Raw genomic sequence first — 57,671 nt, 5'->3', positions numbered from 1 at the left:
GACCGTTTCCGTGCCGTGCGCGCCAGCGGCCGGCTGACCGGCCCCGAAGTGCACGTTCTGGTCTCGACCCGTGGCTTCGGCGCCGGCTACCGCGTGATCCAGGCCTTCGAGACGCAGGGCCGCCGGGCGCTGCTCGACCGCGGCTTCATCCGCCTAACCGACAAGAACCGCGCGCGCGGCACGGAGCCAATCACCGTCACCGGTAACCTCTACTGGCCCGACGAAACCGACCGCTTCACGCCCGAGAACGATCTCCCCGCCAACATCTGGTATGCCCGCGATGTGCCGCCGCTGGCCGCGCAGCTCGGCACCGAGGAAGTGATGATCATCGCCCGCGAAACCGTGCCGGATGACCCCGCGATCACGCCCCTGCCGATTGATACCAGCGACATCCCCAACCGCCATCTCGAATACGTGCTCACCTGGTATGGCCTCGCCCTGACCTGGGTGGTAATGAGCGCTTATTTCCTCCACCGCCGACGCGTGAAAGAGACCTGATGAACTACATCTCGACCCGTGGCACCGCCCCGGTGCTGAACTTCGAAGATACGATGCTGACCGGGCTGGCCCGCGACGGCGGGCTTTATGTCCCCGAAGAGGTGCCGGTGCTGGCCCCCGAGGTGGTGGAAAAGCTGCATTGGGAAGATTACGAGGGCATGGCGTTCCACGTCATGAAACCCTTTATCGGCGACACCTTCACCGATGACGAGTTCAAGGCGATCATCGCCCGCGCCTATGCGGATTTCGGCCATGCCGCGCGGGCACCGGTCAAGCAGCTGCGCCACGGGCTGTGGATGATGGAGCTGTTCCACGGGCCGACGCTTGCGTTCAAGGATTTCGCGATGCAGCTGATCGGCCAGATGTTCCAGGCCGTGCTGGCGCGGCGGGGCGAGCGGATCACCATCGTCGGCGCCACCTCGGGCGATACCGGCAGCGCGGCGATCGAGGCCTTTCGGGGGCTCGACAATGTCGATGTCTGCATCCTCTTTCCGCATGGCCGCGTGTCCGAGGTGCAGCGCCGCCAGATGACCACCCCGTCCGAAGCCAATGTCCATGCCCTGGCCGTCGAGGGGACGTTCGACGATTGCCAGCGCCACCTGAAGGACATGTTCGCCGACGACGCCTTCCGCGACGAGGTGCGGCTGGCCGCCGTCAACTCGATCAACTGGGCGCGGGTGCTGGCGCAGGTGGTCTATTACTGGTGGGCCGCGGTGGCGCTGGGAGACGGCAAGCGGCGGATGAGTTTCACCGTGCCGACCGGCAATTTCGGCGACATCTACGCGGGTTTCATCGCCAAGCGGATGGGGCTTGATATCGAGCGGCTGGTGGTCGCCACCAACCAGAACGACATCCTGCGGCGCGCAATCATGACCGGCCGTTACGAGGTGGGCGAGGTGCGTCCGTCGATCAGCCCGTCGATGGATATCCAGGTGAGTTCCAATTTCGAGCGGCTTCTGTTCGATGCGCTGGGGCGCGACGGGGCGGCGGTGAGCGGGCTGATGAACGGGCTCAGGCAATCCGGCGGGTTCACCATTCCCGACGCGGCGCAGGACTATATCCGCCGGCATTTCGACGCCAGCAGCACCAGCGAGGAGCAGACCAGCGCCGAGATCGCGGAGTCGCACGCGCAGTTCGGCGAGCTGGTCTGCCCGCACAGCGCCATCGGGATCGAGGTGGCGCGGGCGCATCAGAATATCTCGGTGCCGATGGTGGCGCTGGCGACGGCGCATCCGGCGAAGTTTCCCGACGCGGTGGAACAGGCCACCGGTATCCGCCCGCCGCTGCCGCCGCGCATGGCCGACCTGTTCGACCGTGCGGAACGGGTGACCCGGGTGGCCAATGACCTGGGCCAGATCCAGGCCCTGATCGAGGAGCGCCGCCGCAAGTGACCGTCGAAATCACCACCCTTTCCAACGGCTTTCGCATCGCCACCGAGCACATGCCGGGGCTGCAATCGGCCAGCGTCGGCATTTGGGTCACCGTCGGCGGCCGCAACGAACGCCCCGACCAGAACGGCATCGCGCATTTCCTCGAACACATGGCGTTCAAGGGTACGGCGAAGCGCAGCACGCTCGAGATTGCCGAGGCGATCGAGGACGTCGGCGGCTACATGAATGCTTACACCAGCCGCGAGACCACCGCCTACTACGCCCGCGTGCTGGGCGAAGACGTGGGCCTCGCCATCGACGTGATCGGCGACATCCTTCTGAACCCGTTGTTCGAACCCTCCGAGATCGATGTCGAACGCCACGTGATCCTGCAGGAGATCGGCCAGGCGCTCGACACCCCCGACGACGTGATCTTCGACTGGCTGCAGGAACGCGCCTATCCCGGCCAGGCCCTGGGCCGCACCATCCTCGGCCCGCCCGAGCAGGTCAGCCGCTTTTCCCGCGCCGATCTGCGAGGTTTCGTAGGAGAACATTACGGACCAGGCAACATGATCCTGGCCGCCGCCGGCGCCCTCGATCACGCGGCCGTCGTCCGCCAGGCCGAGGCGCTGTTCGGAGCCATGGCCGCCCTGCCGTTGCAGACGCCCGACCCGGCCTTGTTTCAGGGCGGCGAAACCCGTCATGAAAAACCGCTGGAGCAGGCCCATTTCGCGCTCGGTTTCGAAGCCCCGGACTATCGTGATCCAGCGATCTATACCGCCCAGGTCTATGCCAACGCCCTGGGTGGCGGCATGTCCTCGCGACTGTTTCAGGAAATCCGCGAGAAACGCGGCCTTTGCTACACGATCTTCGCCCAGACCGGCGCCTATGCCGACACCGGCATGATCACCGTCTATGCCGGCACCTCGGGCGAGGAACTGCCCGAACTGGCCGGGATCACCATCGACGAGATGCGCCGGGCGGCAGATGACATGAGCGAGGCCGAGGTGGCTCGCGCCAAGGCGCAGATGAAGGCGGGCCTGCTGATGGGGCTGGAAAGCCCGTCGAACCGGGCCGAGCGGCTGGCGCGGATGATGCAGATCTGGAGCCGCGTGCCTGCGCCAGACGAAATCGTCGAGAAAATCGACGCGGTCACCACGCGCTCGGTGCGCGACTTCGCCGGTGCCACGGTGGCCGAGGCCAGCGCCGCGCTTGCGCTTTACGGACCCGTAGACAAGGCGCCATCGCTCGGCGCGCTCAACGAAAGACGCGCGGCGTGATGCTCGCCCGTTCGCGCAGGAAGATCCGGCTCGAGACCGACCGGCTGACCCTGCGCGCGCCCCTGCATGCCGACTTCCACGCCTGGACCGGATTGCGCCGCCAGAGTGCAGCGTTCCTGACCCCGTGGGAGCCCGTTTGGGCCGACGATCACCTGTCGCGTCGGGCCTTCACCAACCGGGTCTATTGGGCCCAGCGCTCGATCGGCGCCGGCACGGCACTGCCGCTCTTCATGATCCGGCGCGTTGACGAGGTGCTGGTCGGCGCCATCACCCTCGACAACATCCGCCGCGGCCCGGCCCAAGCCGGAACGCTCGGCTACTGGGTCGGCCAGCCCTTTGCCCGCCAGGGCTATATGCGCGAGGCGATCGGGGCGATGGTCCACCATGCCTTCCACCGCCTGGACCTCAGCCGGCTCGAAGCCGCCTGTCTGCCGGAAAACGCCGCCTCGCGCGGGTTGCTGGAACAAACCGGCTTCAAATACGAAGGCGTGGCTCAGAGCTATCTCCAGATCGCCGGCCGCTGGCGCACTCACGTGCTCTATGCCGCCCTGCGTTCCGACCGCCGCGGCAAAACCGGAGCGGGATGATCCCGGCGGCGCGGACGGGATCGCGTGGAACGCGCTGCCCATGGCGCCTGCAAGCGGCGTAACCGCCACTGTCACCCACTGACGCAACCGTGACGCGCGCAATGGCATCGTTCATGCTAGGCTTCCGGTCAGGAAAGGAGACCCGCCATGCTGCGCCTTGTCGTCGTTCTGATCGTATTTGCCACCGCCGCCCAGGCCCAGAGCCGACGGCCAAGTCACTGCATCGCCATCGCTGACGCCGCGCCGGGCGTCGAGTATCTCCACAAGGCCAGCTTCCGCCAGCCCCTGCCCGATCACACGGTGCGGATCTCCTACATCGCGCATGCCTCGTTCCTGATCCAGACCCCTGCCGGCGTGAGCGCGGTGACCGACTATACCGGTTTCATCGGACGGACGACGTTGACTCCCGACATCGTGACGATGAACCACGCCCATGAAACGCACTGGACCTCCGCCCCCGATCCCGCCATCCCGCACGTGCTGAAAGGCTGGGGCGACAAGTTCGGCCAGGGCATCCAGCACAGTCTCGAACTGGGCGATCTTGCCGTGCGCAACGTCCCGACCGATATCCGCAGTTTCGGCGGCGTGGAGCCCGCCGGCAACTCGATCTTCGTGTTCGAGGTGGCCGGGCTCTGCATCGGCCATCTCGGCCACCTGCATCACGAACCCACCGGCGAGCAATTTGCCGCGCTCGGCCGTCTCGACGTGGTCATGGCGGCGGTCGACGGCGGCACCACGCTTGATCTGCCGACGATGATCAAGGTACTGAAACGGCTGCGCTCCTCGGTCGTGATCCCGATGCACTGGTTCGGCGATACCACGTTGCAGACCTTCCTGGTCGGAATGGCGGATGAATTCCTCGTGGTGAACGACAAGACCACCAGCCTCGAAGTCTCGCTGCGGAGCCTGCCCTCGCGGCCCACCGTGCACGTGCTGCATCCGCGATACCTGCGAGATCCTGACGATTGATCTGTCCGGCCCACCCGGTGCGGCAGAAATCGCATTCGACAGGCCCCGCGGGAATGCTATGAAGGCGGCATGAACCTGAACTCTGCCAACGACGCTTTTGTCGCGAAACTCCGCAGTCACATCTCCGAAGCCGCGATCCGTACGGTCGAGCCGCGTTATCTGGAAGAACCGCGCGGCAAGTGGCAGGGCCAGGCTGGCGTCGTGGTGGCCCCGGCCAATACCGAGGAGGTCGCCGCCGCCATCCGCGCCGCTGGCGACGCGCGCGTCGGTGTCATCCCCTATGGCGGCGGCACCGGCCTTGTCGGGGCACAGATCATGCCCGAAGGCCCGGCCCCGATGATCCTGTCGCTGGAACGGATGAACACGATCCGCGGCGTCTATCCCGAGGAAAACGTCATCGTCGCCGAGGCCGGTGTCATCCTGCAGGAGATCCACGAAGCGGCCGGGGCGGCCGGTCGGTTGTTTCCGCTCAGCATTGCCGCCAAGGGCTCGGCCCGGATCGGTGGCAATCTCTCGACCAATGCCGGCGGCGTCAACGTCTTGCGCTACGGCAATGCCCGCGATCTCTGTCTCGGGATCGACGCGGTTCTGCCTGACGGATCGATCATGCACGGGCTGACACGGCTGAGGAAAGACAACACCGGCTATGACCTGCGTAACCTGCTGATCGGCGCCGAGGGCACCCTGGGGGTGATCACGGCCGCCGCGCTGAAACTGGCGCCGCGGCCGCAGGAGACCGGCACCGCGCTTCTGGTGGTCAACGGCCCGGCAGCGGCGCTCGACCTGCTGTCGCTGGCCCGCGACCAGGTCGGCGAGGCGGTGAGCAGTTTCGAACTGATCGACGGCCAGGGTTTCGACTTCCTCGCGGACACCCTGCCCGACATCCGCCGCCCGTTCGACCCGGCACCGCCCTGGATGGTGCTGGTCGAACTGGGCCTGTCGGGCGGTGCTGGCGCGCAGGCCGCGCTCGAACGGCTGTTCGGCGCGGGGCTGGAAACTGGGTTGCTGAGCGACGGCGTGCTGGCCCATTCCGGCGCCCAGCGCGACGCCCTGTGGGAGATCCGCGAACAGATCCCAGAGGCCAACCGCCGCGTCGGCTCGGTGTCGAGCCACGACGTGTCGCTTCCGCTGAGCGAGATCGACGGCTTCATCGCAGCGGCGCGCGCCGCACTGGCGCAACTGGGTGATTTCCGCATCAATTGCTTCGGCCATCTCGGCGACGGCAACCTGCACTACAACGTCTTCCCGGCGCGCGGCAGAACCCGTGCCGACTACCCCGGTATGGGTCCGCGTGTGCAGGAACGCGTGCACGAGATGGTGGTGGCGCGCGGTGGGTCGTTCTCGGCCGAACACGGCGTCGGGCGGCTCAAGACAGGCGATCTGGAACGCTGGGGGGATCCGGCGCGGCTGGCGGCAATGCGGGCGATCAAAGCGGCGCTCGATCCGCTGGGCATCATGAACCCGGGCGCGGTTCTGACGGCAGGCGGATAATCAGCTGACAAAATTCGCGTTATGATTTACTGCCCGTTAACCATTTCTCACATAGAGATGGTTCCGCAAGCAGGCGGAGTCACGATGGCGCAAGAGTTTCACTCTTCCTCTCACCCCCCACTCCCACCCACCACGGAAGATGAAATGCTGTCGTGGCTCCGCTTGCTGCGTTCCCGCCGGGTGGGTATTTCAACCTTCAACCGCCTCCTGGGCGAACACGGCAGCGCCACGGCCGCGCTGGCCACCCTGCCCGACGTGGCCCGCGACGCTGGGATCAACGACTATGCAACCTTTGGCGAAGCCGCCGCGCGGTCCGAGATGGCCGCTGGAGCCAAGGCCGGTGCAAGGCTGGTCGCCATCGGCCAGCCCGGTTATCCCGCGGCGCTTCTGGACCTCGACGATGCGCCACCGCTCCTTTGGCTCAAAGGCCGGGCCGAGTTCCTGGAGAAACCGGTAATCGCCTTGGTCGGCGCGCGCAACGCCTCGTCCCTGGGGCTGCGCATGGCGCGGCGCCTGGCGGGCGAGCTGGCCGAGGCAGGCTTCGTCATCGCCTCCGGGCTGGCGCGCGGTATCGACACCGCGGCCCACAAGGCAACGCTGGAGACCGGCACGATTGCCGTCATGGCCGGCGGTATCGACGTGATCTACCCGGCTGAAAATACCGGCCTCGGTGCCGAAATCGGTGTGTCCGGCCTGCTGCTGTCCGAACAGCCGATCGGGCTTGTTCCGCAGGCGCGGCATTTCCCGCGGCGCAACCGGTTGGTTTCGGGGCTGGCGCGTGCCGTCGTGGTGGTCGAGGCGGCGGCGAAATCGGGTTCGCTCATCACCGCGCGCACCGCGCTCGATCAGGGACGCGAGGTCCTGGCGGTGCCCGGGCATCCGTTCGACGCGCGCGCATCCGGATGCAACATGCTGATCCGTGACGGCGCCCGCCTGGTGCGCGGCGCCGACGACGTGATCGAGGCCATGGGCCCGATCGCCGCCGCGGCGACCGGTCCGGCACCGGCGCAGGCGGACCTGGCATTGGAAACGCCGGACACCTTCGTGCCGTCGCCGCCGCCCGACCAACGGTCGCTGCGCGAAACCGCCCGCCTGCACCAGCAGATCCTCGACCGCCTCGGCCCCTCCCCGCTGGCCGAAGACCAGTTGATCCGCGATCTGCGGCTGTCGGCCAATTCGGTCGCCCCGGCGCTGCTCGATCTTGAACTCGACGGCCGCATCACCCGCCAGGCCGGTGGATTGCTGAGCCTGAGCACCGCCAGGCCGACAGGCAAGTGCCAGACGGTCTGACAGGCTCAATGCCGGGCCTCGGACCGGTGTCCATACCGAAGGTCAGAACTGTTGGCAGGCTTCCGGGATGACCGCCCGGTATTCCTGGCAAATCGGTTCCCAGGAATACCACACGTCGGTGGCGGATATGCCGATATGCACTGCGACCCAGGTCCGCCCCGACAGTTTGTAAAGCGCCTGCACTGTGGCACCGTCGCCGACCTCGGGGTCAAGCTCTCCCCACCGCGCGGCCGGGGTATCGGCAATATCGATCACGCCGCCGCCCGGGCGCTGCGCCATGCCGGAAAAAAACGCGATATCGTCCGCCACCCGCAGGTCCCAGACCACGAATTCGACCGGTGCGCCCAACGGCCATTCGATATGCGGCCTGAGCGCGTCCATCAGCGTTCGGCGCAGCTCCGTGCCGCGCGCGGGCTCGAAATAGTCGGCACGCACGCCGCTGGCCGCAACCAGAAAAACCGCCAAAATCAACCGCCACATGCCCTGTCTCCTCTGCTTGAAAATGCACATCGGCCCCACCGCAAGCATTGGATATTTGACAGCGCATTGACAATCCCCCTTGTCCCAACCCATGTTCCGCCGCCATAAGGCGAGGCTCGAGTCGGAAGGAATTTCATGCCAGTTGTTGTTGTCGAATCCCCTGCCAAGGCAAAAACCATCAACAAGTACCTTGGCAAGGATTACACGGTGCTCGCCTCCTATGGCCATGTGCGCGACCTGCCGCCGAAGGATGGCTCGGTCGATCCCGAGCACGAGTTTGCCATGACCTGGGAAGTGGCCGCCGACTCGCGCCGACACGTCAAGGCCATCGCCGACGCGTTGAAAAATGACCCCGATCTGATTCTCGCCACCGACCCCGACCGCGAAGGCGAGGCGATCTCGTGGCACCTGGAAGAGGCGCTCAGGAAGCGCCGGGCGCTCAAGAAGGACAGCCATGTCAGCCGGGTCGTCTTCAACGCCATCACCAAATCCGCTGTCACCGAGGCAATGAAGAACCCGCGCGATATCGACCAGCCGCTGGTCGATGCCTATCTCGCCCGCCGGGCGCTCGACTATCTGGTGGGGTTCAACCTCAGCCCGGTGTTGTGGCGCAAATTGCCCGGCGCCCGATCGGCCGGCCGGGTGCAGTCGGTCTGCCTGCGACTCATCGTCGAACGCGAGATGGAGATCGAGGCCTTCACGCCTCGCGAATACTGGAGCGTCAAGGCGATCCTTGGCACCCCCCGCAGCCAGGAGTACGAAGCCCGCCTCACCGTGCTCGCCGGCAAGAAGCTCGACCGCTACGACATCGAAAACGCGACCCAGGCCGAACTGGCGGTGCAGGCGATCGAAAGCCGCGACCTGACGGTCACCTCGGTCGAGGCCAAGCCGGCCGCGCGCAACCCCAGCCCGCCGTTCATGACCTCGACGCTGCAACAGGAGGCCAGCCGCAAGTTCGGCATGGGCGCGCGCCAGACCATGTCGGCGGCCCAGCGCCTCTATGAGGCCGGCCACATCACCTATATGCGCACCGACGGCATCGACATGGCGCCCGAGGCGGTTCAGGCTGCCCGCGCCGCGATCGAAAAACGCTATGGCCCCGAATACGTGCCCGGCGGCCCGCGGATCTACAAGAACAAGGCCAAGAACGCGCAGGAAGCGCATGAATGCATCCGTCCCACCGACATGGAGGCCGACGCAGCCGCGCTCAAGCTCAAGGACGCCGATCAGCGCAAGCTTTACGACCTGATCTGGAAGCGCACGCTGGCCTGTCAGATGGAAAGCGCGCGGCTGGAGCGCACCACCGTCGACGTGGCCAGCGCCGACGGCCAGGTCGGCCTGCGTGCCACCGGCCAGGTGGTGCTGTTCGACGGCTTCCTCGCCGTCTATGAAGAAGGCCGCGACGACCAGGTCGTCGACGAGGACGACAAGCGCCTGCCACAAATCATGCAGGGTGAAGCCGCCGGCAAGAAGCAGATCACACCGGAACAACATTTCACCCAGCCACCGCCGCGCTACACCGAGGCAACGCTGGTCAAACGGATGGAAGAGCTGGGCATCGGCCGCCCGTCGACCTATGCCTCGATCGTCACCACGATCCAGGAGCGCGAATACGTCCGCAAGGACAAGGGCCGACTGATCCCCGAGGACAAGGGCCGGATCGTCACCATCTTCCTGCTGAACTTCTTCCGCAAATACGTGGGCTATGAATTCACCGCCCATCTCGAGGAAGAGCTCGACGATGTCTCGGCCGGCAACCGCGACTACAAGAACGTGCTGTCGCGCTTCTGGAAAGATTTCTCGGCCGCCATTGCCGAAACCTCGGAACTCAGGATCACCGAGGTCCTCAGCTTGCTCGACGAGGCGCTGGCCGATCAGCTCTACCCGCCGCGCCCCGATGGTTCCGATCCGCGGATCTGCCCGAAATGCGGCACCGGCAGGCTGCATCTCAAGACCTCGCGCACCGGCGGCTTCGTCGGCTGCGGCAACTACCCCGAATGCACCTATACTCGCCCCATCGCCGGAGAGGGCGCCGAGGGCGACGAGCGTCTGCTGGGCGAAGATGCCGGCGACGAAATCTGGCTCAAGTCGGGCCGGTTCGGACCGTATGTCCAGCGCGGCGAAGCCACGCCGGAGAACAAGAAGCCGCCACGTGCCAGTCTGCCCAAGGGTTGGTCGAAGGACGACATGGATCTTGAAAAGGCACTGCGCCTTCTGGAACTGCCGCGCGAGGTTGGCGAACACCCCGATGGCGGCACGATCTCGGCTAATTTCGGGCGCTTCGGGCCTTACGTGATGCACCAGTTGCCCGACGAGGCCAAACCGGTCTACGCCAATCTCAAGGACCCCACCGACGTGTTCGAGATCGGAATGAACCGAGCCGTCGAAATCCTGGCCGAAAAGCGCGCCAATCCGGGCGGCCGCGGCCGCGGCGCTGCCGCCAAACCGCTCAAAACCCTGGGCGATCATCCCGAGCGCGGCGGGCCGGTCAACGTGATGGATGGCCGCTATGGGCCTTACGTGAAATGGGACAAGGTCAACGCCACAATCCCGAAAGACGTGAAGCCCGAAGACGTTACCATGGAAATGGCCGTCGAACTGATCGTCGAGCGCGAGAAGAAGGGCAAGGGTGGCCGCAGGCGCAAGTCGGGCTGAACCAGGGCCGCAAGCAGCGGCCCGCCGATCACATCCGCTTTCAAGCATATGTGATTGGCCTTTCCCTGTGCCGCGCGGCAGCTTGCCCGCAAATCCTTGCAGGCTCAGGATACTCACGCCATGACACAGACGACCCTCTCCCGCCGCGGCCTTCTGGCCGGCGCCGGCGCCACGCTCGTCCTGCCGGCCGCCGCCCGTGCCGAGCAGGTCACCGAACCCGACCCCGCCGTCGAGGTCACCCGCCACAATATCTCCAGCTTCACCACCCAGGACTGGCGCGACCATTTCGACACGTTGGGGGTTGCCACAATTGTCGCCGACACCACGTCGCGGGCCCTGCACTTCTGGTCGGGCGACGGCAGCACCTATCGCATCTTTCCGACCTCGGTGCCCAAGACCGACGAACTGACCAAGCGCGGCTATACCGAGATCGTGCGCAAGAAGGTCGGACCCAGCTGGACCCCCACGCCGTCGCAGTTGCAACGTTTTCCCGACTGGAAAGCGATCCCGCCAGGGCCCGACAACCCGCTCGGCACCCACGCGATGTATCTCGGATGGCCCGCTTACATCATCCACGGCACCCATGACACCCGCAAGATCGGGCGGCGCAGCTCGGATGGCTGCATCGGGCTTTTCAACGAGAACATCGCTGAGCTTTTCGAGTTGGCTCCGACCGGCACCCAGGTGCGGCTGATCTGAACCGCCACCGGGCGAAATACGCGCTGCGACCGGCGTGATTGTTGACTTCGCCGCAACCGGGCGTCACACCTGTCTGCAACCAATCGGCGCGGGCGTGCGACCCCACAGGCAGCCCGGCCCCGATGCGAAGCGCAGGGAGCCCAGGATGGACCGCGAAGACGCCCTCAAGAAACGCGCCGACCTGATCGAATCCCGCACGGCCGAATATGTCCACCGCGCCAAGCGTATGGTGCTCGACACCTTCGGGCGCGACGCGGCCAGCACTCAGGCCACGCTGGTGGTCCAGATCGCCCGGGCGATGATCGATCTCGAGGCGGCCGAACTAAACGCCGCAGCACTGCGCCGGATCGCCCGGGAAATCGAGGACAAGGACGGCTGACCAGACCTGTCCCGACGACAAAGGGCGCCCTGCAAGGCGCCCTTTTCTGTTCTGCAAACCGGCTGCAGCACTCAGTAGAGCGCCACCGGATTGATGATCATCTGCACCGTGCCGCGGATGCGGGCCTGGCCGAGGACGAACATGAATTCGTTGACCCCGTCGCGCAGGACCGGCCCGGTGTTCATCGTCTCGAGGATGTAGATGCCGTTCTCTTTCAGCAGCACCACGTGGCCATAGAAAGCCCCGTCCCCCGGCGCCGGCGGCACCGGCTCGATCCCCCAGGTGTCGGCGCCCACGGCCATCACGCCGAGCGACGCGAGATAGCGCGAGCCGCTGACGTTGATCCCCGGCTCGCCCGAGACCCATGCGGTGGGCTCCGCTTCCAGCATGTTCTCGGTCCAGCCGGTGTGAAACAGCACGATGTCGCCCTCGCCGATGGTCACGCCCTGCGCCTCGGCCGCGGCCTTGACCTCGGCCTCGCCAAAATGCTCGCCGGCCTCCAGGTACGTCTTGCCGGCGTGCTTGGCCATGTCGAGGATCACCGCCCGTCCGACCAGCGGCGGGATGTCATGCACGCCCAGCTTGGTCAGCCCGGTGATGGCCGAGATCTCCTTCTCATCGTTGCAGTTGTAGTAATAGCCGGCTTCGCCCAGATGGCCGAGCCCGTCGATTTGGCTGCCGATGCCCACCCAGGTCTGCAGGATATCGTCATTGTAATTGCCCGGATAACCGAACTGCGTCAGCTTCTGCCCGCCCTGCTGGTTGGGCTGCACCACCTGAAGATTGAGCGACCGCGGCGGGAAGGCCGGGGTCGTGGCATCGATCACGATACCCAGCGGCACCGACTTGCCCTGTTTGACGAGCTTGAGCGCCGCCATCGTGCGCTCCGGTGTCACCAGGTTGGCCGAGCCCAGCTGGTCCTCCGCCCCCCATTTCGAGTGGGCGCAGTCCTGGGCCAGGGCCATGTGACCGGAAAAGGCAAAAAGGCAGGCCAGGCCCGCGCGGAACATTTTGGTCATGTTTTCCTCCCTTTTGCGGGTGTTGACCAGTGTCGGCCGGCCCGCGTTCTTTGGTTTGGGTTCGCGGCCGGCTGGGTCCTCCCCCCAGCGGCTGCCTTGTGATCTTAGCACGAAAACACATGCCAGGGGTGAATTTGCCCCAACGTCACATCGCGCCTGCCACCGTCCACCGCAACCTCCCGGCAGGCGATACCATGGGCGGGAATTTTTGTTTCCGAACTCGCAACAAATCCATATTCTTGCCCCAATCTGTCTCTAGAGAGACGGCAATGACCATGAGCAGCACCGACACACGGCCCACCTCCCCGCGCCGCCTGCGTGATCTTGCCCTGCTGGGCGGGTTGTTTGCGCTGGTGATCGGCGGGCTGGTCAGCCTCGCCGCCGCCACCGGCTGGGAGGAAACGCTGGCGCAGTTGACAAAGCTGGGACCGGTGCAGATCGCGCTGCTGCTGGGGCTCAGCCTCGTCAACTATCTCTTCCGCGGACTCCGCTGGCATATCTTCGCCACCCGTCTCGGTCTGCCGCTCGATTTCCCGGCCAACCTGCGCCATTTCCTCGGTGGTTTCGCCATGTCGGTCACGCCGGGCCGGGTCGGCGAACTGATCCGCATGCGCTGGATCGCCCGTGAAACCGGCTGGGCTTTCGAGCGCACCGCGCCGCTGGTGCTGATCGACCGCGCCTCCGACCTCGCCGCAATGGGTCTGATCCTCGGGCTGTCGCTGGCGCTGGCCGCAGGCGGCATCGCGCTGGCCCTGCCGGTCGCGGTTTTAGCCCTCACGGCAGCGGTGATCGTCACCCGCCCTGCACTACTGGCCGGGCTCGCCACCCAGTTCTATCGCCGCACCGGTCGGTTGCCCCGGCTGATGACCCGCATCCGCCGCGCCGCGCGGTCCCTGCGCGCCTTCTCGCATCCGCAGACCCTGGGGTTCGCCGCTGCGCTCGGCTTCGTCGGCTGGCTGGCCGAAGGCTATGCCTTCCACCTGCTGCTGGGCTGGTTCGGAGCCGATCTGGGGTTCTGGACCGCCACCATGATCTTCGTCTTCGCCACCCTGGCCGGCGGGCTCACCGGCGCCCCCGGCGGTGTCGGCGGGGCCGAGGCGGCCATGGTGGCGTTGCTCTATATGGACGGGGTCAGCCCTGAGATCGCCGTCCCCGCCACCGCGGTGATCCGCGTCACCACCCTGTGGTTCGCCATCATCATCGGCTTGACGGTGTTACCACATGCCGAAGCGAAATCGACTCGAACAGACTCACAAGGAGCGCCGTGATGCGCTGGAAATCCGACACCTACTCCGGCTGGGGCCGGGCGCTCAGCGCCGACGGAGACCTCGCCCGCCCCGAACGCATCTCGGCGCTCAAGGGTCTGCCCCCGACCCCCGCCTTCGGCGCCCGCCGCTCCTATGGCGATGCCTGCCTGAATTCCGATGGCCGCGCCATCGACATGACCCGGCTCGACCGGATCCTGTCCTTCGACCCCGAATCCGGCGAGGTCGAGGCCGAGGCCGGCGTCGCCGTCGGTGAGCTTGCCCGCATCTTCGCACCGCAGGGCTGGATTCCCACGGTCATGCCCGGCACCGGCTTCGCCACGGTCGGCGGCGCCATCGGCATGGACGTGCACGGCAAGAACCATCACCGCGACGGCGCCTTCGGCAACCACGTCAAGGCAATCCGCCTCATTCATCAGGGCAAAGCCAAAACCATTACGCCCGAGAAAAACGCCATGCTGTTCAAGGCCACGCTGGGCGGGCTGGGGCAGACCGGGCTGATCGTCTCGGCCAGGCTGCAGATGACGCCGATCCCGGGCCTGGCGATGAAAGTGCGCGAAAGCCGCGCCGGTGATCTTGACGAACATCTCGCTCTGCTCGATGCCTCGGACGCGCCCTATACCGTCGGCTGGATCGACGCCACCGCCAAGGGGGACGCGCTCGGCCGTGGCATCGTCGAGGAAGGCGAACACTCGGGCGATCTGCCGCCCCGGGACGGCAAGGCCAAGACGGTCCCGGCCGATGCCCCGCGGTTTGCGCTGTCGAAACCGGTCGTGAAGGCCTTCAACGCCCGTTACTACAACCGCATCCCTGAAGAAGGCCGCACCCGCCTCCGTACGATGTCCGATTTCTTCTTCCCGCTCGACCGGGTGCTGAATTGGAACCGCCTCTACGGCAAACACGGCTTCCACCAGTTCCAGTGCGTGGTGCCGACCGACGCCGTCGAAACGTTGCGCGGCATGATCGACAGCGTCGCCCGCTCCGGCCTCGCCTCGCCGCTCGCCGTGCTCAAGCGGCTGGGCTCGCAATCCGCCGGCTTCCTGTCCTTCCCGATGGAGGGCTACACCCTGGCCGTCGACTTCCCCAACCGGGCCAGGGCCCAAGGCCTGATCCGGTCGCTTGGCGAACAAACGGCGCAGGCCGGCGGACGGATCTATCTCGCCAAGGATTCGCTGGCCGACGGGGCCACGATCAAGGCGATGTATCCCGACTGGACCAAGTGGCAGGCCGAGGCCGACAAGGCCGATCCCGAGAGGCTGCTGGAAACCGATCTGATCCGACGCCTGGACCTGAGGAGCACCTGACATGCCCGGACATACGACAACCGAGACCTGGATCATCCTCGGTGCCACCTCGTCGATGGCCCGCGCATTGTCGCGGGCGCTGGCCGAGCAGGGCCACGCACTGTTGCTGGCGGGCCGCGACACCGAAGACATGAAACGCCTCGCCGCCGACTGCGACGCGCGCGGCGCCGCCTGGGCGCAGGCCGTTGCCTTCGACGCCCGCAAGCCCGCCACATTCACGCCGCTTATCGAAAAGCTTTCCGAACAGGAGGGCATGCTCAATGCCGCGGTCTTCGTCGGCTCCATGCCCGAGCAATCGGCAATCGACGAAGATCCCTCCCTGATCGACGGCACTGTTACCGACAGCTTCACCGGTCCGGCGCGGTTCCTGCAGATGATGGCGCCCTTGATCGAGGCGCGCGGCGGTGGAACAGTCGTGGGCATCGGCTCGGTCGCGGGCGACCGCGGGCGCGTGGGCAACTATGTCTACGGCGCCGCCAAGGCCGGCTTTCACACCTATCTCTCGGGGCTGCGCAACCGGCTGGGCCGGTCGGGCGCACATGTGGTGACGGTGAAACCCGGTTTCGTCGACACGGCGATGACCTGGGGGATCGAGGGCATGTTCCTCGTGGCCCCGCCCGAGAAGGTTGCGCAGGACATCCTGCGGGCCGTCGAAAGGAAGAAGAACGTGATCTACACGCCGTTCTTCTGGCGGTACATCATGCTGATCATCCGCTCGATCCCGGAACCGATCTTCAAGAAACTCTCGATCTGACGCAGAACAGACCGTTCCGCCCCTTCATCTGACCGGAAATATCCCGGGGGTGAGGCCGCCGGCCGAGGGGGCAGCGCCCCCTGCCCCGCTCACCGCCTCAGAACCCCAGCCACTTGGCCCACAGCCCGGCGGCATACCACATCAGCGACAGGGTGATCATGATCAGCCCCAGCCCCCGCTTGTCGCGCATGGCAAAGACGATCGGGTCGTAATCCTGCTTGCCATAATACCCCAGCCGCACCATGCGGAACAGCCAGCCGGCCAACGGCAGGATCGCCAGCCACAAAAACCAGCGATCCGGATAGAGCCGCTGCGCCTGTGCCGACATGGTGTAGAGAAAGAAGATCACCAGCGACACCGCCATCCCCGCCATCGCAAAGTTGAGAAGCGCTCCGCGGTCGGGCTTGCCATAGCCCCGCCCCGGCAGCCGCTCGTCGGAGGTGGCCAGGGTCAGCTCGGTCAGCCGCTTGACTGCGCCGAGCGTGAGGAACACCGGGAAGACGAAGATGATCATATAGATCGAGGTATCGACATGCACCGCTGCCGCACCGGCGATCACGCGCACGGTGTAGAGCGCGGCGAGCGCCCCGATATCCACCCAGCGTGCCCGTTTCAGGCGGAAGGAATAAACAATCGAAAGCCCGACATAGAAGACGGTAATGGCCACGAACAACCCGCCCAGCAGGGCACCCACCCCCAGCGCGACCGCCGCCAGCAGGAAAAACGCCGCCACGCCGACCCGGATCGGCACCGCGCCGCTGGCGAAGGGGCGTTTGCATTTTTTCGGATGCAGCCGGTCGGCCTCGAGGTCCAGCAGATCGTTGACCACGTAGATCGACGAGGCCGCGGCGGAAAACGCCACCATGCCCAGCAGGACCTGCACGAAGGCCGCCCAGGTGAAACTGTGCGCCGCCAGCAACGGCAACAGCAGCAACACGTTCTTGACCCATTGATGTGGCCGCAGCGCGCGGGCCAGATCACGCAGCGCCCAGGGCTGCGGCACCGCCTCGCCCGGGCGGTCGCTTACCCCGTCGAGCCCGTGATGCGCTGCCAGTTCGCCGGCCAGGCCGGTCTCGCCGCCGCTGGCCAGGCGCACCTCGCGGCCCTCGGCCCGGGCGGTTTCGATCCGCGCCAGCGCCTCGGACGACACCGGCAGCAGGTCGGCGCGCAGCACGCCGTCGCCGGTGATCGCATCAAGGCGGCGCTCCAGGGCCGGATCGGTGCGCAGAAAGCCCCCGGCCAGCCGCAGCACCAGCGGTTCCTTCGGCCCCATCAGCCGCTCCCGCTCACATCGACGTTGAACACGCAGCCGTCGCTCACCAGTTGCGGTGGTGTCAGGCACAGCCCCCGCGCGGTGGCGAAGGCCGCCAGCACCTTGGGTACGTAATCCCGGGTCTCGGCATACGGCGGCACGCCCTTGTGCGTCTTCACCGCGTTTTCACCGGCATTGTAGCCCGCCAGCACCAGGATCGGATCGCTGTCGAACTCTTTCATCAGGAAGTTCAGGAAGGCGACCCCGCCCTTGATGTTGTCGGCCGGCACGCTGGCATCGGTCACTCCGAAACGTTCGGCGGTGGCCGGCATCAGTTGCATCAGCCCCTGCGCTCCGGCGCCGCTGACCGCATCAGCCTTGCCCGCCGACTCGACCGCGATCACCGCCAGAACCAGCGCCGGCGACACCTCGGTGCCGACGGTGGCGCGCAGGATGTCGGCGCCGCGCGTCCTGGCGATCTCCTGCAATCCCTGCAACCGCGGCGCCGAAACCGCCGCCTGCCCGCCTGGCGGGGTCGCGATTCGGTTGAGCGCGGCATCGAGCCGCCCCGGCGCGCTCTGCTCCAGCGCCGGCGATACCGTCTCCCAGAACCAGGCATACCGCGCGCTGGCGGATCTCGGGGACGCGGCCACAGGCGTCACCTCGGCGTCACCGCCGGCGTCAGGCTCGGGCTTTTTCGCCAGCCGGGGATTCTGCCGCGCCATATCTTCGGGCGTGATCGCCACGGTGATCCGTTTCGAGCTGTTGCCCTTTTTTGGCGGTTTTACCGACTTGAAGGTGAATTCGGGAAACGGTTGCGGTTCGTTCGCCGCGACATTGCCCGCGGATATGGACAGCAGCCCGCAAAAGGCCACGGCCATCCCTGAAATATTGCGTCGCATGGCTGCGATCTGTCCTGCCTCATGTTTTTGTTGTGAAATTGATCGCAGAAAAACCGAGTCGAAGCCAGTTTGGCTGGCATTTTTGCTGCGCGATATGCCACATTTACCACGCCGCGGCTCGCCCCTGCCCCCGGGTTTACCGTTTTTCAAGATTTTTTTCCATTAAAAAACAATACGTTAATGGAATATTGCCGCCTGCCCACGAAATTTACCCGAATTGCTAAATTCGCGCCCAATTCCTGCCCGAATCCACTGGCTTTATTGCTGCATACCAAGACGGCAACGGGCCACCGAGAGAGACACACGGCCCTCCCAAGTTGCTGCCAAGGTGTAAAACCTAACTGATCCTTTGGAGGGACGAACCATGATCAAATTCATCAAAAACTTCCGCAAAGACGAAGACGGCGCCGTTACGGTTGACTGGGTTGTGCTGACCGCTGCTGTGGTGGGCCTCGCCGTTGCCGCTTACTCGTCGATCCGCGAAGGCGCAACCGGCCTGACCGACAACACCGCGACCTACATGGAAGGCATCCAGGTCGGTCAGTAATTCCGGACCAGTTCCGAATTGCAAAGAGGGTCGCCCCCGGCTGGGGCGGCCCTTTTCCTTTGCCGATCCGTCTGCACCTGGGCCCCGGTCACACCGCCGGGCAGGGCCCACGGCATGACCGGACGACAGGCGAATTGCCGGGGAAGAAACACAGCCCCTCCCTGTTTCTGCCATATTTGGATGTAATCCCTTGAAGGAATTCACAAGCGTAACAGCGCCCGGCCTCAAGGCCGGAAAACTTGAGGAAAGGTAGACCCATGCGAGCCGTTTTTGGACTTGTTCTGATCGTAGGGATCGGCTTGGCCGGCTTTGCCGTATATATGGCCAAGAACCAGTTTTCCGCATACGAACGCGAGCTGGCCCGCCGCGCCAACGAAGGCGGGATCGACACGATCGAGATCTATGTCGCCAACAAGCCGATGAAATACGGCGACGAAATCAAGCCCGAGGACGTGCGCCTCGCCAGGTGGCCGCGCGCGCTCAAGCTCGAAGGCGCCTTCGAGAAGCAGGAAGTCCTGTTCGTGCCCGGTCAGCCGCGGGTGATGTTGCGTGCCGTCGAGAGGAACGAACCGCTCAGCGCGGTCAAGGTGACCAAACCGGGTGAAACCGCCGGGATCACCTCGCTTCTGGAACCGGGCATGCGCGCTTTCGCCATCAAGGTCGACGTGACCTCGGGCGTGTCAGGTTTCCTGCGTCCGGGTCACAGGGTCGACGTCTACTGGACCGGTGACATTATCGCGGCCGATGGCAATCGGCGGGAAATCACCAAGCTGATCGAGGCCGGCGTGCCGATCGTTGCCATCGACCAGTCGGCCGATGTCGACAACGCCAAAGCCACCATCGCCCGCACCGTCACCGTGTCGGCAAACCAGCGTCAGGTGGCGGGCCTGGCGCAGGCACAATCCACCGGCCGCCTGTCGCTGTCGCTGGTGGGCACGGAAGACGACACCGTCGCCGAGGACATCGAGATCGACCAGGACACCCTGCTCGGGATCGCCCGCGTCGAAGCGCCGGCTCCGGTAGTCAAGGAAGAGGAGAAGGTCTGCACCATCCGTACCCGTCGTGGCGCGGAAGTGGTCGAGATCCCGATTCCCTGCACCAACTGACCCCGCCACAACGCGGACCTGCATCAGTTCCGAAAGGGGGCGACGGCCCCCTTTTTTCTTTTTTCCCGCCTTACGTGTAACAGGCTGTTGCGGGTTATCCACATAAACTGGCGAACAGAAGGTATTGATTCTTGCAAAAAAAGAGAAAATACCTCATGGTTCTCCAAAATCCGGGCAAAAGACCCGACAACGAGGCGTGATCGGAGAGGCAGGTCACAATGAAAAAGAGCAGTATTCTTGCAGCGGCCCTAATGGGTCTTTCACTCGCATTTGCGCACGTTCCGGGTCAGGTACATGCGGAAGATTTGCGCGTGGTCAAACGCGGTACGTCATCGTCGCTGAGTGTGCCGATGAACCGGGCGGTGGTCGTGGAAAGCGACACGCCTTTCGCCGAGCTAAGTATCGCCAATCCCCAGATTGCCGATATCTCGTCGCTCAGCGATCGAACGATTTATGTTCTGGGCAAATCACCGGGGATGACCACACTCACCCTGCTGGACGCCAACGGCCAGCTCATCACCAATGTCGACGTGCGGGTCGCGCCCGACATTTCCGAATTCAAAGAGCGCCTGCGGCAGATTCTGCCGGGCGAAAAGATCGAGGTCCGCACCGCCAACGACGGCATCGTGCTCTCGGGCACGGTCTCGTCCGCGGCACGGCTGCAACGCGCGCTTGATCTGGCCCAGCGCTACGCGCCGGACCGGGTGTCGAACCTGATGGCCGTCGGCGGCGTGCAGCAGGTGATGCTCAAGGTCCGCTTCGCCGAGATGCAGCGCACCGTGTCGAAATCTCTGTCGACCTCGCTGGCCCTGAACGGCAACATGTTCGGTGGTGGCCTGGGCGTGAACGGCGGCACCAACACCGCCAACAACCAGCCCAGCATCAACAACTCGCTGGCCGGCAACGTGCCCGCGGTCTCCGATAACAACGGCGCCATGGTCTTCGGCTTCAACGCCGGCGCGGTCGAGGTTGGTGTTCTGCTGGAAGCCCTTGAAAGCAAAGGCGTTGTCCGCACACTGGCGGAACCGAACCTGACTGCCCTGTCGGGTCAGGAGGCCAAGTTCCTGGCCGGTGGCGAATACCCGATCCCGGTGGCCCAGGACGGCGGCACCGTCACCATCGAGTTCAAGCCCTTCGGCGTCGAACTCAACTTCATCCCGCGCGTGGTGGATGGCGACCTGATCAACCTCGAGCTCGAGGCCGCGGTCAGCTCGATCGACCCGAACAACCGCATCGAGTTCAACGCCTTCAGCGTCGACGCCTTCCGCCGCCGTGAGACCTCGACCACGGTCGAGATGCGAGACGGCGAAAGCTTCGCCATCGCCGGCCTGCTGCAGGACGACTTCCTCGATGTCAACGGCCAGGTGCCATGGCTCGGCGACGTGCCGGTGCTCGGCGCGCTGTTCCGCTCGGCCAACTACCGGCGCGAACAATCCGAGCTGGTGATCATCATCACCGCCCATCTGGTGACACCGACCCGCGGCGAGGCCTTCGCCCTGCCGACCGATCGGGTGCGTCCGCCGACCGAGAAGGACCTGTTCCTCAATGGCAAGGTCGCCCGCGACGCACGCACGCCCACAACGGGCGCAGCCGGCGAAGTTGCCAAACAGGACTTCACCGGCTCCTATGGCTATGTAATGGACTGATAGAAAAGGGGGTATGTACAAATGAGAAAGTTCCTTCTCCTACCCATCGGCCTGCTGGCGCTGTCCGGCTGTGCCGTCAACACCCCCGGCGGGCAATCCTTTTTCCGGGAAGCTGGGGCCAATCTCGACAGCGGGTATTTCGGCAACGCCACGATGAACAATACCCAGATCATGTCGGGCGAACGGTCCTACGTCTACAGCTTGGCGAACCGCTTCGCCCAGGAGGTGCCGACGGTGGTGAACTTCGCCTTCGACCGGGCCGATCTGGATGCCGGCGCCCGTGATACGCTGCGCCAGCAGGCCCAGTGGATCCGCCAGTTCCCCGAGGTCCGCTTCCGCGTCTACGGCCATGCCGACGCGCCGGGCAGCAATGCCTATAACAAGCGCCTCGGCCTGCGCCGGGCCAAGGCGGCGGTGAACTACCTGGTCTCCCAGGGCATCAGCCGCTCGCGCCTCGAGGCGGTCGCCTCCTTCGGCGAGACGCAGCTGATCGTGAACACCCAAGGCAAAGAGCGTCGCAACCGCCGCGCGGTGACAGAGGTGTCCGGGTTCGTCCGCAATCACCCGTCGGTGCTTGACGGCAAATACGCCCAGATCATCTATCGCGAATACGTCAACAGCGCGATCCCCAAGACGACGCTTTCGGGAATCAGCGGCGACGACTTCAAGACCTCCGAATAACCGGGGTTGGACACGAGTTTCGAAAAGGCGCCTTCGGGCGCCTTTTTGTTATCGGCGTGTCTCACTCCCACCAGATCGATCTAGGCCCCAAAAAACCCAAGCCCCGCAGGCCGCGAACGCGCCGTTCGGGGGCCGGAAACTTTGGCGAAGGGCCGTCGAAACCGTCGCAGAATTCCGCACAATTTCGGTTTTTTAGCCCTAATGTTGCCCCAGTTCTCCATGAGATTGGCTGCAATAGCAAAACTATGCCCGACAGAACCGGGCATTGGGCCTGCGACCTGCGCCGTGCGAGCAAGGCATGGAAACGGCGAGGGAGACAACGGTCCAGACCGAAAGGATGAGAGGCAATGACGAGTGATCTAAAGCAATCGGATCTCAGCCCGCTCCAGGCCTGCACGATCAGTCGCGACGTGCAGAACTTCGATTTGCTGATCGAAGACATGGAAACCGTTCTTGGAGAAAACTGGGGCGATCTCGGGTTTGCCGAAGCCAAGGCCTTCTTCAACCAGGCCGAGGCAGAAGCGCTTGAATTCGTCGCCATCGCGATCGACGAAAGCGACGAGGAAAAGCTCGTCATGCTGGGCGACATCATCGAGGCCGCGAAACAGAAAGGCATCAAGGTGATCCTGATCGCCGAGGATGTCAGCCCCGCCGCGCTGCACCAGCTGCTGCGCCAGGGCGCGGATGAATTTGTCCCCTACCCGCTTCCCGAAGGTGAATTGCAGGCGGCGATCGAACGTATCCGCACGCCAGCGCAGACCTATGACCCGGTCGCCGCCCCGATGGCTCCGATGAGCGCCACCACCGGCAATCGCAACGGCGTGCTCATCGCCTGCCACGGATTGGCCGGCGGTACCGGCACGACCACGCTGGCGGTCAACCTGGCCTGGGAGCTTGCCATTGTCGAAAAGGAAGATCCGCCGCGGGTCTGCCTGGTCGACCTCGACCTGCAGTTCGGCGCGGTCTCGACCTATCTCGACCTGCCGCGCCGAGAGGCCGTCTACGAGATGCTGACCGATACCGACGGCATGGATGCCGACATGTTCAAGCAGGCGCTGGTCGGTTACGAGGACAAGCTCAGCGTGCTGACGGCCCCAACCGAAATGTTGCCGCTCGACCTGATCACCTCCGACGACGTCACCCGGGTGCTCGACATGGCCAAGAGCCACTTCGACTATGTCATCGTCGACATGCCCTCAACCTTGGTGCAATGGTCCGAGGTCGTGCTGAATGCGGCGCAAGTCTATTTCGCCACGCTCGAACTCGACATGCGCTCGGCCCAGAACACCCTGCGTCTCAAGCGCGCGCTGCAGTCCGAGGAGCTGCCTTACGACAAGCTGCGCTACGTTCTCAACCGGGCGCCGAAATTCACCGACATCAACGGCAAGAGCCGGGTCAAGCGCCTGAGCGAAAGCCTCGATATCGGCATCGAACTGCAATTGCCGGATGGCGGCAAGCAGGTGATGCAGGCGGGCGACCATGGTGTGCCCCTGGCTGAAACCGCATCGAAGAACCCGCTGCGCAAGGAAATCGCCAAGCTCGCCCATTCGTTGCATGAAATCGGTCAAGACGCCGCCGAAGCCGCCTGAAACAGAGGATAGTCGCACATGTTTTCGCGTTACAAGAAACCGGGCGCTTCCGGAAAACCTGCTCCGGGGCAGCCGGGCAAAGTCACCAATCTTGCCGCCGCCAAGACGGGCGCCGCACCGCACGCCGAACCGGCCGCCGCCGCTTCGCTGCGCAAGCCGCCGCAGCAAGCGGCAGCCCAACCGGCTGGCGGCGATAAGGAAAAGAAACGCAAGGCAAGGATGGCCGAGCTCAAGCTCGAACTGCATCGCGAGCTTCTGGAAAATCTTAACCTCGCCGCACTGGAATCCGCGTCCGAGAAAGAGCTGCGCGCCGAAATCAACGAGATCACCACAGAAGTTCTGAACCAGAAATCTGTGGTTCTGAACCGTGAAGACCGAACCCAACTCAACCAGGAACTCTTCGACGAAGTGACGGGCCTCGGCCCATTAGAAACACTTCTGAAAGATGAAACCGTCAACGACATCCTGGTGAACGGCCCACAGCAGATCTTCGTCGAACGCGAAGGTAAGCTGCAACTGACCGACGTCACCTTCAAGGATGAACGGCACCTGATGCGGATCATCGACAAGATCGTCTCGGCGGTGGGCCGGCGCGTCGATGAATCGAACCCTTACGTTGACGCCCGTCTTCAGGACGGTTCGCGTTTCAACGCCATGGTGCCTCCCATCGCGGTCGACGGTTCGCTGGTGTCGATTCGTAAATTCAAGAAGGACAAGCTCGGCATCGACGATCTTGTCCGTTTCGGCGCCTTTTCCGAAGAAATGGCCGCCTACTTGCAGGCCGCCGTCGCCACCCGTCTCAACATCATCGTCTCGGGCGGGACCGGTTCCGGTAAGACGACCACTCTGAACGCGCTGTCGTCCTTCATCGACAATGCCGAGCGCATTCTCACCATCGAGGACACGGCGGAACTCCAGCTCCAGCAGACCCATGTCGGCCGGATGGAAAGCCGCCCGCCCAACGTCGAGGGCAAGGGCGAGGTTTCCCCGCGCGACTGTTTGAAAAACGCCCTGCGGATGCGTCCTGACCGGATCATCGTCGGCGAAACGCGCGGCGAGGAAGTCATCGACATGCTGCAGGCCATGAACACCGGCCACGACGGCTCGATGACCACGATCCACGCCAACAACCCGCGTGACGGCATTTCGCGTCTGGAAAACATGATCGCCATGGCCGGGATCGAAATGCCGATCAAGGCCGTGCGCTCCCAGATCGCCTCGGCCGTGAATCTCATCGTGCAGGCCAGCCGCCTTCAGGACGGATCACGCAGAATGACCTCCATTACCGAAGTCACCGGGATGGAAGGCGACGTCATCTCCATGCAGGAAGTGTTCCGCTTCCAGCGCGTCGGCCTGACTCCCGATAACAAGATCATCGGTCACTTCACGGCCACCGGCGTGCGCTCGCACTATTCCGAACGCTTCCGCCTCTGGGGCTACGACCTGCCGCCGTCGATCTTCGAACCCACGCTAGCAGCGGAGTAAATGTAATGGCAATCAGTGCAGAACCGCTTATCTACGCGTTGATCTTTATCGGCGTCCTGGTCCTTGTCGAGGGCCTGTATCTCACCGTGTTCGGCAAGTCGATCTCGCTGAACTCGCGGGTCAACCGCCGGCTCGAGATGCTGGAGAAGGGCACCGCCCGCGAAGAGGTGATGGAAAAGCTCCGCAAGGAGATGAGCCAGCACATGAGATCGCGGAAGGTCCCGCTTTACTCGCTGCTGGCCGACAAGGCCCAGAAGGCCGCCATCGCCTTCACCCCCAGCCAGCTGATCATGATCATGGCCGGCCTCTCGGTCGTGGCCTTCATCGGCCTCACCGTCGGCACCGAAACCTCTATCGAGGTGCGGGCGCTGATGTCCGTCGCCATGGGGGTCGGCGGGATCTATTTCTGGATCAGTTCAAAGGCCAAGAAACGCATCAGCATGATCGAAGAACAGCTGCCAGATGCAGTTGAACTTATGGTTCGAAGCCTCCGCGTCGGCCACCCCTTCTCCTCGGCGATCCAGATCGTCTCGAAGGAGGTGAAGGATCCGCTGGCCTCGGAGTTCGGCATCATCGCCGACGAGGCTGCCTATGGTCGCGACATGGGCGAGGCCCTGAAAGACATGGCCGAACGCATCGACCTGCAGGATTTGCGCTTCCTTGCGGTGGCCGTGACCATTCAGCAGGTGTCGGGTGGTAACCTGGCCGAGATCCTTGCCGGCCTCGCCGCGGTGATCCGTTCGCGCTTCCGGTTGTTCCGCCGCGTCAAGGCGATCACCGCCGAGGCACAGTGGTCCGGCAAGTTCCTGTCGGGTTTCCCGGTGGCGGCGCTGATCGCTATCAACGTGATGGACCCGCATTACTATGACGAGGTGATGGACCACCCCTACTTCATCCCGGCCTGTATCTTCGTCGGCGTCATGCTTTCGCTGAACCTCCTGGTGATGCGCTGGCTGACCAACATCAAAGTGTGATCGGAGGCCAATGCCATGGAAATGATCAACCAAATGCTCACCGACACGCTGGGCCCGATGGGGCCGCTGATGGCCGCTGGCTTCCTCGGCGTGGTGCTCGTCCTGGTCACGCTGCCGGTGCTGCTCAAGCGCGAAGCCGACCCGCTCGACAAGCTGAAGAAACAACAGAAGAAAGGCCGCAGCACCGAAAACAAGGAAGCGCTGCGCGGCCGTCAGCGTAACGAAAAGCTCGAAAAATATGCCCAGTTCCTCGAACCCAAGACCGAGGAAGAACTCGAGGGCATGAAACTCAAGCTGATGCAGGCGGGCTATCGCGACCGCGACGCGGTGCGGTATTTCCACTTCGCCCAGTTCGCCCTCGGCATCGGCTTCCTGCTCCTCGGGGTGCTCTACTACATCCTGTTCAAGGCAAGCGGCGAAACTTCGACCCAGCAGACGCTGATGTATATCCTCGGCCCCGGCGCCGCCGGGTACATGCTGCCGAAATACTGGGTCGAGCGACGCCGCGGCGCCCGCCAGGAAGAGATCACCAACGGTTTCCCGGACGCGCTCGACATGATGCTGGTCTGCGTCGAGGCCGGTCAGTCGATGGACCAGGCGATCATCCGCGTCGCCAAAGAAATCCGCGCCTCCTTCCCCGCGCTGTCCGAGGAATTCGAGATCGTCAGCCACGAGATGAAGGCCGGCAAGGACAAGACCACCGTGCTCAACGACATGTCCGAACGCGCCGGCGTGCAGGACGTGGCCAGCTTCGTGACCGTGCTGAACCAGTCGCAATCCTTCGGTACACCGATTTCGGACGCACTCCGCGTTTATGCCGGTGAGATGCGCGACAAGCGGGTGATGCGCGCCGAAGAAGCCGCCAACAAGTTGCCCACCAAGATGACGCTGGCGACGATGATGCTGACCGTGCCGCCGTTGCTCATCATCCTCGTGGGGCCCTCCGTCCACGGCATCACCCAGCTCGGCAACATGGGTTCGTTCTAAGTCGCGTCGCCACAGTGATGCATCAATGCGGCGGTCCGGGCAGAAATCCTGCCCGGACCGCTTGATTTTCTCGTAACTGCCGCCGGTTTACTGCTATCGCTAGAGGCGAAAACAAGAAAAACCTTTCGAGCGGACATGATGATAAGGGCGGGTTTCCTTCTCTCAAGCCTTCTGGGCCTCGTCGCCTGCACGGCGCCGTTGGCGCCGACGCGCAATAGCCCCTTCCCTCCCGGTTTCGACCAGCGGGCCGAAGCGGTCGATGGTCTGGTGGTCGGTCACCGGTTGATGCAGGCCGGCGAATACGAACTCGCGCTCGGAGCCTTCACCCGCGCCGCGGCCGAGCACGGCATGACCGTCGACGTGGCCGCCGCGCTGGGTACCGCCAATCTCGGGCTGGGTCGGCTGGGCCAGGCCGAAACCCTGCTGCGCCGCGCCGTGAAACAGGACGACGCCATCCCCGAAACCTGGAACAATCTCGGCGTGGTTCTGATGGAGCAACGCAAATACACCGAGGCCGAGCAGGTCTTTCGCCGCGCCTACGCGCTCGACAATGGCCAAAGTGACTCAATTCGCGACAATTTGCGCTTAGCGCTCGCAAAATCGGAAAATTCCGATTATGGTGAATATATAGAACAAGACTACAAATTGGTACGGCGGGGATCGAGCGACTACCTGATCCGCCAGATACCATAGAAAAAAACGAGGCTGAGGCAGAAAAAGGACGCAGGCAACATGCGCCAGATTAGGATTATCACCCTGTGCCTGTCAGGTGCGGTGCTTCTTTCCGCATGTGACAAAACCGCCAGTAAAGGCGAGGTCAACCGCGCGCTGCAAAGCGTGAACGTGGTCGACGAGAGCAATCTCAACGATATCATGCTGACCGTCGCCGACCCCAACGAGGCGGTCACCTACTTCCAGCGGGCCGCCCAGGACAACCCCGACCGCGTCGATCTCCAGCGTGGCCTGGCACTGTCGCTGGTAAAGGCCAAGCGCGCGACCGAAGCGGTTGTAGCCTATGACAAACTGGTCAAGATGGACGGCTCCACGCTCGACGACCAGGTCGATCTGGCCGACGCTCTGATCCGCGCCGGCGACTGGAAACGCGCCGAGTCGACCCTCGACAAGGTAGCGCCGACGCACGAGACCTTCGCCCGCTACCGGCTCGAAGCCATGGTCGCCGACAGCAACAAGGAATGGAAGAAAGCCGACAGCTTCTACGAGGTCGCCGTCGGGCTCACCACCCGGCCCGCGGGCGTTCTGAACAACTGGGGCTATTCCAAGCTGACCCGCGGCGATTTCGCCGAAGCAGAACGGCTGTTCAGCGATGCCATCAAGCAGGACAACTCGCTGTTTACCGCCAAGAACAACATGGTTCTGGCCCGCGGCGCACAGCGCAACTACAACCTGCCGGTGATCCCGATGGATCAGACCGAACGCGCGCAACTGCTGCACACGCTGGGTCTTTCGGCGATCAAACAGGGCGATGTCGAAACCGGCAAGGGCCTGCTGCGCGAAGCGATCGACACCCATCCGCAGCATTTCGAAGCGGCCGTACGCTCGCTCCGGGCTCTCGAAACCAACAACTGACTCCGAACACATGTCGGTTTCCGCGCTCTCGGCCCTGATCTTCGCGCCGCTTGTCTGGCCGATCTGCCTCTGGGTGGCATGGTCCGACATGGCGCGGATGCGCATACCCAACAACGCCGTGGTGGCGCTGTTTCTGGTGTTCGTGGTGCTCGGTCCTTTCGCGCTGCCGTTCGATGACTATCTCTGGCGGTTCGCCCATCTCGGCGTGCTGCTGTTGATCGGCATCGTGATGAACGCCTCCGGCATGATCGGCGCTGGCGACGCCAAGTTCGCCGCCGCCGCCGCACCTTTCATTGCCTTCGGCGACCTGCGGCTGATCATGGTGCTCTATGCCGCCAACCTGCTGGCCGCCGTCGCCACCCACCGGTTTGCCCGCGTCACCCCCCTGCGGCGTCTGGCTCCCGAGTGGGAAAGCTGGCACCGCGGCTGGGATTTTCCCATGGGGCTGTCGCTAGGGGCGACGCTGGCCGCCTATCTCGGCCTCGGCATCTTCTTCGGCAGCTGACCTCCGCCGCAATCGCGCCACAAACATTCCCCGGAACCGCCGCTAACGCCGCAGGGTTTTCCATCTTTTCCCCACAGTCTCAGGCCATTTTGACGGTGCAGAGGGCCGCCTCTCCGGTGCGGTCGCTTTGTGTTTGAGCAGGTAAAGAGGCAAACGCCCATGAACATGCAACCGAATTCTGTGATGGCGCCCCCGCCGCCGCGCAATCTCGACGAGATGCGCCTGCCCATCATCATGATGCGCGACATCCTTCTGAAGACCATCTTCCGCAAGAATGTCAGTGAAGTGACCGAGATGGCCAAGGCCGTCTGCCTGCCGCGTCAGGTCACCCAGGAACTGATCGACATGGCCCGCGAACAGCGCCTGGTCGAGGCCACCGGCACGCTCAATGCCAACTCCGGCGGCGAGATGGGCTACCAGTTGACCGATGCCGGCAAGGCCCGCGCCCTCGATGCGCTGGCACAGTCGGAATACTACGGCGCCATGCCGGTGCCGCTCGAGGTCTACCGCGAGCAGGTGCAGCGCCAGTCGATCCGCAACATCCAGATCACCCGCACACAGCTGACCGACGCCATGGGCCACCTGGTGCTGCCCGACAGCCTGCTCGACCATCTCGGCCCCGCGGTCAGCGCCGGCCGCTCGATTCTGATGTACGGCCCGCCGGGCAACGGCAAATCCTCGATCTCCAACGGCATTCGCGACGCCATGGGCGACAAGGTCTACGTACCGCGCGCCATCGAATACTCCGGCCAGGTCATCACCGTCTACGACCCGATCGTGCACTCCGCCGCCGAAGAGGAACACGACGATCCCAACAGCCTGCGCCGCCGCCGCACCTTCGACACCCGCTACGTGCGCTGCGACCGGCCGACCGTGATCACCGGCGGCGAACTGACGCTCGGCATGCTCGACCTGGTCTACAACCCCACCGCGCGCACTTACCAGGCGCCACTGCAGCTGAAATCCACCGGCGGCATCTTCATCGTTGACGACCTTGGCCGCCAGTCCGAACCGCCGCAGGCCCTGATCAACCGCTGGATCGTGCCGCTGGAAGAGGGCAAGGATATTCTCGCCCTTCAGTCGGGCGAAAAATTCGAGGTGCCCTTCGACACGCTGGTGATCTTCTCGACCAACTTCCACCCCAACGAGATCTTCGACCAGGCCGCGCTGCGCCGGATCTTCTTCAAGATCAAGATCGACGGGCCGAACCAGGAGAACTTCCTCAAGATCTTCGCCATGGTCGCCCGCAAGAAGGGTCTGGAACTCGACGAAAAGTCGCTCGTGCACCTGTTGAAGGTCAAGTACCCGACGATCGACAACATCTACGCCAACTACCAGCCGGTCTTCCTGATCGACCAGATGATCTCGGTCTGCGATTTCGAGGGCATTCCCTACAAGATGTCGCCCGACCTCATCGACCGGGCCTGGGCCAACATGTTCGTCAAGGATGAAGTGATCGTTAAATGATCCTTATACCGTCTTCATGATTTCTAGTTATGTTGTTGGCGCTGCATAAGCACAGCATCTAAGCACGGCGCGCGGTGAGGCACCGTCGCCGTACAACATCACGCAGCCAGGGTTCGGCCGCTGTCACGAGCTGCACTTTCGTGCCGCCGTCACCGGTCCCGGCCGCGTGCGCACTTGCGCCATGCCGGACCGCATGGTGGGTTAACCCGTTTCCCAACCTATCCTTACCCCACCGAGCGCCAGACAAGGTGCCAGCCAGGCCGCCAGCCGGGCTGCCATACTCACCGGTTTGTCCAGGCTCAGCCCTTTAACCCCCTCGCACGTTGGCGCAACACTTCCTAAACTCTGGCCCATGACGCCCCTCCCCGCGCCCCTTTCCCGCTGGTTTGACCACCGCGGATGGCAGATCCACCCGCACCAGCGCGACATGCTGGATCGGGCCCGCGAACCGGCGCTTCTGCTGATCGCGCCCACCGGCGGCGGCAAGACCCTGGCGGGCTTCCTGCCCAGCCTCGCCGAACTGGCCGACGGCACGCATAAAGGCTTGCACACACTGTATATTTCGCCGCTCAAGGCGCTCGCCGCCGATATCCGCCGCAACCTCGAAACGCCGGTGGCCGAGATGAACCTGCCGATTCGCATCGAGGACCGCACCGGCGACACGTCACAGACCCGCAAAAAGGCCCAGCGTGCCGACCCGCCACACATCCTGCTGACCACTCCCGAGAGCCTTGCCCTGCTTGTCTCCTACCCGGACGCCCCGCATATTTTCAAAGGACTGCAGCGGGTTATCGTCGACGAAATCCACGCGCTGGCAGAATCGAAACGCGGCGATCAACTGATGCTCGCCCTGTCGCGCCTGCAATCTCTCGCCCCCGATCTGCGCCGCGTCGGGCTCTCGGCCACGGTCGACCGGCCGCACGACATCGCCGCCCTGCTCGCCTGCCACCCGAAGCCCTGCGCGATCCTTCAGGCCGATCCCGGTCCCGACCCCGATATCGCCATGCTGCGAACCGCCGAGTCGCCACCGTGGTCCGGTGGCGGCGCGGCCTACGCCATCCCGGCTGTGCTGGACCAGGTCAGGAAACACCGCACCACGCTGATCTTCCACAACACCCGCGCCCAGGCGGAAATTTTCTTTCATAATCTGTGGCTTGCCAATGACGAAGGCCTGCCCATCGGTATCCACCACGGCTCGCTCGACCGCGCCCAGCGGGAAAAGGTCGAGGCCGCCATGGTCGCCGGGCAACTCCGCGCCATCGTTTGTACCGGCTCGCTCGACCTCGGCCTCGACTGGGGCGACGTCGATCTGGTGATCCAGGTCGGCGCACCGAAAAACGTCAAGCGCCTGATCCAGCGGATCGGCCGCGCCAACCATCGCTACAACGCCCCGTCCAAGGCCCGGCTTGTCCCCGCCAACAGGTTCGAAGTCATCGAATGCCGCGCCGCGTTAGAGGCCGCGCGCGACCATGACCTCGATGGCGATCCGCGCGGCCCCGGCCCCCGCGATGTACTGTGCCAGCATATCCTGATCAGGGCCTGTTCCGGTCCGTTTACGGCCGATCAACTTTTTTCGGAGATTATCACCACCGGCGCCTATCGCGACCTTTCGCGCCGCGAATTCGATGCCTGTCTCGATTTCGTCGCCACCGGCGGCTATGCCCTGCGCGCCTATGACCGCTGGCAACGGCTGGTGCTGCGTAACGGCCAGTGGCAGCTGCGCGACCCGCGGTCCGCCGCCCGCATCAGGATGAATATCGGCACCATTCAGGACAGCGACCTGCTCAAGGTCCGGATGCGCGGCCGCGGCCCGGCCCTGGGCGAGGTCGAGGAAGGTTTCGCCGCCTCGCTGACTCCCGGCGACACGTTCCTGATCGGCGGAAAAATCGTGCGTTACGAGGGCCTTAGGGAGATGACCATCGAAGTCTCACGCGACCCGGGGCGCAAGCCCAAGGTGGCCGTGTTCTCCGGCACCAAGTTCTCGACCTCGACCCAGCTCAGCCAGCGGATCCTGCGGATGTTGCAGCAGGACGACTGGCCCGAACTGCCCGATCACACCCGCACCTGGCTGCATCTCCAGCGCCAGGTGTCGCGCCTCCCCGAACCGGGGCGGCTTCTGGTGGAAAGCTTCCCGCATGATGGCCGCGAACATATCTGCGCCTACGGGTTCGCCGGCCGGAACGCCCAGCAGACGCTCGGCCTCTTGCTGACCAAGCGGATGGAGGAGATGGGGCTCGCCCCGATGGGTTTCGTCTCCACCGACTATGCAACGCTGGTCTGGGGGCTGGATCCGATCTTGGACACGGCGCCGCTGTTCGATCTCGGCGCGCTGCGCGACGGGCTCGACGGCTGGCTCGCCGGCAACGCGGTAATGAAGCGCACCTTCCGCGCCGTCGCCACCATTGCCGGGCTGATCGAGCGCAATACCATCGGCCAGAAGAAGACCGGACGACAGGCGACGTTCTCTTCAGACATTCTTTACGACACTCTGATGAAATACGACCCCCACCACCTGCTGCTCGATGTCACCCGCGAAGAAGCGATGCGCGGCCTCGTCGATTTCGCCCGGATCGAGGAAATGGCCACCCGCATTCAAGGCCGGATCGACACCTTGCGCCTGTGCCGCGTCACCCCGCTGGCGGCGCCACTGTTTCTCGAGGTCGGCAAGGTGCCGGTCTCGGGCGCCGCGGACGAACGGTTGCTGCGTGACGAGACCACGCGGCTGATGCAGGCGGCCGGGCTGGCCTGAAGCGAAAGCCTTTGAAAACCGCTTGCAAAACCGGGGGCCAGGCCGCAAGAACAATGCATGAACGGTTACGATTTCACCCTGGCCGGCGCTGATTTGCAGGTCCGCGGATCGGGGGCTCTTTACTGGCCCGCACGCCGGCTTCTCTGCGTCTCCGACCTCCATCTCGGCAAGTCTGAACGCATGGCCCGGCGCGGCGGCACTGCCCTGCCGCCCTACGAGACCCAGGACACGCTATCGCGGCTCGACGCCGAACTGGCGGCAACTACTCCGGAGATCGTGGTCTGCCTTGGCGACAGTTTCGACGATGCCGCGGCGGCCGACGCCCTGCCCGACCGCGACAGGCTGTGGATTTCACGGCTTCAGGCCGGGCGCCGCTGGGTCTGGATCGAAGGCAATCACGACCCCGGACCGGTTGATCTGGGCGGCACCCATCTCAACGAGTTGCCCATGCACCCGCTGGTCTTCCGTCACATCGCCCAGCCTGCACAATCGGGTGAGATATCAGGGCATTACCACCCCAAAGCCAGCCTCACGGCCAAGGGAAGAACGATCACCCGCCCCTGTTTCCTGATCGACGGGGACCGCGTGATTTTGCCCGCCTTCGGCACGTATACCGGCGGTTTGCGCTGCCATGATGTGGTGCTGACCGATCTGATGCGTGACGAGGCGCTGGCGGTCTTGACCGGCCCGTTCCCGGCACCGATTCCAATGCCGCGCTGAACCAGCGACAGCGGGAGGCCACGCCACTTTAAAGGAGCCCGGCCTTTTCCAGTTCGGGCCGGTATTTCCGGCTGACCGGTACGCGGTCGCCATTGACCAGCCGCAGAAAGATCTTGCCGGGCTCGCGGTCGATACCCGTAATCGCGGCTTGCGTCACCCAGTGCGAACGATGCGCACAATACCCCTGAATCGGTTCCATTTCGGCGATCGCATCCGAAAACCGCATGCGGATGTTGGTTGAACCTTCCGACGTGACCACCTCGACGAGGTGATCGCGCCCGGTCAGGCGGTAGATTTCTCCACCGAATTCTTCCGGCAGACGTTGCAGCAGGCGCGGCAGCGTTTCTCCATCATCGGCATCGGCCTCACCGCTGCCGACCCCGGAGTCAAACCACAGGTACTTCACTCCGATGCCGAAAACCGCGATCAGAAAGACATAGGCGCCCAACTCATAAGGTTGCACCGCCGCTGCATGTCCGGTGCCGAGCAAGACCGGCGAAAGCCGCCAGATCACGGCCGACAGCACCGGCGCCATGATGGCAACCGCGATCATTTCGCGCCGCAAGACGGGCCAGTCCGCGAACTTTTTGAACACGATCAGGCGCAGCGTTCCACCCAGTGCAAGGGTCACCGCGATGATGATCCCCCAATAGAACAACCGGGTCGGGAAATCGAATTGGGTATAGGTTCCGAACGGGCCGAGAACCGCGGCGCAAAGCGTTGACACAAGCCACACCTGTCCCGCCAGCGAGAGGTTGATCCCCCCGGCGGTGTCTGACGGGCCTGTCCTGGGTCGATTTGGCAAAGCGCACCCACGCGATTTTGGTGACCAACACCCATGTAGCGCAGTGCCGTCCATTGTTGCAAGACGCACCGACGCCATTTAGCGTCATTATGCGGCGCGGGTTGCGGCGTCCTAAGCCGTAATCCCCTCGGGTTCCAGCAGTCCGTGCGCGCGGCAGCAGGCCGTCACCGTATTGGCCAGAAGGCAGGCGATGGTCATCGGCCCGACGCCGCCCGGCACCGGCGTGATCGCCCCCGCCACCTGCGCACAGCTTTCGAACTGGCAATCGCCCACCAGACGGGTTTTGCCCGCCCCGCGCTCGGGCGCGTCGATGCGGTTGATGCCCACGTCGATCACCGTCGCACCGGGCTTGATCCAGTCGCCGGTGACCATTTCGGGCCGCCCGACCGCGGCCACCACGATATCGGCCCGACGCACCACCTCTTCGATGTCGCGGGTGCGAGAATGGGCGATGGTCACGGTGCAGCTGTCGCCCAGCAAAAGTTGCGCCATCGGTTTGCCGACGAGGTTGGAGCGCCCGATCACCACCGCGTTCATCCCGCTCAGGGGGCCCAGATGGTCACGCAACAGCATCAGGCAGCCCAGCGGCGTGCAGGGCGCCATCGCATCCTGCCCGCTGGCCAGGCGTCCGATATTGAGGATATGCAGCCCGTCGACGTCCTTGGCCGGGTCGATCCGTGCGACGATCTCACTTTCCGACAGGTGATCCGGCACCGGGAACTGGCACAGGATGCCATGCACCTTCGGGTCGGCGTTCAGTCTTTCGATCAGCGCATAAAGCTCATCGGCCGGCACATCGGCCGGCAGTTTGTGCTCGAAACTTGCCATCCCGGCCTCGACGGTTTGCCTGCCCTTGTTTCGGACATAGACCTGGCTGGCCGGATCCTCGCCCACCAGCACCACCGCGAGCCCCGGTGTGATCCCGTGATCGGCCTTCAGCCGGGCGACGTGGCCGGCTACCTTTCCACGCAGGTCGGCCGCAAAGGCCTTGCCGTCGATGATCTCTGCGGGCATCGTCCTGTCCTTTCTGTTTCGCGGGCGGCGGTCGGGGCGTCAGCTTTCGCCGAATCCCTCGCCGGGTTTGAGATAGGCTTCGCGGATCGGCGCGAAAACATCAATCACCACGGCCCCATCCGGGCCGGCCTTGATCGTGTGTTCGACACCAGGCGGGGTGCGCCAGATGTTGCCGGGACAAAGCTCGAAGCTGTGGTCGCCCTGATAGCGTGTGGCCGAGCCTTGCAGCAACAGCCCCCACTGCTCCTCGGGATGGCTGTGGCGCTGGCCCTCGGCACCCGGCGCGATCCGTACAACCGAGATCATCGCGTGCTCGCCGGGGAAGATCGTCGTGGTCAGCCCCTCGGCCAGTTTGCGGGCGATTCCGCCCGACGGATCATCGACATGAAACAAAACCCGGTCACTGTCGTCCATGAACGCCCCCTTCTCCCGTCACGTCCCTTGGGACGGCGGGCGGGGCGCCTTTGCCCGGACCGGGCAAACAGCGCCGCCCGCCGCTCCGGTCAGAACAGGCCTTCGACGTCGCCCGCCTCGTTCAGCCCAATCTCCAGCGCCGCGGGTTTGCGCGGCAGACCAGGCATGGTCATGATCTCGCCGCAGATCACCACGACAAAACCGGCCCCTGCGCTCAGCCGCACCTCCCGGATCGGCACCGAATGCCCGGTCGGCGCGCCGCGCAGATTGGGATCGGTCGAAAAGGAATACTGCGTTTTGGCCATGCAGATCGGCAGGTGGCCATAGCCCGCATCTTCCCACTGTCGCAACTGGTCGCGGATCTTCTTGTCCGCCAGCACATCATCGGCGCGATAGATCCGCGTGGCGATGGTCCGGATCTTCTCGAACAGCCCCATGTCATCGCGATAGAGCGGCGCAAACTGTGCCGCCCCGGCGTCGGCCAGCTGCGCCACGCGGGTGGCCAGCTCGATCGTGCCGGCGCTGCCTTCGGCCCAGTGCTTACACAGGATCGCCTCGGCGCCCTCGGCCCGTGCGGCATCCCGGATCGCCTGGATTTCGGCATCGGTGTCGGTGACGAAATGGTTGATCGCCACCACGACCGGCACGCCGAAAGCCTTGAGGTTGGAAATGTGGCGACCCAGGTTGGGGCAGCCCTCGGCCACGGCGGCGACATTTTCCTGGTCGAGATCGGCCTTCGAGACGCCACCGTTCATCTTCATCGCCCGCACCGTGGCGACCAACACCACCACGTCCGGCGCGATCCCGGCCTTGCGACATTTGATGTTCATGAATTTCTCGGCCCCGAGATCGGCGCCGAACCCGGCCTCGGTCACCACGTAATCGGCCAGTTTCAGCGCCGTCGTGGTGGCGATGACCGAGTTGCAGCCATGCGCAATGTTGGCAAACGGACCGCCGTGCACGAAGGCAGGGTTGTTTTCCAGCGTCTGCACCAGGTTGGGCTGCATCGCATCTTTCAACAGCACCGTCATCGCCCCGTCGGCGCCGATGTCGCGAGCATAGATCGGCTGGCGGTCACGGGTGTAGGCCACGATGATATCGCCCAGCCGTTTTTTCAGGTCGTCAAGGTTGCGTGCCAGACACAGGATCGCCATCACCTCGCTGGCCACCGTGATGTCGAACCCGGTCTGGCGGGCAAAACCGTTGGGCACACCGCCCAGCCCCACCACCATGTCGCGCAGGGCGCGGTCGTTCATGTCCATCACCCGGCGCCAGACGATCCGGCGCTCGTCGATTTCCAGCTCGTTGCCCCAGTAGATGTGGTTGTCGATCATTGCCGACAACAGGTTGTGCGCCGCAGTGATGGCGTGGAAATCGCCGGTGAAGTGCAGGTTCATCTCTTCCATAGGCACCACTTGGGCATAGCCACCCCCCGCCGCGCCACCTTTCATGCCGAAGCACGGGCCTAGTGACGCTTCGCGAATGCAGATCGCCGCCCGTTTTCCGATCCGGTTGAGCCCGTCGCCCAGGCCCACCGTCGTGGTCGTCTTGCCTTCGCCCGCCGGCGTGGGGTTGATGGCCGTGACCAGGATCAGCTTGCCGTTCTTCTTGCCCTGGACGCCGTCGATGAAATCCTGGCTGATCTTGGCCTTGTCATGGCCATAGGGCAGCAGGTGGTCGGCATCCATGCCGAGCTTGGCGCCGATCTCCTGGATTGGACGTTTCTTGGCTTCGCGGGCAATCTCGATATCGGACTTGTAGCTCATGGCGGGCAACCTTCTCCTCGCAGCCGGGTCATCGACCTCTGCCTCCGCTCTTACGCCTCTGTCGGCGGGAAGTGCGTTGCGAATCCGACATTTTCGACCCCGCTTGCGGCGGGATGACGCAGCATGGTTTCGAACTGGTCTTTCCGACCGGCGCCGCTCAAGCCCCTCGCGCGACCCCGAGATGGGTCCAGGCCGGTTGGTCCGGCACATGCAGGCGCAGGGTGTTACCAAGCGCCATCCGCCCCGGCCGTTCGACCCAGGCGGTCACTCCGCGGCGGCCATCGGCGGCGCGTTTGAATGCCTTGCCATGCCCCGGTCGAGCGGCTTCGATCACCTGACCCGGATAAATGCAGGGACGGTTTTCCATATCTACAACGAGCGACGCCCCGTCCGGCCCCTGCAGCTGCGATCCGGGCGGCACAAGACTGAAATCACCGATCCCCCGCACGACCAGAGAGGCTCCAAGCCAGGCCGGGTCGATCGCTTCGAGCCCGCAATCGTCGGCGATGGCGGCCAGGTCTTCGGCACTGACGATCGAAAGCTGCCCGGTATTGCGGATCTCGGTGCCGCGCGGGTGCTGGGCGCTGACGCGGCTGCAGGCCGGCCGGGTGACCCCGCCATGCGCCTCGCCGACAATCCCGCCCCAATCGAGTACCGCTTCTCGCAACGGCTCGGATTGCAGCCCGGCGTCCCGGTCGGCCACACGCCCGATCCAGGTGATTTCGGCGTAGAATCCGGTGGGTTTCAGCGCAGGCACGTCGGACCTTCCTTCAGCGTTCGGTCAACTTGAGTTCAATGCGGCGGTTCTGGGCCCGGGCCTCGGGGCTGTCACCTGCGGCCACGGGCTGGAATTCGCCGAAACCGTTTGCCGACAGACGGTCGGGCGGCACGCCCAAATCCTCGATCATGTAACGCACCACCGACAACGCCCGGGCCTGGCTCAGTTCCCAGTTGTCGGCAAACTCGGCCTGACCCAGCAGCGGCACGTTGTCGGTATGGCCGTCGACCTGGATCACCCAGTCGATGCTTTCGGGAATGTCGCTGGCAACCTCCTGCAGCAGCGCCGCCACCCGGGCGATCTGCGCCTTCCCTGCCTCCGACAGGGCCGCCTCGCCCGACGCGAACAGCACTTCCGACGAGAACACGAACCGGTCGCCGACCACCCGCACGCCTTCGCGCCCGCCCAACACGTCGCGCAGCCGCCCGAAAAATTCCGAGCGGTATTTTTCCAGGTCCTTCTTTTCGGCCTCGAGCCGCGCCTTTTCCTCGGCCAGCCGCCGGGCCTCGGCCTCTTCCAGCTGGCGCCGCTTGCGTTCTTCCTGGGCGGCGCGGGCCAGCGCTGCATTGAGGTCGGACCCCAGGGTCTGCAGCTGCACCTGCGCCGCGGCGTCACGGTCCTTGTAATCGTCGAGCAAGGCTTGCAGCGACCCGAGCTGCGACCTGAGCGCCGCCACCTGCTGATTGAGCAGCGCCTGCTGCTTTTGGGCTTCAGTCGATATCTCGGCCTGTTGCGCCAGTTCGTCGCGCGCCGCAGCAAGCAGGGCCGCGCGGGTCTCGGACTCGGTCATCACCTGCTCGGTCGCCTGTTCGGCGGCCAGCTTCGCCGCCAGCGCCTTGCGCAACTGGTCGCGCAACGCATCGCGGTCCACGCCCTCGGCCTGCGCCGCCTCGACCTGTTGCAGCGCCTTGGCAAGTCGCGCCTGCAAGTCGTCGCGCGCTGCCGCGCTTGTCTGCTCAGCAGCCGCGGCTTCCCGCTGCGCCTCGGCCAGGGCCGCTTCGGCCTTGGCCAGCCGCTGCTCCAGGCTCGCCCGGCTGGCGGTCAAACCTTCGGTCTGCTCGCGCGCCTCAGCCAGCGCCGCTTGTGCCGCTGCCAGCCGGTCCTCGAAACTTTTCCGCTCCGCCGCGGCCTCGTCATGGGCTGTGGCCAGCGCCGCCTCCGCTGCCGCCAGCCGCGCTTCCAGCCCCGCTGTTTCGGCTTCGAGCCGGGTCAGCAGGCCCTCGGCCTGGCTGCGGTTCTCGGCCAGCGCCGCCTCGAGCGTGGCCAACTGGGCCGCCAGCGACGCAGCCTCGCCTGATTTGGCATCGACCTCGGCCCGCGCCTTGGAGAGGGCCGCCTCGGCCGCCGCCAGGCGTTCCTCCCAGGTCTCCTTCTGCGCCGCCAATTGGCTTTCCAGCCCCGCCGCCTGCGCCTTGGTGTCATCGAGCGCCGCTTCCAGCGTCGCCAGCCGCGCCTCGAGCGTCGCCGCCTTCTCGCGCGCCGCGTCACCGCCGGTCTGAGCCTCTTCCCCGGCAAGCAGCGCCGCCGCCAGCCGCAGTTCCAAGTCCTCACCGGCCGTTTCCGCCGCGGCCAGCAGTGTCAGTGTCTCCTCCGCCCTGCGACGTTGCTCCTCGAGTGCCAGCGTCATCGCGGTGAGCTCGGCATCGGCATCTTTCAACTTCTCGCGCAGCGCCTCGGCCGCCGCGGCTTCGGCCAGCCGCCCGGCCTCTTCTTCGCTCAGCTTGTCTTCCAGCCCGGTCTTCTCAGTCTCCAGCGAAGCCACCAACGCTTCCAGTGCCTCGCGCTTGGCCGCGGCCAGCCGAGCCGCTTCGGCTCCGGCATCGATCTCCTCGCGGGCCTGCGCCAACGCCATGTTCAGCGCTTCCTGCTGACTCAAAAGCTCTGTCTGCCGGTCCTCGAGCCCGGTGATCGTGGCCCGGTCCCGATTTTGAGCCGCCAGCAGCCCCGCTACCTGGTCCTCGAAACTGGCAATCCGGCCGGCCTGCGCGTCGCGCTCGGCGGTCAGCGAGGCGATCATCGCCGCCTGACGGTCGGCTTCATCACGCGCTGTCTCGATCGTTGTGGTCAATTCGCCCACGCGGGTCTGCAGATCAGACGAGCGGCGCTGTTCCAACCCCAGCGCCTGCGCCAGCCGGGCAATCTCGGATGACAACTCGTCGAGTTCGCTTTCCTGACCGGAGATGGTTTCGCGCAGCACGAACTGCACCACCATGAAGATGGTCAGAACGAACATCAGCACCAGCAACAGCCCGGTCATCGCGTCCACGAAGCCTGGCCAGATCGACGATTGGAACCGCTGGCCGGTGCGGCGAGAAAGCGACATCGGTCAGCCCTCCCCGTCCTCGGCCTTCTGCGTTGGCTGCAATTTCAGCGCGCGCGGCGTCGTTTGTTCGCTCAGCACCCGGACCAGCGCGTTGATGTCCGTACGCAACTCGGCCATTGTCTCCTGCCGCCCGGCGCTGATCTCCTCGAGGATTCGCAACATCTGCACGTCGATCGATCTGAGCCGCATCCGGCTTTCCGCATCGATCCCCCCACCCTCACCGCCGTCCCGGCGGCGCAATTCCTGCAAAATCGCGTCCTGCCCTTCGGCCACCCGCATCAGCGCAGTGTTGACAGGGTTCTGGTCGCTCATCCGATAGGTCATCCGTTCGATCGCGTCGGCCAGCTTGCCGAGCTTCTCGTCAACCATCGCCCGGCTCATGTCGGAGCGGGTGAACAGCTGGTGAAGATCCTCCATCTGCTCGGCCATGCTGTCGACCACACCGACGATCATCGCCTGTTCACTGCCCACCTCGCCTTCGCCCGAGGTGAAGCCCAGCCGTGTGATCGAGCTCAGCCACTCTTCCAACTCGCGGTAGAACCGGTTCTGGCCATGGCCCACAAGCAATTCCAGCAACCCCACGATCAGCGACCCCGACAAGCCCAGAAGCGAGCTGGCGAAAGCCACGCCCATGCCGCCGAGTTGCGCCTCCAGACCGGTCATCAACCGGTTGAACACCTCAACCCCGCCTTCACCCTCTTCCGGCGCCAGGCTGCGGATGGTGTCCACCACCGCCGGTACGGTCGTGGCCAACCCGTAAAACGTGCCAAGAAGGCCGAGGAAGATCAGGAAGTTGGTGATGTAGCGGGTGATCTCACGCTCTTCGTCGATGCGCATGGCGACCGAGTCGAGGATCGACCGCGCCGAGCCGGACGAGATCTGCATCATCGCCCCGCGCCCGCGCAACAGGGTCGCCAGCGGCGCTAGAAGCTGCGGCGCACGGGCCCCTTCGTCATGTTGGCCGACGAAGGATTCGATCCAGTTGACCGAACGGATCAACTGAAAGACCTGCCAGAAACAGGCCAGAAGGCCGATCACGAAAACGAAACCGATGAAGCCGTTGAGATATGGGTTAGCCAGGAAGACCGGCAGGACCCGCGGCAAGGCGAAAAAGATGCCCACGGCCGACAACCCCAGAACGATCAGCATCATGACGATCTGTCGGACGGGGTGGGAAAATTGCGGCTCGGCCTCGCGGTCGGGCTTGTCCATCACGGCACGGGCTCCCGGCACGATGTTTCTTGTGTCGCAGGATGATAGGGGGACATTCGAATGAAGCCAAGGATATAACGCCCGGCCGGGGCCATTCGCCGCCTCTCGTAAGGTCCCCCTCGAGTCTCAGCCAACGCCCCGGATCGCAGCCACCCGGCGATCCAGCCAACCGAGCTCGTCATCGCGAATACCGAGCTCGGCCAGATGTGCGGCGGTGTTGCTGAGATACTCGTGGTTCGGTCCCATCCCGCCGGTGGCCCACGCAATGATCTGCGCCTGACTTTCGAAATCCATCCCGCCGCAATATTGTGCGTGGTGACGGTCGACGACATAGACCACCGCATCGACGAACCGCCCGTCGTCGAGCAATATCACATGGGTTTCCTCAACATAGGCCGACGACACCAGCTCGCGTTCGCGCAGGTAAGCCAGAACCTCGGCTTCGCGACCTTCTGGCACCCGCAACCCGACCCCGTCGCAGACATGATCACGCGCCGCGTCGAGCGCCAGGACCAGGCCCGGCGCCTCCTCGGAGCCGCGGTGATGGATCGATCGCATGCAGAACGAGCGGGCAAACCCCGCAAGCCGCGCCAACCGCTGCTCGGCCACATCGAACCCGGGCTTCCAGATCAGTGATCCGTATCCGAACACCCACATCGTCATGCCGCTGGCCCTTCCGTCATCCGCCCTGTAAACACCAATGCGCGACAACTGGAAAGGGGTGCCGAAGGTGAAACGTCTGCTCGTGGTGATCGTCGTCGCGGGGGCGCTCTGGTCTGGCTATTGGGTGGTCGCCATGCGCGGTGCCATGGCCGGGTTCGAAGCCTGGTTCGCGGCCCGTCGCGCCGAAGGCTGGCAGGCGGACTATGCCGCGCTGACCGTCCGCGGCTATCCCAACCGTATCGATACCACCTTCGACCGCCCGGCCCTTGCCGATCCCGAGACAGGATTGGCCTGGGAGGCGCCGTTCTTCCAGATCTTCGCGCTCAGCTACAAGCCGAACCATATCATCGCCGTCTGGCCCGATATCCAGCGGTTTTCGACGCCGCGGGCGAAATACATGATCTCGAGCGCCGACATGCGCGCGAGCCTGGTGATGGCACCCGATCCCACGCTTGCTCTGCAGCGGTCAAATCTCGTGGCCGGGGCCATCGCCATCGAAGGCCCGGACGGCACCACCACGCTCGAGGGTCTGCAGGCCGCCGTGGGTTTGAGCGACGGGGCGGTGCAGGACTACCGCATCGCCATCAATTCCGACGGGTTCGCTCCACCGGCACCCACCGGGCTGACCTTGCGCACCGGCGGCAGGTTGCCGCACCGCTTTGACGCGCTGCGCGCCGACCTGAGCGTGGCGTTCGACAAGCCCTGGGATCTCACCGCGCTCGAGGAGCGTCGGCCGCAGCCACGGACGATCCGCCTGAAGCTGGCCGAGGCGAAATGGGGCGAACTCGAACTGGCCCTCGCCGGACAGTTGGCGGTGGACGCCGCCGGGCGGCCCAATGGTCGGCTCACGGTCAAAGCCCGGAACTGGCGCGACATCATCGCGCTCGCGCGCGCCGGTCGGTGGCTGCCGGCAAGCTGGCTCGACCCGATCGAAGAGGCGCTGACCCTGACCGCCCAGCTTTCGGGCAACAGCCAGACACTCGACCTGCCGCTCGATTTCAAGAACGGCACCATGTCACTCGGACCGTTTCCGCTCGGGGCGGCTCCGGTTTTACAAATACGCTGACGACGGCAGTCTCGCCGTCGCTGACCTCAGTTCTGCGACAACCGCGTGTGGCGGCGATAGAAATGATGCACCCCGATCGTCGCCGTGCGATAGAACTTGCGCGACCAGCTCGGGCGCACCGCCTTGGTGTGGTAATAGGTGGCACCCTTGGTCAGCGCCCGCGGCGCCCCGTCGAGCATCAGCCGAGCCACCTTGGACACACGCTCATAGGCCGCCTTTTCCCGGATCACTTCCTTGTGCCCATCGCAGGTATAGGTGAACTGGCACGCGTATTTTCGGCCCGTCCCCTGCTTGATCACGCTACAAACCGAATTCGGAAAAAGCTGGCTGTCGACCCGATTGAGAATCACCTCGGCCACGGCGAACTGGCCCTTGACGCTTTCGCCGCGCGCCTCGAAATAAAGCGCTTCGGTCAGACAGGCCCATTGCGCGCCACCCGTCGCCTTGGGTTGCGCCGCGATCCAGTTGCGGCTGTAGCTAATCGGCCCGGCACTGGTCGGACGCTGCATCAGCGCATCGAGTTGCTCTGCCGGGATCGAGCCCAGCGCCCGCTTTTCTTTCGACACGAGTTGTTTGACCGAGGTGTCGGCTCCGGCCGGAATGGCCAGCCCAAACCCCAGCACGAATGCCAGAAAAATTCGCATATCAAAGCCCCCAAGCTTCACGCAAAAAGTGAACAGCAGCAGTTAACCCGCGAGTTTTTATACAAAATAATAGCTTTCGTCCAGATATGCCGATTCCCGGCCCAAAGGCACGACGTGCAGGCTCTATGGGGACTCGCAGGATATTGTTTACGGCAGCCGGGGGCGCTACCCGATTTTGTCCCGTGCGGCGAGTTGTGCCGCAGCAAGCCGCGCCACCGGAACCCGGAAGGGCGAGCAGGACACATAGTCGAATCCCGCCGCCCGGCAGAAGGCGATTGATTCGGGGCTACCGCCATGTTCGCCGCAGATTGACAGCACAAGGTCGGGTTGCGCCGCCCGCCCCCGCGTTGCCCCGATCTGCAGCAGTTCGCCTACCCCGTCGGCGTCAAGCGTATGGAATGGATCCTCGGGATAAACTCCCTGCTGGACGTAGGCTGACATGAACCGTCCCGCATCGTCGCGGGAAAGCCCATAGGTCATCTGGGTCAGGTCGTTGGTACCGAAGCTGAGGAAGGCGCAATGCGGCGCGATCTCGCCGGCACGCAGTGCCGCCCGCGGGGTTTCCACCATCACCCCCAGCCGGAAGCTGAACGCAACCCCGGTCTCGGTATGCACCGCAGCAGCCACGGCATCGATCCGGGTCTTGACGATCTCCACCTCGCGCTTGGCTGAAACCAGCGGAATCATGATCTCGGGCACCACCGGATCGCCGTCCTTGCTGGCTTCGATGGTCGCCTCGAAAATCGCCCGGGCCTGCATGTCGTAGATCTCGGGCACGGTCACGCCCAGCCGCACCCCGCGCATCCCCAGCATGGGATTGTATTCCCCGAGCGCCTCGACCCGGCGGGTCACATCCGAGAGCGGCAGGTCCAGAGCCTCGGCCAGTTCGCGGTGACCGGCGCGGTCATGCGGCAGGAACTCGTGCAGCGGCGGATCGAGCAGACGGATACAGACCGGCTTGCCCTGCATGATGCGAAACAACTCGGTAAAGTCGGCGCGCTGCATCGGCAGCAACTGGTCAAGCGCGGCCCGGCGGTCTTCTGGACGATCGGCAAAGATCATCTCGCGCATAACGGTCAGGCGGTCGGCTTCAAAGAACATGTGCTCTGTGCGGCAGAGCCCGATCCCCTCGGCGGCGAAGTTGCGCGCCGTCTTGGCATCTGCGGGGGTGTCCGCATTGGCCCGCACCTTGATGTCGCGCACCTCGTCGGCCCAGGACATCAGCGTCTGGAAGGCGTCGTCCTGCGTCGCCGCCAACAGCGCTGGCTCGCCGGCCAGAACTTCGCCCTTCGTGCCGTCGATGGTGATCACCTCGCCCTCGCGGAACACCCGCCCGTCGGGGGCGGTCAATGTCTTCTTGCGCGTCTGAAAGCGCATTTCAGAGGCGCCAACCACGCAAGGCAGTCCCAGGCCGCGTCCGATGACTGCGGCGTGGCTGGTCATGCCGCCGCGTTCAGTCAGAACCGCGGCGGCGGCGTTCATGCCACGGATATCCTCAGGGCTGGTCTCACGCCGCACCAATATGCAGGCCTCGCCCCGGGCGTCGTAGGCTTGCGCCTCGGCCGAGGAGAACACGATCGCACCATGGGCCGCGCCGGGGCTGGCGGCGATGCCACGAGCAAGCACGTCGCGTTTTGCATCCGGATCGACCTGGCGGTGCAGTAACTCGTTAAGCGCCCGCGGGTCGATCCGCATCAGCGCCTCTTCGCGCGGGATGATACCGTCTTCCGCCAACCTCACAGCGATCCGCACCGCCGCCTGGGCCGAGCGCTGTACCCGCACACCGTCCAGCAGCCAGACCTTGCCGTTTTCGATGGTGAATTCGGCCTGCATTTCGGCCCGCAGGCGGACGCGCATCAGTTTAGTATACTCGATCAGATTGGCAAAGGCATCTGGCGCCAGCTCTTGCAGCGACGGCCCGCGCGGGTCGCGCTCCAGGAATAGTGCCGCCTCACCTTCCAGCGCGTCGCGCCCCTGGCTCTGGCTCAGGTAGCGGCCGGTTATCTGTTCCAGTCCAGTCTGCGAACTGACCAGCTGGATCACGCCTGATCCGCTTTCGCCCTCGCCTTTGCCCAGGCCCAGCGCCATGCGCTGCACCACCAGACCGAGCCCGGCATCGGCGGGGGCGCCCTTGGCCTGGCGCAATAGCCGCGCCGTCGTGCCTTCCCAGGCGCGCGCCATCGACCGTAGTACCGCCGCCAGTTGAACGCCCGGGTCCTGAGGGAATGCTTCCTCGGCCTCCTCTTCGTAGAGCCGCAGCGCCTCCGAGAGGCCCTCCTGCCCGGTCAGGGTGATCTCGTCGAACATGTCCGGGTCCAGCCGCGCCACATGCACCGCATAGGACTGAACGAAGCGCAGATAGAGCGTCGCCGCCGCTTCCTGTCCCAGCAGGTCAGCCAGATCAACATAGGTGGCATCGTTCATCCCGATGTTCAGAACTGCCCCCGGCCCGCCCCAATCCGGATCTTCCGACGAGGGCCGTACGCAGAGCAGGGAACCGCCGAAGGGCTCCAACAGCGCCTGCGTGTCCGGCATCTCGCCCGCTGCGATCCGGTGCACCGCGTTGAACGACAGCGCCACGGTGACCGGCACCGGCAGATCGAGCCGCACCAGCCGCTGCAGGCATTTCGCCCGCCCACCGTGGGTGGCGGTCGCCACCGGCGCCGAGGGCGTGATCAGGGTTATGTCCGGGTCGTTTTGCTGCACTGCGGCATCCTTCATCTTGGGCGGCAGAATACGCTCACGCCGCTTGCTGGCAAGTAAAAGCTTGATCTGACGGGGCGGCGGGCCAATGCTAAAGCGTCGCAGCATGTTCAACAGGGAGGCAAAATGGCAGTTGTTCACGTCTTTGCAGTCATCACCGCGAAACCGGGCAAGCGAGAGGCGGTCCTGGCGCATTTCCACGAAAACGTCCCGGCGGTACGGGCCGAAGAGGGGTGTGTCGAATACCAGGCCGTGATCGATGCCGACGACGCCGGGCCGTTCCAATCGGCGCTTGGCCCGGACAGCTTTGCCGTGGTCGAGAAATGGGAAACCATGGCAGCTTTGCATGCCCATGCGGTTTCGCCGCACATGAAGGCCTATGGCGACAAGGTCAAGGACATGTTGGCCGAGCGCCGCATCCACATCCTTCGCGATGCCTGAGTAGATTCAGCCTTCCAGCTTGGTCAGGTCTGCCACCCGCAGACAGGTGCCGCGGATCCGAGAAAGCAGATTCAGCCGGTTGCGCCGCACCAGCTTGCTGTCGGTATTGACCTGGACTGCCTCGAAGAACGCGTCGATTGGGGCACGCAGGCGGGCCATACCGGCCATCGCGGCAGAAAAATCCTCGGCCTGCAGCGCCGCGTCGATCTCAGCTTCGCCAGCATCGAGCGCGGCGAACAGTGTCCGTTCCTCGTCGGTCTCGGCGAATTTCACGTCGGCGCCGAAACTGTATTCCACCCCGTCCTTTTCCTCGGCCTGTGTCAGGATGTTATTGGCGCGCTTGAAGCCCTGCAACAAGTTGTCGCCGTCCTCGGTTTCCAGGAAAGCGCCCAGCGCCTCGGCCCGTTTGACCAGCATGTAAAGATCGTCGCCACCATCGAGTTCGAGACAAGCGTCGATCACGTCGTGGCGCAGGCCTTCTTCGCGCAGGTACACCTTCAAGCGGTCGTGGAAGAACGCCAGCAAATCGGTTGAAATGTCGGGCACCATGTCGCCCACCGTGCGCAGCAACGAGCCGTCGCCAACATCGGGGGCGTCATCCCTGCCCGTGAGCCGCTCCAGCACCGCATGGAACGCGGCGCCGAAGACACCGTGGTCGGAGATTTCGTCGATCACTTCTTCCAGCGTGTCAATCTCGCCGCTGGTGGCTTTGACCCGGTTGAGCCCGATCTTCTGCAGTACCAGTTGCGCATCGATATATGTGTCAAGCTTGAGGCGCAGCTCGCCCGCCAGGATGATACGGATCACCCCCAGCGCGGCGCGGCGCAGGGCGAACGGGTCTTTCGAGCCGGTCGGTTTCTCGTCGATCACCCAGAAACCCGTTAGCGTGTCAAGCTTGTCGGCCAGAGCCACGGCGCGGCTGACCGCGCCGTCCGGCACGTCGTCCGAGGGGCCCAGCGGGGAATAGTGCTCCTCGCAGGCCTTGGCCACCTCGGCCGGAAGCCCCGCGGCCTCGGCGTAGTACCGACCCATCAGCCCCTGCAACTCAGGGAATTCATAGACCATTTCCGAACTGAGATCTGCCTTGGCCACCTTCGCAGCCTGTTCCGCCAGGTCCGGGTCAGCCCCGGTGACCGGGGCCAGCGCGCGGGCCAGCCGGGCAATACGGGCGATCCGCGCCGCCTGGGTGCCAAGCTGACGTTCGAAGGTCACGTTCTCCAGCTTTTCCAGCCACTCGTCCATGCCGGCCTTGGCGACGCGCAGATCGTTTTCCCAGAAGAATTTCGCGTCCGAAAGCCGCGCCGACAGCACCTTCTGGTTACCCGCCAGAATCGTCGCGCCATAGTCCGGGGTTTCGATATTGGCCACCGTGATGAACCGTTCGATCCGATCGGTCTTGGGGTTCTTCACGGAAAAGAATTTCTGATGCTCCTTCATCGAGGTCTTCAACACCTCGGGCGGAAGGCCAAGGAATTCTTCACCGATCTCGCCCATCAGCACCACCGGCCATTCTACCAGACCGGCCACCTCGGCCAGAAGGCCCTTGTCCTCGACAACGTCCAGACCGGCGGCAAAGGCCATGTTGGTGGCGTCCTGCCAGATATGATCGGCGCGCTCTTCGGCATCGAGAACCACGTGATCGCGTTTCAACTTGGCGACGTAGTCGTCAAACCCAGTGACGGCAAATGGGGCGCCGTCCATGAAGCGGTGCCCCTCGGCGGTGTTGCCTGCCTTGATACCGTCGATCTCCAGCGGCACTACCTCGGCGCCATTCTCATCCGACAAAATGCACAGAATCGAATGCAACGGCCGCACCCAGCGCAAGGATCCGCTGCCCCAACGCATCGATTTCGGCCAGGGAAAATTGCGGATCGTCGTCTCAAGAACCTCGGCTACGATCTCGGCCGCGGGATGGCCCGGCTTCTCGATTGTGGCAAAGAACACTGCGCCTTTCGGCGTCTCGCGCTCCTCGAGATCCGCGCGGGTCACACCTGCGCCGCGCAGAAAGCCCTCGATCGCCTTGTCCGGCGCATCGACCCTTGGGCCTTTGCGTTCCTCGCGCACGGTCGGACTCTCCGCCAGCAGAGTCTCGACCGCCAGCACCAGCCGCCGCGGCGTCGAGAACGCCCGCGCCCCACCATAGGTGAGCCCGGCCTCGACCAGGCCGTCGGTCATGCGTTTCTTCAGGTCTTCGGCCGCCCGCGCCTGCATGCGAGCCGGGATTTCCTCGGAGAAGAGTTCGATCAGCAAATCGGGCATGTCAGTCGCTTTCCGGTCCGGGGGTTTCGGACATTTCAGAGGTCGGCTTGGGCGGGCAGTCCTCGGGCACTGGCTTGCCATCGAACACCACCTCGCCGCAATGGTTGATCTGGTGCCAGGCGAAGCCGCGCCCGTCGGGCAGGACGGCGATCACCCGGTCGATACCGTATTCGACATTGCGCGTGCCCAGAAAGGCCAGCGCCTCGCCGTTTTCCAACGCATGGCCGATCTCCTGCGCGTCGAAGCAATCGAACCAGCCCGGCGCGTTGCGCGGCTCGGCCGCCTCGTAGGCTTCATAGGTCTCGGTCAGCATCGGTATACTGTTCTGGACCGTGAAACAGGCACGATAGCGGATCGGAGAACTGGAGCCGTCAATCGCCTTGAAATCGCCGTAGAGGATCGGCTCGGGCCGGCCGGAAACCAGCGCGGTCAGCATCACGTCCTCGGCACCGTGGACAGCGACCTCTTCGTAATAGCCGTAGACCTGGAAATAATAGACCACCGCGCCAAAGATCAGAGCCGTTGCCACGATGAAACTCCCGACCAGCTTGCCGCTCATGCCGCGCTGTACCCCCCGGCCTCGGTCTGGACGAAGGCGTCGGCGCATTGCTTGGCCAGCGCCCGCACCCGGCCGATATAAGCCTGCCGTTCGGTGACCGAAATCACGCCCCTCGCGTCAAGCAGGTTGAAGATATGGCTGGCCTTAATGCACTGGTCGTACGCCGGATGCGCCATGACGATGCGCTTGCCGGTCTTCGGATCGACCGCGTCTTGCGTCAGGATCGCCTGGCACTCCGCCTCGGCCTCTTCGAACTGCTTCAAGAGCACCTCGGTGTTGGCCACATCGAAGTTCCAGCGCGAGTATTCCTGTTCGGTCTGGCGGTGCACGTCGCCATAGCTCAACGCAATCGCCGCTTCGGGATCGTTGAACGGCATGTCCATGACGTGGTCAATGCCCAGCACAAACATCGCCAGACGTTCCAGCCCGTAGGTCAGCTCGCCCGAGACCGGGTTGCAATCATGCCCGCCGACCTGCTGGAAATAGGTGAATTGGCTCACTTCCATCCCGTCGCACCAGACCTCCCAGCCCAGGCCCCAGGCGCCCAGCGTCGGGCTCTCCCAATCGTCCTCGACAAAACGGATATCATGGGTGTCCATGTCGATGCCGATGGCCTCGAGGGAGCCCAGGTACAGCTCCTGCAGGTTGGGCGGGCTTGGTTTGATCAGCACCTGGTACTGGTAATAGTGTTGCAGCCGGTTGGGGTTCTCGCCATAGCGCCCGTCCGTCGGCCGGCGCGAGGGTTGCACGTAAGCCGCGGCCCAAGGCTGCGAGCCCAGTGATCGCAATGTCGTCGCCGGGTGGAAGGTGCCGGCGCCGACCTCCATGTCATAGGGTTGCATGATGGCGCAGCCCTGGTTTGCCCAGTAGCTCTGCAGCCGCAGGATGATCTCCTGAAAACTGCGGGGTTTGTCGGCTTGGAACGCCATGAATTCTGCCCTTTTCGCGTGGCCGAGACGAAATCGCGCCCTGCTTAAAGGGGGGGGGCGGCAGGGTCAATTGCAGCCTCACGCATAATTTGAGTGCATGGTCCTGCGAATTTGATAAAAGACCCGACAGACTCAACAATAAGCGTGAACACGTAAGGGTATAACGGGGATCATGACGAGACTTCTTTTCGCGGTCATTCTAGCACTTCTTTTCAATCTACGAGCTGTTGTTGCGCAGCAGGACGTCGCCTGGGTTCAGATCGAGGCTTTGCCGAGCCTCAACACTGCGCAGGAGCGGGTGCGCGCCTATGCCGGGCGGCTGCCGGACGTGAACGGCTTCTCCCTCGGCGGCGGCTGGTACAGCGTTGTGCTGGGCCCCTACACGGCCGAGGATGCGCAACGGGTGCTCGACGTCTATCGCTCAGAACGCGAGATCCCTAGCGACAGTTTCATCGCCTACTCCAACGCTTTCCAGCAGCAGTTCTGGCCGGTCGGCGCCAACCTTCTGAACTTGCCAGACGCCGGTGAACCCAGGCAGCCCCAGGTTCAACAGCAGGCGGAAAATCCCCAGCCGCCGCAACAGGTTGAGCCCGCGGACGAAACCCCGCGCGAAGCCCGCGCCAGCGAGGCCCGGTTGAGCCGAGACGAAAAGATGGAACTGCAGATCATGCTGCAATGGGCCGGGTACTACCAGGGCGCCATCGATGGCGCCTTCGGGCGCGGCACGCGCGGATCGATGGCCGGATGGCAGGAAAACAACGGCTTCGAGGCCACCGGCGTTCTGACCACGCGCCAGCGCGCGGCGCTGCGCCAGCAATACAACGCCGTGCTCGACGGGCTCGATCTTCAGACCGTCACCGACACCACCGCGGGCATCGAAATGCAGATCCCGCTGGGCGTGGTGTCGTTCAGCAAATACAGCCCGCCATTTGCCCATTTCGACGCCACCAGCTCCACCCAGGCGCGGGTGCTGCTGATCAGCCAGACGGGCGATCAGAACACACTCTACGGCCTCTACGACATCATGCAGACGCTTGAAATCGTGCCCGAAACCGGACCGCGCGAGCGCCGGAACAACAGTTTCACCCTAGTCGGTCAGAACGCCGAGTTCGTGTCGCATACAGAAGCGCGTCTCGACGGCGGCGAGATCAAGGGCTTCACCCTGGTATGGCCGGCTGGCGACGAAGAGCGCCGGACCCGGTTGCTGGGCGAAATGCAAAAGAGTTTCAACCGCATCGATGGTGTTCTTGACCCCGCGGAGGGGGCCGATGAGGAACAGGATATCGACCTCGTGTCAGGTCTCGAAGTCCGCCGCCCGAAAATGTCGCGCTCAGGTTTCTACGTCGATGCCCGTGGCACGGTGGTGACAACGGCCGAGGCGGTTGCTGCCTGCGACAAGATTACAATCGACGACGAATACGAGGCCGAACTTTTGCACGTAGACAGTGCCCGCGGAGTGGCCGTGCTGCGCAGCGTCGAGGCGCTGGCGCCGGCCTCGGTCGCCGCTCTGCGCCAGGGCGACCCGCGACTGCAATCCGAGGTGGCGGTGTCGGGCTTTTCCTATGAAGGCGTTCTTGGGGCACCGACTCTGACCTTCGGAAAGCTGAGCGACATCAAAGGCCTGCGCGGTGAAAAAGATCTTAAACGGCTGGCACTTGCCGCCTTGCCGGGCGATGCCGGCGGGCCGGTCTTCGACGATGGCGGCGCGGTGATGGGGATGCTGCTGCCACAGGGAGACAGCAACCGCCAGTTGCCCGAGGACGTGAGTTTCGCCATGGACTCTACGACCTTGCGCGCCGTGCTGGAAGACGCCGGCGTGGCTCCGACCGGGGCCCAGCCCACCGGCCTTATCGCGCCCGAGGACCTTGAGCGCCAGGCCCAGGGTATGACGGTGTTGGTCAGCTGCTGGTAAACCACATCCGACCGGATCGTTCCGCCGGGTTAACGTCCCGGGACGCCAGAAAACAAGCGTGCGGCAAACCTCCTGGCGCGCTGGCTGCGATCCGTATGGCAGCTGGCCGCGTCTGATCACGTTCGCGAAACGGTCAACCCGCCGTGCACCCGGCGGGCTAACCTTGAGCCTCGGCAGACGTCCGATCGAACTCCCCGCATAGCCCCGGCTGCCTGAAGCTTCACTTGCAGAAGAAGGCAGGCAAATCCATCGCCCACCCTGCGTGCTCGACCGCTAGGCGGTCAGCGCCGGTGTCATGCGGATCAGCGTCGGCCGGTCTGCACGCAGCGCCGTGAGCACGTCGCGCTGCAGCTCGGCCAGTGTCGCAGGCTGGGCAGCACGGGCGCCGTAGGCCGCGGCCAGTTTCAGGAAATCAGGATTGCGCGCCACCACCGCGTTGGGTGCGATCTGGCTGGCCACCATGCTGTCCTCGATTTCCTTAAGCCGGCCATTGTCCCAGAGCAGGATCGGCAGCGGCAGGCCAAGCTCGACCGCGGTGCCAAGCTCCTGCAGCGTGTATTGGAAGCCATAGTCGCCGGCGATGGCGAGGGTGGGCAGATTGGCCGCGCGGCGGGCGACCGCCCCGCCGATGGCGGCGGGCATGGCATAGCCCAGCGTGCCGAAGCCCGTCGGGTGATGCCAGTGGCCGGGACGGGGCATGTCCCAGACCTCCTTGGCGACATAGGCGAATTGCGTCATGTCGGAATAGATCATGGTGTCGTCCGGCAGACAGGTGCGCAGCGCGTCGCAGATCGGCACGATACCGGGGCGTTCGGCATCGGCCTCGGCCCGCCAATGGGCACGGGTGGCGGCAACGTCTTCAGGGGTCCAGTCCGATTCACCGCCCCCGAGACGAAGCCCGTGTATCGTAAGCGTCTGCATAAAGTCGCGTGCGTCATTTCGGATCGGCCAATCGGCGGCGTGCCGGTCATAGAGGACCTCAGGGTCGGTATCGACACGAATCAAGCGGCAATCATGTCCCAACTCGGATCGCCACAGGTCCACTTCATCGAGCGACGCCCCGACGACAATCACCAAGTCCGATTGCTTCAGAATATCCGGGCTGGTCGGCCGCGCCAGAGTTGAACCGAAATACAGAGGGTAGTCAGGCGATACGAGTCCTCGCCCGGCATAGGTGGTGAAGGCTGCGGCCCCGTAGTGGTCCAGCACCTTCTCGACAAAGCGCTCGCTTTGGTTTCCGACCGCGCCACCGCCAAAAATGAACAGCGGACGGCGGGCCTCGGCCAAGGCCGAGGCCACATCGTCAATCCACGTGGAGCCCGAAGCCAAAATGGGACTTGGGGTCTCCAGATCCGACGCCGGGGCTGAATGCGCGGTGGCGCCCAGCAGGCAAATCGGCACCTGGAGATGCTTGGGTCGCGAGCGATCCATCTGGAATTCCGTCAAGGCGCGGTCGATGAGGGTATACGCCGCCTCTGCCGTCCGGGCCTCCTCTGACCAGTCGCAGACGGTGGCCGCCGCAGCGCGCTGGTCGCGCATCTGGTGGAGCTGGCCGCGGGTGGCGGCGGTTTCGTCGAGACAGGAAGAGATCACCAGCAGCGGGACCGAGTCGCTGTAGGCCTGGCCCAGCGGGGTCAGGATGTTGGTGAGGCCCGGGCCGGTGATGGTGAAGGCGACGCCGGGGCGGCCTGTGGCGCGGGCGTAACCGTCGGCCATGAAGCCGGCGCCCTGTTCGTGGCGGGCGAGGACATGGGTCAGACCGGCCTCCTCGATGCCGCGATAGAGCTCGACATTATGCACTCCGGGGATGCCGAAGATCACCTCGACTCCGCGGGATTTCAGCATGTGCGAGATTTGCGCACCGAGGGGTCGCTTCATCAGGCCCTCCAGAATTGAGGCGTGAACAGCGCAAACACCGCCATCAGCTCGAGCCGGCCAATCCACATGCCGAAGGTGAGGATCCATTTCGCGGTATCGTTGAGCGGTGCGAAATTCCCGGAAGGCCCGATCGTGTCGCCCAGCCCGGGGCCGATATTGGCCACTGCCGTCGCCGCGCCCGACAGCGAGGTAATGAAATCAAGCCCCGTGAGAGACAGCGCCACCGCCAGAAGCCCCAGCGTGACGGTGAAGAACACGAAAAACGCCATCACCGAATTGAGCACGTCATCGGTGATCGGGCGGCCGTCGAATTTCGGCTGGAACACGCCATGCGGATACGCGGTCCGGCGCAGCTGGACTCGGATCGACGAGAACAAGATCTGGTAGCGGAAGATCTTGACCGAACAGGTGGTCGAGCCGGCCGCGCCGCCGATCAGGCCGATGAAGAAGAACATGGTGATCAGGAATGGTCCCCAACCCATGTAGTCGACCGAGGCATAGCCGGTACCGGTCATGATCGACGTGATGTTGAACAGCCCCTCGCGCATCGCCTGTTCCCAGTGGTGCGGGAAGATCGTGGTCAGGATCAGCGTCGTGATCACCACCAGAACGGCGATGGTGCCCAGCAGGGCATGCATCTGGGTATCCTGAAAGAACGGTTTGGCGTGGCCGTTGATCATCTGGACGTAGCGCACGAAGGGCAGCGCCGCGAGGACCATGAACAGCGAGGCCGCGTATTCCGCCGGCCCGGAAAAGGTGCCGAACGACGCATCGTAATTCGAAAACCCGCCCGTCGACATCGTGGTAAGCGCGTGCACGGTGGCGTCGAAGGCATCCATGCCGAGCATCAGGTAGGTCAGCGTGCATGCAAGGGTGAGCCCGACATAAATCACCGAGATCTGGCCCGAGATCTGCGTGGCACGCGGCAGAATCTTGCCCATGGTGTCGAACGCTTCGGAGCGGAAGATCTGCATGCCCCCGACCCTGAGCTCGGGCAGGAAGACCATGGCAACGACGATGATTCCGATGCCGCCGAGCCATTGCAGGATCCCGCGCCAAAGCAGCAACCCCTTGGGCAAGGTATCGAGCCCCGAAATAACCGTCGAGCCAGTCGTGGTCAGCCCCGACATCGCCTCGAAAAACGCATCGGTAAAGCTCAGTTGGGTTGCCCCCAGCATCAGGGGCAGCGCCCCGAACACCGGCAGAACCAACCAGACGCCCGTGGTCAGAAGAAAGGTCTGCTGCAGGGTCAGGCCTGACCGGACGCCGTTCTGGCAAGCCAGTGCGACCAGACCGCCGACAAGCGTGGTCAGCACCGCGGATTCGGCGAAGGCGGGCCAGTGGCCACGACCCTCGGCCAGATCGACGATCAGCGGCAGCAGCATGGTCAGCCCCAGCGCGGCCACCATCAGGCCAACCACATATCCGACGGGTCGCAAATCTATCATGAGGCGCAGCGTTGGCGCGGGCAGGCCGCGCTGTCAAGCCACCCGGGCCGTGCGCGCAGCGCGTCCACGATGCCGGATTACACGATCATCCGGCGGCCCTGGATACGCACGCCGTAAAGCACGGTCAGCACGCCGACGGCCAGGATCAGCCCGGCCCAGGCGGCGGTGATCTGAAGCGCGACGCCGGCCAAGTTGCCGGCCGGGAGCTGTCCGGCGAGATCGACGAACAGCGTGATGCAAAGGGCCACGGCATAGATCGGCCCGGAATAGCCACTGGTCGCCTGCCAACTTTCGTCCATGGCGATCGGCTTACCGATGGCCGCGCCCGGCAACACCAGACCGTGGCGCAGCACGATGGCGACCAGAAGCGCGTTGATTCCGATCGAAATGATCTTACCCCCCGGGCCGCCCAGCCCCAGCACCGGCACCAGCGGCACCAGCAGAAACTTGATCATCAGGAAGATCACCAGCGACAACAGGGCGAATTTCATCACCGCGTCGAAATAGCCGTCGAAAGACTCGGAATTGTTCTTCGGCAACACCGCAACCGCCTCTTCCCTGAGCAGGATGTGCCGGTGCCAGCTCATCGCCACCCAGGCGCCGATCATGCAGAAGACGAA

Annotated in this window: 50 protein-coding genes (2 of these 50 running past the window's edge); 30 read left to right on the top strand and 20 right to left on the bottom strand. The window is 64.4% G+C overall.

Annotated features, from left to right (window positions below; all coding sequences use genetic code 11):
* From NO357_RS19200 to dprA, 7 genes are all read left to right on the top strand, one after another.
* A protein-coding gene (locus NO357_RS19200; RefSeq protein ID WP_306737361.1) for an SURF1 family protein crosses the window boundary here: on the top strand, positions 1 to 498 show its 3' portion. It extends 174 nt beyond the left edge of the window; the window shows 498 of its 672 coding nt (coding positions 175-672); its start codon lies beyond the left edge, outside the window; it ends in the stop codon at positions 496 to 498.
* On the top strand, positions 498 to 1,889 hold the full coding sequence (gene thrC, locus NO357_RS19195; protein WP_306737360.1) for a threonine synthase: 1,392 nt from the start codon (positions 498 to 500) through the stop codon (positions 1,887 to 1,889). The genes NO357_RS19200 and thrC overlap by 1 nt, the downstream gene beginning before the upstream one ends.
* Positions 1,886 to 3,148 (top strand): M16 family metallopeptidase, encoded by a 1,263-nt coding sequence (locus tag NO357_RS19190; RefSeq protein ID WP_306737359.1) that lies wholly within the window; start codon positions 1,886 to 1,888, stop codon positions 3,146 to 3,148. The genes thrC and NO357_RS19190 overlap by 4 nt, the downstream gene beginning before the upstream one ends.
* Entirely contained in the window at positions 3,148 to 3,735 is a 588-nt protein-coding gene (locus NO357_RS19185) for a GNAT family N-acetyltransferase (RefSeq protein ID WP_306737505.1), read from the top strand. Before NO357_RS19190 ends, NO357_RS19185 begins: the two co-directional genes overlap by 1 nt.
* A gap of 147 nt (positions 3,736 to 3,882) precedes the next feature.
* On the top strand, positions 3,883 to 4,704 hold the full coding sequence (locus tag NO357_RS19180) for an MBL fold metallo-hydrolase (RefSeq protein ID WP_306737358.1): 822 nt from the start codon (positions 3,883 to 3,885) through the stop codon (positions 4,702 to 4,704).
* Between the two features lie 69 nt (positions 4,705 to 4,773).
* A complete protein-coding gene (locus tag NO357_RS19175; RefSeq protein ID WP_306737357.1) occupies positions 4,774 to 6,195 on the top strand; it encodes an FAD-binding oxidoreductase in 1,422 nt (473 codons plus the stop codon).
* Positions 6,196 to 6,279: 84 nt separating this feature from the next.
* The gene (gene dprA, locus NO357_RS19170) at positions 6,280 to 7,485 is read left to right on the top strand and encodes a DNA-processing protein DprA (RefSeq protein WP_306737356.1); all 1,206 of its coding nucleotides are present in this window, start codon (positions 6,280 to 6,282) and stop codon (positions 7,483 to 7,485) included.
* A gap of 42 nt (positions 7,486 to 7,527) precedes the next feature.
* On the opposite strand, the gene NO357_RS19165 is transcribed toward dprA, so the two are convergent.
* On the bottom strand, positions 7,528 to 7,965 hold the full coding sequence (locus NO357_RS19165; RefSeq protein WP_306737355.1) for a hypothetical protein: 438 nt from the start codon (positions 7,963 to 7,965) through the stop codon (positions 7,528 to 7,530).
* 135 nt (positions 7,966 to 8,100) lie between these two features.
* Here NO357_RS19165 and topA point away from each other — a divergent pair, with 135 nt between their 5' ends.
* The 3 genes from topA (at position 8,101) to NO357_RS19150 (ending at position 11,698) form a co-directional block, all read left to right on the top strand.
* Positions 8,101 to 10,620 (top strand): type I DNA topoisomerase, encoded by a 2,520-nt coding sequence (gene topA, locus NO357_RS19160; protein WP_306737354.1) that lies wholly within the window; start codon positions 8,101 to 8,103, stop codon positions 10,618 to 10,620.
* Between the two features lie 120 nt (positions 10,621 to 10,740).
* Positions 10,741 to 11,319 carry a L,D-transpeptidase gene (locus NO357_RS19155; protein WP_306737353.1) on the top strand — a complete coding sequence of 193 codons (579 nt, stop codon included), beginning with the start codon at positions 10,741 to 10,743 and terminating at the stop codon, positions 11,317 to 11,319.
* Positions 11,320 to 11,464: 145 nt separating this feature from the next.
* Positions 11,465 to 11,698: a hypothetical protein gene (locus tag NO357_RS19150; RefSeq protein ID WP_306737352.1), complete on the top strand. Its 234-nt coding sequence runs from the start codon at positions 11,465 to 11,467 to the stop codon at positions 11,696 to 11,698.
* 71 nt (positions 11,699 to 11,769) lie between these two features.
* Here the strand turns inward: NO357_RS19150 and NO357_RS19145 are convergent, their stop codons facing one another.
* Positions 11,770 to 12,717 carry a cyclase family protein gene (locus NO357_RS19145; RefSeq protein WP_306737351.1) on the bottom strand — a complete coding sequence of 316 codons (948 nt, stop codon included), beginning with the start codon at positions 12,715 to 12,717 and terminating at the stop codon, positions 11,770 to 11,772.
* A gap of 269 nt (positions 12,718 to 12,986) precedes the next feature.
* Here NO357_RS19145 and NO357_RS19140 point away from each other — a divergent pair, with 269 nt between their 5' ends.
* The 3 genes from NO357_RS19140 to NO357_RS19130 are packed head-to-tail and all read left to right on the top strand — an operon-like array spanning position 12,987 to position 16,040.
* The gene (locus NO357_RS19140) at positions 12,987 to 13,985 is read left to right on the top strand and encodes a lysylphosphatidylglycerol synthase transmembrane domain-containing protein (RefSeq protein WP_306737350.1); all 999 of its coding nucleotides are present in this window, start codon (positions 12,987 to 12,989) and stop codon (positions 13,983 to 13,985) included.
* Complete coding sequence (locus tag NO357_RS19135; RefSeq protein ID WP_306737349.1) at positions 13,985 to 15,286, top strand: FAD-binding oxidoreductase; 1,302 nt, start codon at positions 13,985 to 13,987, stop codon at positions 15,284 to 15,286. The genes NO357_RS19140 and NO357_RS19135 overlap by 1 nt, the downstream gene beginning before the upstream one ends.
* Position 15,287: 1 nt before the next feature.
* Entirely contained in the window at positions 15,288 to 16,040 is a 753-nt protein-coding gene (locus NO357_RS19130) for an SDR family oxidoreductase (protein ID WP_306737348.1), read from the top strand.
* A gap of 97 nt (positions 16,041 to 16,137) precedes the next feature.
* Here NO357_RS19130 and NO357_RS19125 read toward each other — a convergent pair whose 3' ends face one another.
* A complete protein-coding gene (locus NO357_RS19125; protein WP_306737347.1) occupies positions 16,138 to 17,313 on the bottom strand; it encodes a UbiA family prenyltransferase in 1,176 nt (391 codons plus the stop codon).
* Positions 17,313 to 18,194 (bottom strand): lytic transglycosylase domain-containing protein, encoded by an 882-nt coding sequence (locus tag NO357_RS19120; protein WP_376744404.1) that lies wholly within the window; start codon positions 18,192 to 18,194, stop codon positions 17,313 to 17,315. Before NO357_RS19120 ends, NO357_RS19125 begins: the two co-directional genes overlap by 1 nt.
* A gap of 364 nt (positions 18,195 to 18,558) precedes the next feature.
* Between NO357_RS19120 and NO357_RS19115 the strand changes: the two genes are divergently transcribed.
* The 14 genes from NO357_RS19115 (at position 18,559) to pdeM (ending at position 34,237) form a co-directional block, all read left to right on the top strand.
* Complete coding sequence (locus NO357_RS19115) at positions 18,559 to 18,741, top strand: hypothetical protein (RefSeq protein WP_306737346.1); 183 nt, start codon at positions 18,559 to 18,561, stop codon at positions 18,739 to 18,741.
* Positions 18,742 to 18,998: 257 nt separating this feature from the next.
* Entirely contained in the window at positions 18,999 to 19,847 is an 849-nt protein-coding gene (gene cpaB / locus NO357_RS19110; RefSeq protein WP_306737345.1) for a Flp pilus assembly protein CpaB, read from the top strand.
* A 218-nt stretch (positions 19,848 to 20,065) separates the two neighbouring features.
* Positions 20,066 to 21,493 (top strand): type II and III secretion system protein family protein, encoded by a 1,428-nt coding sequence (locus tag NO357_RS19105; protein ID WP_306737344.1) that lies wholly within the window; start codon positions 20,066 to 20,068, stop codon positions 21,491 to 21,493.
* A 21-nt stretch (positions 21,494 to 21,514) separates the two neighbouring features.
* Entirely contained in the window at positions 21,515 to 22,174 is a 660-nt protein-coding gene (locus NO357_RS19100; protein WP_306737343.1) for an OmpA family protein, read from the top strand.
* Between the two features lie 347 nt (positions 22,175 to 22,521).
* Positions 22,522 to 23,763: a CpaE/TadZ family protein gene (locus tag NO357_RS19095; protein WP_306737342.1), complete on the top strand. Its 1,242-nt coding sequence runs from the start codon at positions 22,522 to 22,524 to the stop codon at positions 23,761 to 23,763.
* An 18-nt stretch (positions 23,764 to 23,781) separates the two neighbouring features.
* Positions 23,782 to 25,248, top strand: coding sequence for a TadA family conjugal transfer-associated ATPase (locus tag NO357_RS19090; protein WP_306737341.1), 1,467 nt, complete (start codon positions 23,782 to 23,784; stop codon positions 25,246 to 25,248).
* 5 nt (positions 25,249 to 25,253) lie between these two features.
* The gene (locus tag NO357_RS19085; RefSeq protein WP_306737340.1) at positions 25,254 to 26,222 is read left to right on the top strand and encodes a type II secretion system F family protein; all 969 of its coding nucleotides are present in this window, start codon (positions 25,254 to 25,256) and stop codon (positions 26,220 to 26,222) included.
* 15 nt (positions 26,223 to 26,237) lie between these two features.
* A complete protein-coding gene (locus NO357_RS19080; protein WP_306737339.1) occupies positions 26,238 to 27,209 on the top strand; it encodes a type II secretion system F family protein in 972 nt (323 codons plus the stop codon).
* A gap of 138 nt (positions 27,210 to 27,347) precedes the next feature.
* Positions 27,348 to 27,902, top strand: a complete 555-nt coding sequence (locus NO357_RS19075) for a tetratricopeptide repeat protein (protein WP_306737503.1) — start codon at positions 27,348 to 27,350, stop codon at positions 27,900 to 27,902.
* A gap of 39 nt (positions 27,903 to 27,941) precedes the next feature.
* Positions 27,942 to 28,796 carry a tetratricopeptide repeat protein gene (locus NO357_RS19070; protein ID WP_306737338.1) on the top strand — a complete coding sequence of 285 codons (855 nt, stop codon included), beginning with the start codon at positions 27,942 to 27,944 and terminating at the stop codon, positions 28,794 to 28,796.
* A gap of 10 nt (positions 28,797 to 28,806) precedes the next feature.
* Complete coding sequence (locus tag NO357_RS19065) at positions 28,807 to 29,301, top strand: prepilin peptidase (RefSeq protein ID WP_306737337.1); 495 nt, start codon at positions 28,807 to 28,809, stop codon at positions 29,299 to 29,301.
* Between the two features lie 159 nt (positions 29,302 to 29,460).
* Positions 29,461 to 30,768, top strand: coding sequence for a DUF8689 domain-containing protein (locus NO357_RS19060; protein ID WP_306737336.1), 1,308 nt, complete (start codon positions 29,461 to 29,463; stop codon positions 30,766 to 30,768).
* A 352-nt stretch (positions 30,769 to 31,120) separates the two neighbouring features.
* A complete protein-coding gene (locus NO357_RS19055; protein ID WP_306737335.1) occupies positions 31,121 to 33,517 on the top strand; it encodes a ligase-associated DNA damage response DEXH box helicase in 2,397 nt (798 codons plus the stop codon).
* Positions 33,518 to 33,574: 57 nt separating this feature from the next.
* Positions 33,575 to 34,237 carry a ligase-associated DNA damage response endonuclease PdeM gene (gene pdeM / locus NO357_RS19050; protein ID WP_306737334.1) on the top strand — a complete coding sequence of 221 codons (663 nt, stop codon included), beginning with the start codon at positions 33,575 to 33,577 and terminating at the stop codon, positions 34,235 to 34,237.
* A 28-nt stretch (positions 34,238 to 34,265) separates the two neighbouring features.
* On the opposite strand, the gene NO357_RS19045 is transcribed toward pdeM, so the two are convergent.
* The 8 genes from NO357_RS19045 to NO357_RS19010 form a co-directional block, all read right to left on the bottom strand.
* Positions 34,266 to 34,964 carry a LytTR family DNA-binding domain-containing protein gene (locus NO357_RS19045; protein WP_306737333.1) on the bottom strand — a complete coding sequence of 233 codons (699 nt, stop codon included), beginning with the start codon at positions 34,962 to 34,964 and terminating at the stop codon, positions 34,266 to 34,268.
* Between the two features lie 189 nt (positions 34,965 to 35,153).
* Complete coding sequence (folD, locus tag NO357_RS19040) at positions 35,154 to 36,056, bottom strand: bifunctional methylenetetrahydrofolate dehydrogenase/methenyltetrahydrofolate cyclohydrolase FolD (RefSeq protein WP_306737332.1); 903 nt, start codon at positions 36,054 to 36,056, stop codon at positions 35,154 to 35,156.
* 39 nt (positions 36,057 to 36,095) lie between these two features.
* Positions 36,096 to 36,470 (bottom strand): cupin domain-containing protein, encoded by a 375-nt coding sequence (locus NO357_RS19035; protein ID WP_306737331.1) that lies wholly within the window; start codon positions 36,468 to 36,470, stop codon positions 36,096 to 36,098.
* Positions 36,471 to 36,559: 89 nt separating this feature from the next.
* The gene (locus NO357_RS19030) at positions 36,560 to 38,236 is read right to left on the bottom strand and encodes a formate--tetrahydrofolate ligase (protein WP_306737330.1); all 1,677 of its coding nucleotides are present in this window, start codon (positions 38,234 to 38,236) and stop codon (positions 36,560 to 36,562) included.
* Positions 38,237 to 38,393: 157 nt separating this feature from the next.
* Positions 38,394 to 38,993: an MOSC domain-containing protein gene (locus NO357_RS19025; RefSeq protein WP_306737329.1), complete on the bottom strand. Its 600-nt coding sequence runs from the start codon at positions 38,991 to 38,993 to the stop codon at positions 38,394 to 38,396.
* 13 nt (positions 38,994 to 39,006) lie between these two features.
* The gene (locus NO357_RS19020; protein WP_306737328.1) at positions 39,007 to 41,337 is read right to left on the bottom strand and encodes a peptidoglycan -binding protein; all 2,331 of its coding nucleotides are present in this window, start codon (positions 41,335 to 41,337) and stop codon (positions 39,007 to 39,009) included.
* A gap of 3 nt (positions 41,338 to 41,340) precedes the next feature.
* Positions 41,341 to 42,549, bottom strand: coding sequence for a biopolymer transporter ExbB (locus NO357_RS19015; RefSeq protein WP_306737327.1), 1,209 nt, complete (start codon positions 42,547 to 42,549; stop codon positions 41,341 to 41,343).
* Between the two features lie 126 nt (positions 42,550 to 42,675).
* The gene (locus NO357_RS19010; protein ID WP_306737326.1) at positions 42,676 to 43,212 is read right to left on the bottom strand and encodes a gamma-glutamylcyclotransferase; all 537 of its coding nucleotides are present in this window, start codon (positions 43,210 to 43,212) and stop codon (positions 42,676 to 42,678) included.
* A 67-nt stretch (positions 43,213 to 43,279) separates the two neighbouring features.
* Between NO357_RS19010 and NO357_RS19005 the strand changes: the two genes are divergently transcribed.
* The gene (locus NO357_RS19005; protein WP_306737325.1) at positions 43,280 to 44,278 is read left to right on the top strand and encodes a DUF2125 domain-containing protein; all 999 of its coding nucleotides are present in this window, start codon (positions 43,280 to 43,282) and stop codon (positions 44,276 to 44,278) included.
* A gap of 26 nt (positions 44,279 to 44,304) precedes the next feature.
* On the opposite strand, the gene NO357_RS19000 is transcribed toward NO357_RS19005, so the two are convergent.
* Together NO357_RS19000 and ppdK are read right to left on the bottom strand one after the other, a co-directional pair.
* Complete coding sequence (locus NO357_RS19000; protein ID WP_306737324.1) at positions 44,305 to 44,922, bottom strand: cell wall hydrolase; 618 nt, start codon at positions 44,920 to 44,922, stop codon at positions 44,305 to 44,307.
* A gap of 165 nt (positions 44,923 to 45,087) precedes the next feature.
* Entirely contained in the window at positions 45,088 to 47,643 is a 2,556-nt protein-coding gene (gene ppdK / locus NO357_RS18995) for a pyruvate, phosphate dikinase (protein WP_306737323.1), read from the bottom strand.
* A 108-nt stretch (positions 47,644 to 47,751) separates the two neighbouring features.
* On the opposite strand from ppdK, the gene NO357_RS18990 reads away from it, so the two are divergent.
* Positions 47,752 to 48,066 (top strand): putative quinol monooxygenase, encoded by a 315-nt coding sequence (locus NO357_RS18990; RefSeq protein ID WP_306737322.1) that lies wholly within the window; start codon positions 47,752 to 47,754, stop codon positions 48,064 to 48,066.
* 6 nt (positions 48,067 to 48,072) lie between these two features.
* On the opposite strand, the gene glyS is transcribed toward NO357_RS18990, so the two are convergent.
* From glyS to NO357_RS18975, 3 genes are read right to left on the bottom strand one after another with little or no spacing between them, the layout of a single operon-like run.
* Entirely contained in the window at positions 48,073 to 50,325 is a 2,253-nt protein-coding gene (gene glyS, locus NO357_RS18985; RefSeq protein WP_306737321.1) for a glycine--tRNA ligase subunit beta, read from the bottom strand.
* A 1-nt stretch (position 50,326) separates the two neighbouring features.
* A complete protein-coding gene (locus NO357_RS18980) occupies positions 50,327 to 50,884 on the bottom strand; it encodes a DUF6446 family protein (protein ID WP_306737320.1) in 558 nt (185 codons plus the stop codon).
* Complete coding sequence (locus tag NO357_RS18975; RefSeq protein ID WP_306737319.1) at positions 50,881 to 51,813, bottom strand: glycine--tRNA ligase subunit alpha; 933 nt, start codon at positions 51,811 to 51,813, stop codon at positions 50,881 to 50,883. Before NO357_RS18975 ends, NO357_RS18980 begins: the two co-directional genes overlap by 4 nt.
* Positions 51,814 to 51,985: 172 nt before the next feature.
* Here NO357_RS18975 and NO357_RS18970 point away from each other — a divergent pair, with 172 nt between their 5' ends.
* Complete coding sequence (locus NO357_RS18970) at positions 51,986 to 53,725, top strand: trypsin-like peptidase domain-containing protein (protein ID WP_306737318.1); 1,740 nt, start codon at positions 51,986 to 51,988, stop codon at positions 53,723 to 53,725.
* A gap of 273 nt (positions 53,726 to 53,998) precedes the next feature.
* Here NO357_RS18970 and NO357_RS18965 read toward each other — a convergent pair whose 3' ends face one another.
* From NO357_RS18965 to NO357_RS18955, 3 genes are all read right to left on the bottom strand, one after another.
* Positions 53,999 to 55,603 carry a thiamine pyrophosphate-binding protein gene (locus tag NO357_RS18965; RefSeq protein WP_306737317.1) on the bottom strand — a complete coding sequence of 535 codons (1,605 nt, stop codon included), beginning with the start codon at positions 55,601 to 55,603 and terminating at the stop codon, positions 53,999 to 54,001.
* Positions 55,603 to 57,051, bottom strand: a complete 1,449-nt coding sequence (locus NO357_RS18960; RefSeq protein ID WP_306737316.1) for a TrkH family potassium uptake protein — start codon at positions 57,049 to 57,051, stop codon at positions 55,603 to 55,605. The genes NO357_RS18965 and NO357_RS18960 overlap by 1 nt, the downstream gene beginning before the upstream one ends.
* Positions 57,052 to 57,128: 77 nt before the next feature.
* A protein-coding gene (locus tag NO357_RS18955; RefSeq protein ID WP_306737315.1) for a hypothetical protein crosses the window boundary here: on the bottom strand, positions 57,129 to 57,671 show its 3' portion. It continues 219 nt past the right edge of the window; 543 of the gene's 762 nt are visible here — the last part of the coding sequence; the start codon falls outside the window, past its right edge; its stop codon occupies positions 57,129 to 57,131.

This window comes from Marimonas arenosa, from assembly GCF_030848945.1.
Taxonomy (GTDB): domain Bacteria; phylum Pseudomonadota; class Alphaproteobacteria; order Rhodobacterales; family Rhodobacteraceae; genus Marimonas; species Marimonas arenosa.
This window is presented reverse-complemented; position numbering and strand designations above follow the sequence as displayed.

Bases quoted from the DNA above. Each gene is read 5' to 3' on its own strand.
- thrC (WP_306737360.1), top strand. From the start codon at position 498: ATGAACTACATCTCGACCCGTGGCACCGCCCCGGTGCTGAACTTCGAA.
- NO357_RS19185 (WP_306737505.1), top strand. From the start codon at position 3,148: ATGCTCGCCCGTTCGCGCAGGAAGATCCGGCTCGAGACCGACCGGCTG.
- NO357_RS19180 (WP_306737358.1), top strand. From the start codon at position 3,883: ATGCTGCGCCTTGTCGTCGTTCTGATCGTATTTGCCACCGCCGCCCAG.
- NO357_RS19175 (WP_306737357.1), top strand. From the start codon at position 4,774: ATGAACCTGAACTCTGCCAACGACGCTTTTGTCGCGAAACTCCGCAGT.
- dprA (WP_306737356.1), top strand. From the start codon at position 6,280: ATGGCGCAAGAGTTTCACTCTTCCTCTCACCCCCCACTCCCACCCACC.
- NO357_RS19165 (WP_306737355.1), bottom strand. From the start codon at position 7,965: ATGTGGCGGTTGATTTTGGCGGTTTTTCTGGTTGCGGCCAGCGGCGTG.
- topA (WP_306737354.1), top strand. From the start codon at position 8,101: ATGCCAGTTGTTGTTGTCGAATCCCCTGCCAAGGCAAAAACCATCAAC.
- NO357_RS19155 (WP_306737353.1), top strand. From the start codon at position 10,741: ATGACACAGACGACCCTCTCCCGCCGCGGCCTTCTGGCCGGCGCCGGC.
- NO357_RS19150 (WP_306737352.1), top strand. From the start codon at position 11,465: ATGGACCGCGAAGACGCCCTCAAGAAACGCGCCGACCTGATCGAATCC.
- NO357_RS19145 (WP_306737351.1), bottom strand. From the start codon at position 12,717: ATGACCAAAATGTTCCGCGCGGGCCTGGCCTGCCTTTTTGCCTTTTCC.
- NO357_RS19140 (WP_306737350.1), top strand. From the start codon at position 12,987: ATGACCATGAGCAGCACCGACACACGGCCCACCTCCCCGCGCCGCCTG.
- NO357_RS19135 (WP_306737349.1), top strand. From the start codon at position 13,985: ATGCGCTGGAAATCCGACACCTACTCCGGCTGGGGCCGGGCGCTCAGC.
- NO357_RS19130 (WP_306737348.1), top strand. From the start codon at position 15,288: ATGCCCGGACATACGACAACCGAGACCTGGATCATCCTCGGTGCCACC.
- NO357_RS19125 (WP_306737347.1), bottom strand. From the start codon at position 17,313: ATGGGGCCGAAGGAACCGCTGGTGCTGCGGCTGGCCGGGGGCTTTCTG.
- NO357_RS19120 (WP_376744404.1), bottom strand. From the start codon at position 18,194: ATGCGACGCAATATTTCAGGGATGGCCGTGGCCTTTTGCGGGCTGCTG.
- NO357_RS19115 (WP_306737346.1), top strand. From the start codon at position 18,559: ATGATCAAATTCATCAAAAACTTCCGCAAAGACGAAGACGGCGCCGTT.
- cpaB (WP_306737345.1), top strand. From the start codon at position 18,999: ATGCGAGCCGTTTTTGGACTTGTTCTGATCGTAGGGATCGGCTTGGCC.
- NO357_RS19105 (WP_306737344.1), top strand. From the start codon at position 20,066: ATGAAAAAGAGCAGTATTCTTGCAGCGGCCCTAATGGGTCTTTCACTC.
- NO357_RS19100 (WP_306737343.1), top strand. From the start codon at position 21,515: ATGAGAAAGTTCCTTCTCCTACCCATCGGCCTGCTGGCGCTGTCCGGC.
- NO357_RS19095 (WP_306737342.1), top strand. From the start codon at position 22,522: ATGACGAGTGATCTAAAGCAATCGGATCTCAGCCCGCTCCAGGCCTGC.
- NO357_RS19090 (WP_306737341.1), top strand. From the start codon at position 23,782: ATGTTTTCGCGTTACAAGAAACCGGGCGCTTCCGGAAAACCTGCTCCG.
- NO357_RS19085 (WP_306737340.1), top strand. From the start codon at position 25,254: ATGGCAATCAGTGCAGAACCGCTTATCTACGCGTTGATCTTTATCGGC.
- NO357_RS19080 (WP_306737339.1), top strand. From the start codon at position 26,238: ATGGAAATGATCAACCAAATGCTCACCGACACGCTGGGCCCGATGGGG.
- NO357_RS19075 (WP_306737503.1), top strand. From the start codon at position 27,348: ATGATAAGGGCGGGTTTCCTTCTCTCAAGCCTTCTGGGCCTCGTCGCC.
- NO357_RS19070 (WP_306737338.1), top strand. From the start codon at position 27,942: ATGCGCCAGATTAGGATTATCACCCTGTGCCTGTCAGGTGCGGTGCTT.
- NO357_RS19065 (WP_306737337.1), top strand. From the start codon at position 28,807: ATGTCGGTTTCCGCGCTCTCGGCCCTGATCTTCGCGCCGCTTGTCTGG.
- NO357_RS19060 (WP_306737336.1), top strand. From the start codon at position 29,461: ATGAACATGCAACCGAATTCTGTGATGGCGCCCCCGCCGCCGCGCAAT.
- NO357_RS19055 (WP_306737335.1), top strand. From the start codon at position 31,121: ATGACGCCCCTCCCCGCGCCCCTTTCCCGCTGGTTTGACCACCGCGGA.
- pdeM (WP_306737334.1), top strand. From the start codon at position 33,575: ATGAACGGTTACGATTTCACCCTGGCCGGCGCTGATTTGCAGGTCCGC.
- folD (WP_306737332.1), bottom strand. From the start codon at position 36,056: ATGCCCGCAGAGATCATCGACGGCAAGGCCTTTGCGGCCGACCTGCGT.
- NO357_RS19035 (WP_306737331.1), bottom strand. From the start codon at position 36,470: ATGGACGACAGTGACCGGGTTTTGTTTCATGTCGATGATCCGTCGGGC.
- NO357_RS19030 (WP_306737330.1), bottom strand. From the start codon at position 38,236: ATGAGCTACAAGTCCGATATCGAGATTGCCCGCGAAGCCAAGAAACGT.
- NO357_RS19020 (WP_306737328.1), bottom strand. From the start codon at position 41,337: ATGTCGCTTTCTCGCCGCACCGGCCAGCGGTTCCAATCGTCGATCTGG.
- NO357_RS19015 (WP_306737327.1), bottom strand. From the start codon at position 42,549: ATGGACAAGCCCGACCGCGAGGCCGAGCCGCAATTTTCCCACCCCGTC.
- NO357_RS19010 (WP_306737326.1), bottom strand. From the start codon at position 43,212: ATGACGATGTGGGTGTTCGGATACGGATCACTGATCTGGAAGCCCGGG.
- NO357_RS19000 (WP_306737324.1), bottom strand. From the start codon at position 44,922: ATGCGAATTTTTCTGGCATTCGTGCTGGGGTTTGGGCTGGCCATTCCG.
- ppdK (WP_306737323.1), bottom strand. From the start codon at position 47,643: ATGAAGGATGCCGCAGTGCAGCAAAACGACCCGGACATAACCCTGATC.
- NO357_RS18990 (WP_306737322.1), top strand. From the start codon at position 47,752: ATGGCAGTTGTTCACGTCTTTGCAGTCATCACCGCGAAACCGGGCAAG.
- glyS (WP_306737321.1), bottom strand. From the start codon at position 50,325: ATGCCCGATTTGCTGATCGAACTCTTCTCCGAGGAAATCCCGGCTCGC.
- NO357_RS18980 (WP_306737320.1), bottom strand. From the start codon at position 50,884: ATGAGCGGCAAGCTGGTCGGGAGTTTCATCGTGGCAACGGCTCTGATC.
- NO357_RS18975 (WP_306737319.1), bottom strand. From the start codon at position 51,813: ATGGCGTTCCAAGCCGACAAACCCCGCAGTTTTCAGGAGATCATCCTG.
- NO357_RS18970 (WP_306737318.1), top strand. From the start codon at position 51,986: ATGACGAGACTTCTTTTCGCGGTCATTCTAGCACTTCTTTTCAATCTA.
- NO357_RS18965 (WP_306737317.1), bottom strand. From the start codon at position 55,603: ATGAAGCGACCCCTCGGTGCGCAAATCTCGCACATGCTGAAATCCCGC.
- NO357_RS18960 (WP_306737316.1), bottom strand. From the start codon at position 57,051: ATGATAGATTTGCGACCCGTCGGATATGTGGTTGGCCTGATGGTGGCC.